The 56,671-nt window shown below is 41.8% G+C and carries 61 protein-coding genes and 1 pseudogene (1 of these 62 cut by a window edge); 25 read left to right on the top strand and 37 right to left on the bottom strand.

The window, feature by feature from the left end:
* Positions 1-15 carry the end of an RNA polymerase sigma factor RpoH gene (gene rpoH / locus C3007_RS05905; protein WP_103853568.1) on the top strand. 831 nt of this gene lie to the left of the window's left edge, so only the last 15 of its 846 coding nucleotides appear in the window; its start codon lies off the left edge, out of view; it ends in the stop codon at positions 13-15.
* Between the two features lie 173 nt (positions 16-188).
* On the opposite strand, the pseudogene C3007_RS11715 reads toward rpoH, so the two are convergent.
* The 3 genes and pseudogenes from C3007_RS11715 to C3007_RS05890 all read right to left on the bottom strand — a co-directional run.
* Positions 189-568, bottom strand: a pseudogene (locus C3007_RS11715) (IS3 family transposase); the annotation flags it as partial.
* Between the two features lie 475 nt (positions 569-1,043).
* Positions 1,044-3,386 (bottom strand): LPS assembly protein LptD, encoded by a 2,343-nt coding sequence (gene lptD, locus C3007_RS05895; protein WP_103853566.1) that lies wholly within the window; start codon positions 3,384-3,386, stop codon positions 1,044-1,046.
* Positions 3,387-3,455: 69 nt separating this feature from the next.
* A complete protein-coding gene (locus C3007_RS05890; RefSeq protein WP_103853565.1) occupies positions 3,456-4,013 on the bottom strand; it encodes a DNA-3-methyladenine glycosylase I in 558 nt (185 codons plus the stop codon).
* Positions 4,014-4,188: 175 nt separating this feature from the next.
* Between C3007_RS05890 and tal the strand changes: the two genes are divergently transcribed.
* Positions 4,189-5,142: a transaldolase gene (tal, locus tag C3007_RS05885; protein ID WP_103853564.1), complete on the top strand. Its 954-nt coding sequence runs from the start codon at positions 4,189-4,191 to the stop codon at positions 5,140-5,142.
* A gap of 45 nt (positions 5,143-5,187) precedes the next feature.
* Here the strand turns inward: tal and C3007_RS05880 are convergent, their stop codons facing one another.
* Positions 5,188-5,511: a thioredoxin family protein gene (locus C3007_RS05880; protein WP_103853563.1), complete on the bottom strand. Its 324-nt coding sequence runs from the start codon at positions 5,509-5,511 to the stop codon at positions 5,188-5,190.
* 80 nt (positions 5,512-5,591) lie between these two features.
* A complete protein-coding gene (locus C3007_RS05875) occupies positions 5,592-6,554 on the bottom strand; it encodes an asparaginase (RefSeq protein WP_279325027.1) in 963 nt (320 codons plus the stop codon).
* Between the two features lie 258 nt (positions 6,555-6,812).
* Here C3007_RS05875 and msrP point away from each other — a divergent pair, with 258 nt between their 5' ends.
* Entirely contained in the window at positions 6,813-7,772 is a 960-nt protein-coding gene (gene msrP, locus C3007_RS05870; RefSeq protein WP_103853561.1) for a protein-methionine-sulfoxide reductase catalytic subunit MsrP, read from the top strand.
* Positions 7,772-8,359 carry a protein-methionine-sulfoxide reductase heme-binding subunit MsrQ gene (locus C3007_RS05865; RefSeq protein WP_103853560.1) on the top strand — a complete coding sequence of 196 codons (588 nt, stop codon included), beginning with the start codon at positions 7,772-7,774 and terminating at the stop codon, positions 8,357-8,359. The genes msrP and C3007_RS05865 overlap by 1 nt, the downstream gene beginning before the upstream one ends.
* A gap of 76 nt (positions 8,360-8,435) precedes the next feature.
* Here C3007_RS05865 and rpsQ read toward each other — a convergent pair whose 3' ends face one another.
* The 15 genes from rpsQ to hslR all read right to left on the bottom strand — a co-directional run bounded on the left by rpsQ (position 8,436) and on the right by hslR (position 17,389).
* A complete protein-coding gene (rpsQ, locus tag C3007_RS05860; RefSeq protein ID WP_103853559.1) occupies positions 8,436-8,690 on the bottom strand; it encodes a 30S ribosomal protein S17 in 255 nt (84 codons plus the stop codon).
* Positions 8,690-8,881: a 50S ribosomal protein L29 gene (gene rpmC / locus C3007_RS05855; RefSeq protein ID WP_017805230.1), complete on the bottom strand. Its 192-nt coding sequence runs from the start codon at positions 8,879-8,881 to the stop codon at positions 8,690-8,692. The genes rpsQ and rpmC overlap by 1 nt, the downstream gene beginning before the upstream one ends.
* A complete protein-coding gene (gene rplP, locus C3007_RS05850) occupies positions 8,881-9,291 on the bottom strand; it encodes a 50S ribosomal protein L16 (protein ID WP_103853558.1) in 411 nt (136 codons plus the stop codon). The genes rpmC and rplP overlap by 1 nt, the downstream gene beginning before the upstream one ends.
* 13 nt (positions 9,292-9,304) lie before the next feature.
* Positions 9,305-10,009: a 30S ribosomal protein S3 gene (gene rpsC, locus C3007_RS05845; protein ID WP_103853557.1), complete on the bottom strand. Its 705-nt coding sequence runs from the start codon at positions 10,007-10,009 to the stop codon at positions 9,305-9,307.
* Positions 10,010-10,027: 18 nt separating this feature from the next.
* On the bottom strand, positions 10,028-10,360 hold the full coding sequence (gene rplV / locus C3007_RS05840) for a 50S ribosomal protein L22 (RefSeq protein WP_017805227.1): 333 nt from the start codon (positions 10,358-10,360) through the stop codon (positions 10,028-10,030).
* 10 nt (positions 10,361-10,370) lie between these two features.
* Positions 10,371-10,646 carry a 30S ribosomal protein S19 gene (rpsS, locus tag C3007_RS05835; protein WP_005539416.1) on the bottom strand — a complete coding sequence of 92 codons (276 nt, stop codon included), beginning with the start codon at positions 10,644-10,646 and terminating at the stop codon, positions 10,371-10,373.
* Between the two features lie 28 nt (positions 10,647-10,674).
* Positions 10,675-11,496, bottom strand: coding sequence for a 50S ribosomal protein L2 (gene rplB / locus C3007_RS05830; protein WP_103853556.1), 822 nt, complete (start codon positions 11,494-11,496; stop codon positions 10,675-10,677).
* 21 nt (positions 11,497-11,517) lie between these two features.
* A complete protein-coding gene (rplW, locus tag C3007_RS05825; protein WP_035687397.1) occupies positions 11,518-11,820 on the bottom strand; it encodes a 50S ribosomal protein L23 in 303 nt (100 codons plus the stop codon).
* Positions 11,817-12,419 (bottom strand): 50S ribosomal protein L4, encoded by a 603-nt coding sequence (gene rplD, locus C3007_RS05820; protein WP_103853555.1) that lies wholly within the window; start codon positions 12,417-12,419, stop codon positions 11,817-11,819. Before rplD ends, rplW begins: the two co-directional genes overlap by 4 nt.
* A gap of 15 nt (positions 12,420-12,434) precedes the next feature.
* Positions 12,435-13,064 carry a 50S ribosomal protein L3 gene (gene rplC, locus C3007_RS05815; protein WP_035687403.1) on the bottom strand — a complete coding sequence of 210 codons (630 nt, stop codon included), beginning with the start codon at positions 13,062-13,064 and terminating at the stop codon, positions 12,435-12,437.
* 16 nt (positions 13,065-13,080) lie between these two features.
* Complete coding sequence (gene rpsJ, locus C3007_RS05810; protein WP_004170280.1) at positions 13,081-13,392, bottom strand: 30S ribosomal protein S10; 312 nt, start codon at positions 13,390-13,392, stop codon at positions 13,081-13,083.
* A 244-nt stretch (positions 13,393-13,636) separates the two neighbouring features.
* Positions 13,637-13,954, bottom strand: coding sequence for a met regulon transcriptional regulator MetJ (gene metJ, locus C3007_RS05805; RefSeq protein ID WP_103853554.1), 318 nt, complete (start codon positions 13,952-13,954; stop codon positions 13,637-13,639).
* Between the two features lie 183 nt (positions 13,955-14,137).
* Positions 14,138-15,754, bottom strand: coding sequence for a phosphoenolpyruvate carboxykinase (ATP) (pckA, locus tag C3007_RS05800; protein ID WP_103853553.1), 1,617 nt, complete (start codon positions 15,752-15,754; stop codon positions 14,138-14,140).
* 200 nt (positions 15,755-15,954) lie between these two features.
* Complete coding sequence (hslO, locus tag C3007_RS05795; RefSeq protein ID WP_103853552.1) at positions 15,955-16,824, bottom strand: Hsp33 family molecular chaperone HslO; 870 nt, start codon at positions 16,822-16,824, stop codon at positions 15,955-15,957.
* A gap of 145 nt (positions 16,825-16,969) precedes the next feature.
* The gene (gene hslR / locus C3007_RS05790) at positions 16,970-17,389 is read right to left on the bottom strand and encodes a ribosome-associated heat shock protein Hsp15 (protein ID WP_103853551.1); all 420 of its coding nucleotides are present in this window, start codon (positions 17,387-17,389) and stop codon (positions 16,970-16,972) included.
* A gap of 142 nt (positions 17,390-17,531) precedes the next feature.
* Between hslR and C3007_RS05785 the strand changes: the two genes are divergently transcribed.
* The 10 genes from C3007_RS05785 to C3007_RS05740 all read left to right on the top strand — a co-directional run bounded on the left by C3007_RS05785 (position 17,532) and on the right by C3007_RS05740 (position 26,269).
* On the top strand, positions 17,532-19,553 hold the full coding sequence (locus C3007_RS05785; protein ID WP_103853550.1) for an OPT family oligopeptide transporter: 2,022 nt from the start codon (positions 17,532-17,534) through the stop codon (positions 19,551-19,553).
* Positions 19,554-19,698: 145 nt separating this feature from the next.
* Positions 19,699-20,505 carry a 3'(2'),5'-bisphosphate nucleotidase CysQ gene (cysQ, locus tag C3007_RS05780; RefSeq protein ID WP_103853549.1) on the top strand — a complete coding sequence of 269 codons (807 nt, stop codon included), beginning with the start codon at positions 19,699-19,701 and terminating at the stop codon, positions 20,503-20,505.
* A 70-nt stretch (positions 20,506-20,575) separates the two neighbouring features.
* Positions 20,576-22,069 carry a glucose-6-phosphate dehydrogenase gene (gene zwf / locus C3007_RS05775; RefSeq protein WP_103853548.1) on the top strand — a complete coding sequence of 498 codons (1,494 nt, stop codon included), beginning with the start codon at positions 20,576-20,578 and terminating at the stop codon, positions 22,067-22,069.
* Between the two features lie 48 nt (positions 22,070-22,117).
* Positions 22,118-22,816, top strand: a complete 699-nt coding sequence (gene pgl / locus C3007_RS05770; RefSeq protein WP_103853547.1) for a 6-phosphogluconolactonase — start codon at positions 22,118-22,120, stop codon at positions 22,814-22,816.
* Positions 22,817-22,865: 49 nt separating this feature from the next.
* A complete protein-coding gene (locus tag C3007_RS05765) occupies positions 22,866-23,300 on the top strand; it encodes a nucleotidyltransferase substrate binding protein (protein WP_103853546.1) in 435 nt (144 codons plus the stop codon).
* Positions 23,293-23,601: a nucleotidyltransferase family protein gene (locus C3007_RS05760; protein ID WP_103853545.1), complete on the top strand. Its 309-nt coding sequence runs from the start codon at positions 23,293-23,295 to the stop codon at positions 23,599-23,601. Before C3007_RS05765 ends, C3007_RS05760 begins: the two co-directional genes overlap by 8 nt.
* A 1-nt stretch (position 23,602) precedes the next feature.
* Entirely contained in the window at positions 23,603-23,962 is a 360-nt protein-coding gene (locus tag C3007_RS05755) for a DUF1304 domain-containing protein (RefSeq protein ID WP_103853544.1), read from the top strand.
* A 45-nt stretch (positions 23,963-24,007) separates the two neighbouring features.
* Positions 24,008-25,462 (top strand): decarboxylating NADP(+)-dependent phosphogluconate dehydrogenase, encoded by a 1,455-nt coding sequence (gnd, locus tag C3007_RS05750; protein WP_103853543.1) that lies wholly within the window; start codon positions 24,008-24,010, stop codon positions 25,460-25,462.
* Positions 25,463-25,566: 104 nt separating this feature from the next.
* Positions 25,567-25,851 (top strand): YfcZ/YiiS family protein, encoded by a 285-nt coding sequence (locus C3007_RS05745; protein ID WP_103853542.1) that lies wholly within the window; start codon positions 25,567-25,569, stop codon positions 25,849-25,851.
* Between the two features lie 55 nt (positions 25,852-25,906).
* Positions 25,907-26,269, top strand: coding sequence for a DUF488 domain-containing protein (locus C3007_RS05740; RefSeq protein ID WP_103853541.1), 363 nt, complete (start codon positions 25,907-25,909; stop codon positions 26,267-26,269).
* A gap of 46 nt (positions 26,270-26,315) precedes the next feature.
* Here C3007_RS05740 and iolG read toward each other — a convergent pair whose 3' ends face one another.
* The 12 genes from iolG to yiaK form a co-directional block, all read right to left on the bottom strand.
* Complete coding sequence (gene iolG, locus C3007_RS05735) at positions 26,316-27,326, bottom strand: inositol 2-dehydrogenase (protein ID WP_103853540.1); 1,011 nt, start codon at positions 27,324-27,326, stop codon at positions 26,316-26,318.
* A 1-nt stretch (position 27,327) separates the two neighbouring features.
* The gene (gene iolE / locus C3007_RS05730; protein WP_103853539.1) at positions 27,328-28,224 is read right to left on the bottom strand and encodes a myo-inosose-2 dehydratase; all 897 of its coding nucleotides are present in this window, start codon (positions 28,222-28,224) and stop codon (positions 27,328-27,330) included.
* Between the two features lie 27 nt (positions 28,225-28,251).
* Positions 28,252-30,192 carry a 3D-(3,5/4)-trihydroxycyclohexane-1,2-dione acylhydrolase (decyclizing) gene (gene iolD / locus C3007_RS05725; protein ID WP_103853538.1) on the bottom strand — a complete coding sequence of 647 codons (1,941 nt, stop codon included), beginning with the start codon at positions 30,190-30,192 and terminating at the stop codon, positions 28,252-28,254.
* A gap of 260 nt (positions 30,193-30,452) precedes the next feature.
* Positions 30,453-32,450: a transketolase gene (tkt, locus tag C3007_RS05720; protein ID WP_103853537.1), complete on the bottom strand. Its 1,998-nt coding sequence runs from the start codon at positions 32,448-32,450 to the stop codon at positions 30,453-30,455.
* Positions 32,451-32,609: 159 nt separating this feature from the next.
* Positions 32,610-33,305 carry an L-ribulose-5-phosphate 4-epimerase gene (gene araD, locus C3007_RS05715; protein WP_103853536.1) on the bottom strand — a complete coding sequence of 232 codons (696 nt, stop codon included), beginning with the start codon at positions 33,303-33,305 and terminating at the stop codon, positions 32,610-32,612.
* Positions 33,299-34,159 (bottom strand): L-ribulose-5-phosphate 3-epimerase, encoded by an 861-nt coding sequence (locus C3007_RS05710; RefSeq protein ID WP_103853535.1) that lies wholly within the window; start codon positions 34,157-34,159, stop codon positions 33,299-33,301. Before C3007_RS05710 ends, araD begins: the two co-directional genes overlap by 7 nt.
* A 45-nt stretch (positions 34,160-34,204) precedes the next feature.
* Entirely contained in the window at positions 34,205-35,656 is a 1,452-nt protein-coding gene (locus C3007_RS05705) for an FGGY-family carbohydrate kinase (protein ID WP_103853534.1), read from the bottom strand.
* 61 nt (positions 35,657-35,717) lie between these two features.
* Positions 35,718-36,707 (bottom strand): TRAP transporter substrate-binding protein, encoded by a 990-nt coding sequence (locus C3007_RS05700; RefSeq protein ID WP_103853533.1) that lies wholly within the window; start codon positions 36,705-36,707, stop codon positions 35,718-35,720.
* Positions 36,708-36,728: 21 nt separating this feature from the next.
* Positions 36,729-38,009, bottom strand: coding sequence for a TRAP transporter large permease subunit (locus C3007_RS05695; RefSeq protein WP_103853532.1), 1,281 nt, complete (start codon positions 38,007-38,009; stop codon positions 36,729-36,731).
* On the bottom strand, positions 38,006-38,488 hold the full coding sequence (locus C3007_RS05690) for a TRAP transporter small permease (protein ID WP_103853531.1): 483 nt from the start codon (positions 38,486-38,488) through the stop codon (positions 38,006-38,008). Before C3007_RS05690 ends, C3007_RS05695 begins: the two co-directional genes overlap by 4 nt.
* A gap of 8 nt (positions 38,489-38,496) precedes the next feature.
* Positions 38,497-38,961, bottom strand: a complete 465-nt coding sequence (locus tag C3007_RS05685; protein WP_103853530.1) for a NanQ anomerase/TabA/YiaL family protein — start codon at positions 38,959-38,961, stop codon at positions 38,497-38,499.
* A 28-nt stretch (positions 38,962-38,989) separates the two neighbouring features.
* Positions 38,990-39,988 carry a 3-dehydro-L-gulonate 2-dehydrogenase gene (yiaK, locus tag C3007_RS05680; protein ID WP_103853529.1) on the bottom strand — a complete coding sequence of 333 codons (999 nt, stop codon included), beginning with the start codon at positions 39,986-39,988 and terminating at the stop codon, positions 38,990-38,992.
* A 233-nt stretch (positions 39,989-40,221) separates the two neighbouring features.
* Here yiaK and C3007_RS05675 point away from each other — a divergent pair, with 233 nt between their 5' ends.
* Entirely contained in the window at positions 40,222-41,016 is a 795-nt protein-coding gene (locus tag C3007_RS05675; protein ID WP_103853528.1) for an IclR family transcriptional regulator, read from the top strand.
* 103 nt (positions 41,017-41,119) lie between these two features.
* Here C3007_RS05675 and carB read toward each other — a convergent pair whose 3' ends face one another.
* From carB to carA, 3 genes are all read right to left on the bottom strand, one after another.
* The gene (gene carB / locus C3007_RS05670; protein WP_103853527.1) at positions 41,120-44,314 is read right to left on the bottom strand and encodes a carbamoyl-phosphate synthase large subunit; all 3,195 of its coding nucleotides are present in this window, start codon (positions 44,312-44,314) and stop codon (positions 41,120-41,122) included.
* A 64-nt stretch (positions 44,315-44,378) separates the two neighbouring features.
* Positions 44,379-45,125, bottom strand: coding sequence for an NYN domain-containing protein (locus C3007_RS05665; RefSeq protein WP_103853526.1), 747 nt, complete (start codon positions 45,123-45,125; stop codon positions 44,379-44,381).
* 92 nt (positions 45,126-45,217) lie between these two features.
* Complete coding sequence (gene carA, locus C3007_RS05660; RefSeq protein WP_103853525.1) at positions 45,218-46,333, bottom strand: glutamine-hydrolyzing carbamoyl-phosphate synthase small subunit; 1,116 nt, start codon at positions 46,331-46,333, stop codon at positions 45,218-45,220.
* Positions 46,334-46,644: 311 nt separating this feature from the next.
* Here carA and C3007_RS05655 point away from each other — a divergent pair, with 311 nt between their 5' ends.
* On the top strand, positions 46,645-47,385 hold the full coding sequence (locus tag C3007_RS05655) for an MlaA family lipoprotein (RefSeq protein ID WP_103853524.1): 741 nt from the start codon (positions 46,645-46,647) through the stop codon (positions 47,383-47,385).
* A gap of 17 nt (positions 47,386-47,402) precedes the next feature.
* Positions 47,403-47,897 (top strand): YfbU family protein, encoded by a 495-nt coding sequence (locus C3007_RS05650; RefSeq protein ID WP_103853523.1) that lies wholly within the window; start codon positions 47,403-47,405, stop codon positions 47,895-47,897.
* Positions 47,898-48,260: 363 nt separating this feature from the next.
* Here the strand turns inward: C3007_RS05650 and asnA are convergent, their stop codons facing one another.
* Positions 48,261-49,253, bottom strand: coding sequence for an aspartate--ammonia ligase (gene asnA, locus C3007_RS05645; RefSeq protein WP_103853522.1), 993 nt, complete (start codon positions 49,251-49,253; stop codon positions 48,261-48,263).
* A gap of 160 nt (positions 49,254-49,413) precedes the next feature.
* On the opposite strand from asnA, the gene asnC reads away from it, so the two are divergent.
* From asnC to C3007_RS05620, 5 genes are all read left to right on the top strand, one after another.
* A complete protein-coding gene (gene asnC, locus C3007_RS05640; RefSeq protein WP_103853521.1) occupies positions 49,414-49,866 on the top strand; it encodes a transcriptional regulator AsnC in 453 nt (150 codons plus the stop codon).
* Positions 49,867-49,898: 32 nt separating this feature from the next.
* Positions 49,899-50,657, top strand: coding sequence for a uridine phosphorylase (gene udp, locus C3007_RS05635; RefSeq protein ID WP_103853520.1), 759 nt, complete (start codon positions 49,899-49,901; stop codon positions 50,655-50,657).
* Between the two features lie 417 nt (positions 50,658-51,074).
* Positions 51,075-52,193: a transglutaminase-like domain-containing protein gene (locus tag C3007_RS05630; protein ID WP_103853519.1), complete on the top strand. Its 1,119-nt coding sequence runs from the start codon at positions 51,075-51,077 to the stop codon at positions 52,191-52,193.
* Positions 52,168-52,545 (top strand): mercuric transporter MerT family protein, encoded by a 378-nt coding sequence (locus C3007_RS05625; RefSeq protein ID WP_103853518.1) that lies wholly within the window; start codon positions 52,168-52,170, stop codon positions 52,543-52,545. Before C3007_RS05630 ends, C3007_RS05625 begins: the two co-directional genes overlap by 26 nt.
* A complete protein-coding gene (locus tag C3007_RS05620) occupies positions 52,542-52,814 on the top strand; it encodes a heavy-metal-associated domain-containing protein (protein WP_103853517.1) in 273 nt (90 codons plus the stop codon). Before C3007_RS05625 ends, C3007_RS05620 begins: the two co-directional genes overlap by 4 nt.
* Positions 52,815-52,910: 96 nt before the next feature.
* Here the strand turns inward: C3007_RS05620 and C3007_RS05615 are convergent, their stop codons facing one another.
* The gene (locus C3007_RS05615) at positions 52,911-54,410 is read right to left on the bottom strand and encodes a helicase HerA-like C-terminal domain-containing protein (RefSeq protein WP_103853516.1); all 1,500 of its coding nucleotides are present in this window, start codon (positions 54,408-54,410) and stop codon (positions 52,911-52,913) included.
* Between the two features lie 174 nt (positions 54,411-54,584).
* Here C3007_RS05615 and C3007_RS05610 point away from each other — a divergent pair, with 174 nt between their 5' ends.
* The 3 genes from C3007_RS05610 to dtd are packed head-to-tail and all read left to right on the top strand — an operon-like array spanning position 54,585 to position 56,355.
* Positions 54,585-55,082 carry a YchJ family protein gene (locus C3007_RS05610; protein ID WP_103853515.1) on the top strand — a complete coding sequence of 166 codons (498 nt, stop codon included), beginning with the start codon at positions 54,585-54,587 and terminating at the stop codon, positions 55,080-55,082.
* Positions 55,058-55,921 carry a virulence factor BrkB family protein gene (locus C3007_RS05605; RefSeq protein ID WP_103853514.1) on the top strand — a complete coding sequence of 288 codons (864 nt, stop codon included), beginning with the start codon at positions 55,058-55,060 and terminating at the stop codon, positions 55,919-55,921. The genes C3007_RS05610 and C3007_RS05605 overlap by 25 nt, the downstream gene beginning before the upstream one ends.
* Positions 55,921-56,355 (top strand): D-aminoacyl-tRNA deacylase, encoded by a 435-nt coding sequence (gene dtd / locus C3007_RS05600; protein ID WP_103853513.1) that lies wholly within the window; start codon positions 55,921-55,923, stop codon positions 56,353-56,355. Before C3007_RS05605 ends, dtd begins: the two co-directional genes overlap by 1 nt.
* Positions 56,356-56,671: the final 316 nt, after the last annotated feature.

Here is a 56,671-nt window from a genome sequence, read left to right as displayed (position 1 = left end):
GCGGTAACGTTCTAAAGTAAAATGACATAAAGAAGCACTGATTGATTTGCTCTGCGCCCAAAAAGTTAGACTACATTTTAATTCAAGGACTGGGTTCCGTATTCCACTGGCTTAGTCCTTTTAGCTTCACTTGAATACGTTCATTATTGTAGTAATATTTTCTTACTCTAAGGCAATTCGACAATAACCATATTAGGATAAGTTAGTTTCATAATCGGCCAACCTTTAGGTTTGGGCAATAAAACATCTATACTTTGTTTTTCGAAGGTTTGCAAGCATTGGCTACTTATCCCTGAATTGGAGATATCAAAGTGAAAGCACGTTGCTTTGGCAAAATACTGTCCTTTTTTGATAGCTTGAATTACCTTTAATTTAAACTCAACAGAATAACATTGCTTTTTACCTAACATAGCTAATCCATTGATTCTATTAAGATTAAATTTTACAATCTAACGATTTAACGTATTTTTGGTAAGCTGAAAATATCGGTGAATAAGCGAACGATTTTTCCATTTTTAAAATAAAAGTCGAACACTTGTTGTTTGAAACCTTGAGTATATTTAGTCATAAAAAATCTGCAGCTTAATCAGTTGGTTGTTTAGCCGAACTTTGGGGCCAATAAATTGATTCAGTGCTTTTTTATTAGCCTTCTTTATAAGTGACTCTCTCCAAGTCATCGTAATAAACATGAGTTTACCATCACTTCGTTATATTTTGAGTTTCTTCAAGCATTCTAAATACAAAGAAAAATCAAGAATTACTGCCATTCCCTGATAGATCTTGGCAATTTTCTCTGTAAAACATCATTTTTTATGTACTTAGGTCTCATTGCTATCTCCATTTTGGATAATAAGCTATTTACTGCTTAGTAAAGGCTCTACAACCATTATTTCATGACATTTTTCCTTGCTACATAACCACTTGTTTAAAGTTATTATGTGCATTTAGTCATAGAAAATCTGCCCCTTAATAGGTTGCTTATTTCATCCAGCTTTTTTAGAGGCAGATAAAGCGGTCTACTTCTTACTTTCTTATACTTCTTTTTAATATAAGCTAAATGATTGAATATAAGGCAATTTCCCTGCTTTTAGCATTTTTTCAATGCCGCTGCGGTGATCTGTTGTGCCTAAACCTCGCAACTCAAAGTTGATGCTAAAGTTATTGTCGTAAACCACTTCGTTTGCTTTTTGCCCATCTTTACTGGTTACATAACGGCGAGCACCAACACCGACTGACCAGCAGCAAGTGTTATATTTTACGCCGAGATATTGCTCAACAGGTTTTTTCAAGGCCAGATCTTGGTAGTAATGCCCAACCACGGCCCATCTGTCGGCAATTTCCCACGCTGCCACTAAACCAAGCTGTTTAATATCTTGATTGTACGCATTTGCGCCGGTGAGATTTTGGTCAATATATTCCTGACTTGCATAGCGATAACTTAGCTGAATCAGATTATTGCCACTTGGGCTATATTCCAACACGGTATTGGCAAGGGAGGTTTGGTGTAAGCTGGTATCGTATTGATAGCTACCACGCCAATTCCATTTTGGACTAATGCGCCAGTTGCTTTCCAATGACCAAGATGAGGTGGAGCGATCACTGCTATTGCTTGGATTATTATCAGTGCGCGAATCGTTGAGATAATAAATTTGCCCTAAAGAAAGGTTAAAACGTTCGTTTCCTTCTTGATCGTAAAAACGCGTGGTTCCCCCTAAGGTGAACTGATTTGCCGAAGCGATGCGGTCTAAGCCACTATAACGGCGATCACGGAATAAGGAAAAATAATCTTGCTGCAATAAAGCAGAATCATAACCAAAACCAAGATATTGGCTATTTAATTTTGAGCCGATATTGCTTTGATCTTTATAAGGACGATAAAGATACTGAATGTGCGGTTCAATTGTTTGCGTATAGCCATCAAATAAGGTTTCTTTGCTGGCAAGCAAGGTTTGAAAATCCACTTTCATTTGCGGCAACACACGGGTTACAGAGCGTTCAATCTCTTCTGCATTTTGTTTCCCTTTGGTTTGATTATAGTGCGTGGCGTAAAGTTTGGTTTCAATATTCAAACTGCCGTAACGGTTCGCAAGAGGAATATTAAGACTTGGCTCAATGTGATAACGCCAAGCTTTTGGCATTAAGGCGCTGTCATTCTCAAAACGAGAAATTTGTGAGAATAAACGGAAATCCATTAAACCGTTAGCAAGCCCATCACGATAATAATTAAAATCTAGCTGTGGAAAAACGCGGTAAGGCCCAATATCCACGTCATCAAACACTTGGAATTGCTTCGCCGATAAGGAGAAATTGTAGTTTGGCTGATAGTACGCGATGCGGAAATTTTGATCAGCATAACCGTCTGTGCTGCGTCCGTAAGCGGAATCAAAATCTGAGAAATAACGCTTATCGCTGACTCTAGTGTAATCCACGTTTAAACGCCAATTTTGTAAGAAACTGGAACTGTGTCGCCAGTGGAATAAATGACGCGAACGGTTATCCCCTTGGTAATCATCAAGCCGATCACGACCTAAATATTCGCCTGCAATTAACCCTTCGCCAAGTTGCGTAAGATAGCGTGCTTCACCATTAAATTGCCAACCACGTTTTGACATAAATTTTGGTGTGATGGTCATATCAAAATTCGGTGCGATATTCCAATAAATCGGCTGGTTATACCAATAACCATCACGGCTGGAATGCCCCGCGGTTGGCATTAATAAGCCTGAACGGCGGCGGTCGCCAATGGGGAGCTGCAAGTAAGGGGTATAGAAAATCGGCACGCCGTGTACTTTCAAGCGAGCGTGCCACATTTCTGCATATTCTTCTTGGATATGCTGACGCATTTCAGAGGCTTCAATCGTCCAGCTATTATCATCAGGCAAGCAAGAGGTAAAGGTGGCGTTTTTCAATAAGCGATAATCATTGCGTAGCTCAACTTGCTGCGCTTTACCGCGTCCTTGACGGCCGACAAATTGGTAATCTGCGCCTTCTACATCAGCATCTTTATTATTCAGATTAACCTTGGCAGAATCACCTAACAGATTGATTAGATTATCTTTATAATCAAAACCATTCTTCGCATAGGCAAAGCGTTGCACATTTTGCCCTTCGCCTGTTTGAATCACTTCCGCCACTTGCGTTTTTAAATGGCGATTGCCTTGTTGAATATCCACGTCCCCTTCGTAACGTGCATTAACAGGCTGATTTAACTCCACGCGATCGGCTTCAATATAAACAGGCAATTCGTTTGGATCGCCTTGCACCACTTCCCCTTGAAACTGTGGTACGCCAGCTAAACATTGCTGCTGCAAACTTGCCCAACTTGGCACGCCATAAAGTGCGGTCAAAATTGAGAAAGAAAGCATAGTGTAGTAATTTTTTTTCATTAATAACCCATTTTGTTTTCAGGTGTAGAAATTAACCCGATTATAAAGAAAAACCGCTCAAAAAGCATTTTATTTATGCTTACAAAAGCAGGTGTTGAGATGATCATTCACCAAGCCCATTGATTGCATAAAGGCATAGCAGGTGGTTTCGCCCACAAACACGAAGCCCTTTTTCTTTAAGGCTTTCGACAGTTGTTTTGACGTGTCTGTTTTGGCAGGGATAACAGATAAATCCGGCACATCATTCATTTGTGGTTGATGATTCACAAACGCCCAAATAAAATCGCTGAAATTTTCACCGCACTTTTCCATCGCTAAATAAGCTTTGGCGTTTTTCACAATAGCTTCTAATTTTGCACGATGACGAATTAATCCCGCATCTTGCATTAACGCGTCAATATCTTGCTCGTTCATTTGAGCAATTTTGACGGGATCAAAATGATGAAAGGCTTGGCGATAATTTTCCCGCTTTTTTAATACCGTGATCCAAGAAAGCCCTGCTTGTTGCCCTTCTAAACAAATTTTCTCGAATAATTTCAAACTGTTATATTCTGGTTTACCCCATTCATTATCGTGGTAATCTTGATAAATCGCCGAACCTTCCGCCCAACTACAACGTGTTTTCATTTTGTTTTCCTTATATTGTGATCCTGATCACAGATTTTATTTCTCTAAGGTTTTCTACCGCGCCAAATTTAATTTAGAATCTACCTATCAATACCAAAGCTAAAATAGCTATATGTGCATCGCTAAGATGTGATATTGTATGCGAACTTAACTAACAATCAAATGAGAGGTAACTATGACAACACAATTAGAAGCATTACGCGAAATGACCGTGGTTGTGGCAGATACAGGGGATATTGAAGCCATTAAAACCTACCAACCACAAGACGCCACCACCAACCCATCACTCATTTTAAGCGCCTCTGCTTTGCCTCAATATGCACCATTAATTGATGAAGCCATTGCTTATGCTAAAAGTAAAAGTGCCGATAAAGCACAGCAACTTATTGATGCAGAAGATAAATTAGCGGTAAACATCGGTTTAGAAATTCTTAAAATTGTTCCAGGACGCATTTCTACCGAAGTGGACGCACGTCTTTCTTACGACACCCAAGCGACTGTTGAAAAAGCACGTAAATTAATCGCACTTTATAATGAAGCAGGCGTATCTAACGATCGTATTTTAATTAAAATCGCCTCCACTTGGCAGGGTATCCGCGCAGCAGAAATCCTTGAAAAAGAAGGGATTAACTGTAACCTAACCCTTTTATTCTCAGAAGCACAAGCACGTGCTTGTGCGGAAGCGGGTGTATATTTAATCTCCCCATTCGTGGGCCGTATTCTTGACTGGTACAAAGCGAACAGCGACAAAAAAGAATACGCACCAGCAGAAGATCCGGGTGTGATTTCAGTGACTAAAATTTATAACTATTACAAGCAACACGGCTATCAAACCGTGGTAATGGGCGCAAGTTTCCGTAACGTAGGCGAAATTACTGAGCTTGCAGGTTGCGACCGCTTAACCATCGCCCCAGCGTTGTTAAAAGAATTACAAGAAAATAACACCGCACTTGTGCGTAAATTAGATTACACTGGCGAAGTGAAAGCCAAGCCACAACCGCTTACTGAAAGCGAGTTCTACTGGCAACACAACAGCGATCCAATGGCAATCGAAAAACTGGCTGAAGGTATCCGCAAATTCGCCATCGACCAAGAGAAATTAGAAGCGATGTTATTAGCGAAGTTCTAATCGCAATCTGATAAAACAAAGCCCCAAAAATCAATGGGGCTTTTGCTATGCGTGAAAATTCTGCCAAAAATCCAACCGCACTTTTAATTCTTGCAATGGCACAAAGCGGGCGAAGCGCTCCACTTCTTTTTGTTGATAAAAAATAAGTACCACAGGGGCGGTGAGTGCGTGGAAATAACTCGCCATTTCAGGAATATCCGCGATGTTCGCTTGCATTGCAGAAAGTGTTGGATAAGTCGGCAAAAGTGCTTCAAGCTGCTGCGCTACGGCAGTACACACGCCACAGTTTGGTGCTTTAATAAGCAACAAAGCAAAAGGGTTTTCATTAATATGTTGTTCAATTTCCTTTAATGTCGTTGCGATTTTCATTATTTAAACCTGATGAAAGTAGTTTCTTAAAAAGAATTTCTTCACAATAAAGTGCGGTGCAAATTTTAGGAATTTTTTCTTTATCCTTCCATATAACTTTTTAGTGCCTCGCCTTGTAATCCGGCATTAAGGGCGATCAACAATTTTAAGCGTGCTTTTGGCGCATTGAGTTCTTTCACAAACATCACGCCTTGCTCTTGCAAACTTGCACCACCACCGTCATAACCATAAACAGGCTCTGCGATGCCGTTAAAACAACGAGAAACCAAGGCAACGGGAATATTATGCGCAAGCAGCCGTTGTAATCCTTTTTCCGCTTGCGGTGGAATATTCCCCGCGCCGAGTGCTTCAATAATCAAGCCATCTAACTGTTGCAGATCTAATTGATCAAACAGCCAACTGTCCATTCCCGCATACGCTTTGATGATTTGCACATTTCCGCTCACCGTTTCTAAATCAAAACGCACACGCGGCTCGGCAGTTTTGAAAAACAGAATGTCTTTTTTCATAATCACACCCAAAGGCCCGTGTGTTGGTGTTTGGAAGGTGGAAACGTTGGTGGTGTGAGTTTTGGTAACATACTTCGCAGCGTGAATTTCATCGTTCATCACCACTAACACGCCTTTATCGGCACTTTTCTCACAACTTGCTACGCGCAACGCGGAAAGGTAATTATAAATACCATCACTGCCGAGTTCATTATTGGAACGCATCGCGCCTGTAATCACAATCGGCATTTTCGGCAGTTGCATTGTATCCAGAAAATAAGCGGTTTCTTCCAATGTATCCGTACCGTGCGTAATCACCACGCCATCATAATTTGCACCGTCTTGTTTAATTTTCTGGCTCAACGCCAACATATGCTCAAGGCGAATATGCGGACTAGGAAGATTGAGAAAATCCACCGATTCCACTTCAACATTATGCAAATCAAACCCGACTTTGGTCATAGGATTAGTGGCATTTGGCGCAACTTTCCCCTGGCTGTCCGCATGCATCGAAATTGTTCCCCCCGTGTGGAGAACAAGGAGTTTTTTCATTATTTTTTGATCTTCCATTCTGTTTTAATTGCACTATTTTAGCATAGCTATTCACAAAAAATTTGTTACAAGCCTTCAATCACACTAAAGTGCGGTAGAAATTTTCATTATTTTTAGTTAATCAGCCAAGCACTGCGAAATTTAGTCAGAGTAGGAGGAGAGGTTAAACCTGTTAAAAATCTTTTCTGAAGCGGGAACTTCTGTTTTACCGCCTTGTCCATATTTCAAACAAAGGAATATTTTTTATACAAGGAGCTTATTATGCGCAGACACAAATTAACCGAGAACGATGTTACGCCGGAAGAAATTTTCTATCATCGACGCAAACTGATTGCAGGCCTTGGCGCAATAGGTGGAATGTCTTTATTACCGCAAATTTCACAAGCAGATCCTATGCCTCAAGAAAATTTGCTTTCCTTCAAAAAAGACAGCTTAAACACCTCATTATCCTTAACGCCAGAAGATAAAGTGACCGGTTATAATAACTTCTATGAATTTGGCGTAGACAAGGGCTCTCCCGCTCAATATGCACACACATTAAAAACCGCTCCTTGGCAAGTAGAAATTTCTGGTGAAGTTGAAAAACCATTAATCTTGGATTTACAGGATCTTTATACACGTTATCCCTTGCAAGAAAGAATTTATCGTTTCCGTTGTGTAGAGGCGTGGGCAATGGTTATTCCTTGGATTGGTTTTAAATTAAATGCACTCTTACGCGAAGTTAGACCAACCAGTCGAGCGAAATATGTTGAGTTTGAAACGCTCTATGATCCAGAGCAAATGCCGGGGCAAAAAAATTTCTTCTGGGGAGGTGGAATTAATTACCCTTATCGGGAAGGTTTAACGATTGCTGAAGCAATGCACCCACTCACGCTGCTCTCCGTTGGACTTTATGGCAAAAAGCTAACGCCTCAAAATGGTGCTCCAATACGTCTAGTCGTTCCTTGGAAATATGGATTTAAAAGCATAAAGTCGATTGTAAAAATTCGTTTAACCGAAACTCGTCCGCTCAATACTTGGCAACAACTTGCGCCGCATGAATATGGCTTTTATGCCAACGTGAACCCAAATGTGCCTCACCCTCGATGGTCACAAGCCAGTGAACGTGTTATTGGTGCAGGCGGATTATTCAATGTGAAGCGACAACCCACCTTGCTGTTTAATGGTTATGATGAAGTTGCCTCACTGTACCAAGGATTAGATTTAACGGTTAATTACTAATGAAATCAGCACGTTTCTTACTGCATTTTACTGCTGGCGCCCCTTTTATATGGCTAGGTCATGAACTCATTATCAACCAAGGACAATATTTTGGGGCCGATCCGATTAAAGAATTAATTCACTTTTTAGGATGGATGGCACTTAGCCTATTTCTAGGTGTTTTTCTCTTCAGAGAGGCGATAGGGCTATTCAAATGGCATAAATTAAAAACCTATCACCCTATTTTAGGGCTATGGGCAATGGTATGGGCGAGTTTACATATTATTGCCTATTTTTATCTTGAATTAGGCTTAGACACTTCTCTATTTATTGAAGAGTTAATCTTACGCCCTTATCTTCTATTCGGTGCATTAGCTTTTTTAATCTTCATTTTTACTTCGGTGATCATGCTGCCAGCTATAAAACGTTATTTACAAAGAACTGTTTTTCCCTTACATCAACTCAGTTATATCGCCCTATTTTTTGCCTCCGTGCATTATGTTTGGTCATCAAAAAGTTTTCAATTAGGGGCATGGATTTACTTGCTTACAGCAATCCTGCTTCTGATATTGAAAGTGTGGAAATATTTAAAAAGCCATAAACGTTGAATAAATCATAATGCAACAAAAAAGCCAATGGCATACACCATTGGCTATTGTTTTATTTAAAGCGATAACTAATAAATTAGATTACTGCTTTTTCTACAACGCGAACTAAAGTCCAAGACTTAGTTTTTGAAATTGGGCGACATTCGCGAACTTCTACTACATCACCTAATTTCGCTTCGTTGTTCTCATCGTGCACGTGTAATTTTGTTGTGCGGCGGATAAATTTACCATAAAGTGGGTGTTTCACTTTGCGTTCGATCGCAACTGTGAATGATTTATCCATTTTGTCGCTAATTACACGACCTTGCACGGTACGAATATTATCAGTCATTACTCACCCGCCTTCTCGGTTAATACAGTTTTCACTTGTGCAATACTGCGACGCACTTGTTTTAACTGATGGGTTTGTTGAAGCTGACCGGTGGCTGCTTGCATACGCAATTTGAATTGCTCACCTAACAAGTTAACCAATTCAGCATTCAGCTCTTCAACAGTTTTTGTACGTAGTTCTTGAGCTTTCATTACATCACCGTTTTAGTTACGAATGTGGTCTTGATTGGCAATTTCGCTGCTGCAAGTGCAAATGCGTTTCTTGCTAATTCTTCAGACACACCATCCATTTCATAAAGTACTTTACCCGGCTGGATTAAAGCTACCCAGTATTCAACGTTACCTTTACCTTTACCCATACGGACTTCTAATGGTTTTTCAGTAATTGGTTTATCTGGGAATACACGGATCCAGATTTTACCTTGACGTTTAATCGCACGAGTCATCGCACGACGTGCTGCCTCAATTTGGCGAGCGGTTAAACGACCACGACCAACTGCTTTCAAACCGAAGGTACCGAAGCTAACTTCTGTACCACCTGCAATTCCACGGTTACGACCTTTTTGGACTTTACGGAATTTTGTACGTTTTGGTTGCAACATTTAGCAATTCTCCTTACTTACGACCTTTACCACGTGGCTTTTTAGGCGTGGTAGGTTGTTGTTCTGGTTGTTGTTCAATTGCAGCCATTCCACCAAGAATCTCACCTTTGAAGATCCACACTTTAACGCCGATTACGCCGTATGTTGTGTGAGCTTCTGCAGTGTTATAATCGATGTCCGCACGCAGTGTATGTAATGGTACACGACCTTCACGATACCACTCTGAACGAGCAATCTCTGCACCACCTAAACGACCGCTTACTTCAACTTTGATACCTTTAGCACCTAAACGCATTGCGTTTTGTACTGCACGTTTCATTGCACGGCGGAACATTACACGGCGTTCAAGTTGTGAAGCGATGCTATCAGCAACTAATTTTGCATCTAATTCAGGTTTTTTCACTTCAGCGATGTTGATTTGTGCTGGAACACCTGCGATTGCCGCAACAGCGTTACGTAATTTTTCAACATCTTCGCCTTTTTTACCGATTACGATACCTGGACGAGCTGTGTGAATTGTTACACGAATACTTTTCGCTGGACGCTCAATAGTGATGCGTGAAACGGAAGCATTCGCTAATTCTTTATTTAAGAATTGACGCACTTTGAAATCGCCATCTAAGTTAGATGCGAAATCTTGTGTATTCGCAAACCAAGTAGAGCTCCAAGGCTTAACAATACCTAGGCGAATACCATTTGGATGGACTTTTTGACCCATTGCTATTCCTCTACTAAATTAACGATCTGACACAACCACTGTGATGTGGCTTGTACGTTTTAAAATACGATCTGCACGACCTTTAGCACGTGGCATAACACGTTTCATACTAGGACCTTCATCTACGAAAATCTTAGTCACTTTAAGATCATCGATATCTGCACCATCATTATGCTCAGCATTAGCGATTGCAGACTCAAGCACTTTCTTAACTAGCGATGCCGCTTTTTTGTTAGTGAAAGTTAAAATTTCTAACGCTTGATCTACTTTTTTGCCACGGATTAAATCCGCAACTAAGCGAGCTTTTTGCGCTGAAGTGCGAGCGTAACGATGTTTAGCTATAGTTTCCATCTTTTACCCCTTACTTCTTAGCTTTCTTATCCGCAGCGTGTCCGCGGTAAGTACGAGTCGGTGCAAATTCACCGAGTTTATGACCAATCATTTCGTCCGATACATAAACTGGAACGTGCTGACGACCATTATGGACTGCGATGGTCAATCCGATCATTGAAGGAATGATCATTGAACGACGGGACCAAGTTTTAATTGGTTTTTTATCCCCGCTTTCCACCGCCTTCTCTACCTTCTTCAACAAGTGTAGGTCAAGGAAAGGACCTTTCTTGAGAGAACGTGGCATGGCTTATCCTCTTTAATTGATTAAAAAATTATTTACCACGACGACGTACGATGTATTTATCAGTACGTTTGTTATGGCGAGTTTTCTTACCTTTGGTTTGAACGCCCCAAGGAGTAACAGGGTGTTTACCGAAGTTACGACCTTCACCACCACCGTGAGGGTGATCAACAGGGTTCATTGCTGTACCACGAACTGTTGGGCGAACGCCTCTCCAGCGGTTAGCACCAGCTTTACCAAGAACGCGAAGCATATGCTCTGAATTGCCCACTTCACCGATGGTTGCAGAACATTCAGCTAATACTTTACGCATTTCACCTGAGCGAAGACGTAAAGTTACATAGTTACCTTCACGAGCAATAATTTGTACATAAGCACCAGCAGAACGTGCAAGTTGTCCGCCTTTACCTGGTTTTAATTCAACATTATGTACAGTTGAACCAACAGGGATATTACGCATTGGTAATGAGTTACCAACTTTAATAGGTGCGTTTACGCCTGCTTGGATTTGATCGCCTGCGCTTAAACCTTTAGGTGCTAAGATATAACGGCGTTCACCATCTTTATAAAGCACTAAAGCAATATTTGCACTGCGATTTGGATCATATTCAAGACGCTCAACAACCGCTGGGATATCTAACTTGTTACGTTTGAAATCGATTAAACGGTAATGTTGTTTATGACCACCACCGATATGGCGAGTAGTAATACGTCCTAAATTATTACGACCACCAGTTTTAGATTTGCTATCTAATAATGGTGCGTAAGGTTTCCCTTTATGTAATTCAGGGTTTACGATTTTAACAACGTGACGACGACCAGCGGAGGTCGGCTTACATTTTACGATAGCCATTTATTTCTTTCTCCTCCGTAATTACTCTGCACCTTCAACGAAGTCAAGTGATTGACCTTCTTGAAGAGTTACATAAGCTTTTTTCCAGTCACTGCGATGTCCCATCTTCGTACCACGACGTTTAGTTTTACCTTTAACTACAACAGTACGAACAGAATCTACTTTCACTTCAAATAATTCTGCAACAGCTTTTGCAATCTCTGCTTTGTTGGCATCTAAAGCGACTTTGAAAACGATGGTGTTTGACTTCTCAGCGTTATTTGTTGCTTTCTCAGAGACGTGAGGTGCTTTTAACACTTTTAGCAAACGTTCTTGTTGAATCATGCTAACATCTCCTCAATTTGTTTCACTGCATCAACAGTTAAAACCACTTTATCAAAAGCGATTAAACTTACTGGATCAATACCTTGAACATCACGTACATCTACTTTGTATAAGTTACGCGCTGCTAAGAATAGATTCTCATCTAAGTTTGCAGTGATGATAAGAGCGTCAGTTAACGCCATATCTTTTAATTTTTGAACTAAGGCTTTAGTTTTTGGTGCATCGATTTCGAATTTTTCAACAACAACTAAACGATCTTGACGAACAAGCTCAGATAGAATGCTTTTGATTGCACCACGGTACATTTTTTTGTTCACTTTTTGGCTGTGATCTTGTGGTTTCGCTGCGAAAGTTACACCACCTGAACGCCAAATTGGTGATTTCACATCACCAGCGCGAGCGCGACCTGTACCTTTTTGACGCCAAGGTTTTTTACCTGAACCAGACACTTCAGCACGAGTTTTTTGTGCGCGAGAACCTTGACGAGCACCTGCTGCATAAGCAACAACCACTTGGTGGATTAACGCTTCATTAAACTCACGTCCGAAGGTAGTTTCAGAAACAGTTAGTGCGTTTGCACCTACAACTTGTAATTCCATCTCTATCTCCTAGACTTATGCTTTAACTGCTGGTTTAACGATAACATCACTATTAGTTGCACCAGGTACAGAACCTTTAACTAATAATAAATTACGCTCAGCATCTACACGAACAACTTCAAGTGATTGAACGGTTACACGCTCAGCACCTAAGTGTCCAGCCATTTTTTTACCTTTAAACACACGACCTGGAGTTTGGTTTTGACCAATAGAACCAAGTACACGATGTGATAAAGAGTTACCGTGGCTTGCATCTTGAGTACGGAAATTCCAACGTTTAACACCACCTTGGAAACCTTTACCTTTAGATGTACCAGTAACATCAACTTTTTTAACATCTGCAAAGATGTCAACATTAATTTCTTGACCTAAAGTGAATTCTTCACCTTCAGTTGTACGAAATTCCCATAAACCGCGACCAGCTTCAACACCTGCTTTCACGAAATGGCCTGCTTCAGGCTTAGTTACACGGCTCGCTTTTTTAGAACCAGTAGTAACTTGAATTGCAGTATAGCCATCGTTTTCAAGAGTTTTAACTTGAGTTACACGGTTTGCTTGGATTTCGATAACAGTAACTGGTACAGACACACCATCTTCATTGAAGATACGAGTCATACCAACTTTACGACCGACTAAACCAATCATTGTCATAACCTCTTAATTAACCTAGGCTGATCTGCACGTCAACGCCGGCAGCCAAATCTAAACGCATTAATGCATCAACAGTTTTTTCTGTTGGTTCTACGATATCTACTAAACGTTTGTGTGTACGAATTTCGTATTGGTCACGAGCGTCTTTATTAAGGTGTGGAGAAATCAACACGGTAAAACGTTCTTTACGCGTTGGTAAAGGAATTGGACCACGAACTTGTGCGCCAGTACGTTTAGCTGTTTCTACGATCTCCGCTGTAGATTGATCGATCAAACGATGATCAAAAGCTTTTAAGCGGATACGGATTCTTTGGTTCTGCATTAGACCAGAGCTCCAATAATTTTTAGCTAAAATAAAACTGACACCATCACCTTTCATAAACTTCATTGAAAGGGAAGTGCAGTAACCTAATATTATAGTCCCCCAATCGGAAACATTTTATGTATTACAAAATCTGTAACACGCCTTTAATAAATGATTACATCAAAGGGCTTTCTAAGAAAGCTTGTGGATTATACTTAGCTCAACTAGGAATTGCAACCTATTTCTCAGCAAAATCTGAAATTTAGTATTCCCACTTCTCAGGATTAATCCCTAGTTCACGCATAATATCTTTTGCCTGCTCAGGAATTTCATCGTGGCGTTCTTTTAACAAATCTTCATCGGTCGGTAATGGCTGCCCTGTAAATGCGTGCAAAAATGCCTCACACAATAACTCACTATTTGTTGCGTGGCGTAAATTTTTGAGCTGACGTCTTGTCCGCTCATTGGTTAAAATTTCCAGCACCTTAATTGGAATAGATACTGTAATCTTCTTTACTTGCTCACTCTTCTTACCGTGCTCTGCATAAGGGCTAATATATTTACCGTCCCAATTTGCCATAATGCCACCTTAAATCTCCACAAAAATTGTGTTTATTTTAAAGAAAAATCGCCGAAATAACAATCTAGACATTAAGACTGCTAGATAGCCAGATGAAATTCTTGAAAAACCCACAAAAAAACACCGCACTTCAGTTTTACGTAAACCCTAAGTGCGGTGTAAATTTTCGTAGTTTTTATATGATTAAGCTTTTGGCCCTGCTGCGATCAAGGCTTTACCTTCTTCATTAGTCGCATATTTTTCAAAGTTTTTCACAAAGCGGTTTGCTAAGTCTTCCGCTTTGGCTTGCCATTGTGCTTTGTCTGCATAAGTATCACGCGGATCTAAAATCGCAGGATCAACCCCCGGTAACGCTTTTGGAATCGCTAAGTTGAAGATTGGTAATTCAGACATTTCCGCTTTATCAATTGAGCCATCTAAGATCGCATCAATAATGCCACGAGTATCTTTAATTGAGATACGTTTGCCTGTGCCGTTCCAACCTGTATTCACAAGGTAGGCTTCTGCGCCAGCGACTTCCATACGTTTTACTAACACTTCTGCGTATTGCGTTGGGTGGAGTGATAAGAATGCTGCACCAAAACAGGCTGAGAAGGTTGGTGTTGGTTCAGTAATACCACGCTCTGTTCCCGCTAATTTTGCGGTGAAGCCAGATAAGAAGTAGTATTTCGTTTGCTCTGGCGTTAATTTTGCTACTGGCGGTAACACACCGAACGCATCAGCTGTTAAGAAGATCACTTTTTTCGCGTGGCCTGCTTTAGAAACTGGTTTTACAATGTTTTCAATGTGATAGATTGGGTAAGAAACACGGGTATTTTCGGTTTTTGATCCATCATCATAATCCACTGAACCATCTGCACGCACCACCACGTTTTCTAACAAGGCATCACGTTTAATCGCACGATAAATATCTGGCTCGCTTTCTTCAGAAAGTTTGATGGTTTTCGCATAGCAACCACCTTCGTAGTTGAATACACCGTCATCGTCCCAACCGTGTTCATCATCACCGATTAATTGGCGTTTTGGATCCGTTGAAAGGGTAGTTTTACCAGTACCAGATAAACCAAAGAACACCGCAACATCGCCATGTTCACCCACGTTCGCAGAACAGTGCATTGATGCAATGCCTTTAAGCGGAAGGAAATAGTTCATCATTGAGAACATACCTTTTTTCATTTCACCGCCGTACCAAGTACCACCGATTAATTGAATACCTTCTGTGATGTTAAACGCCACAAAGTTTTCAGAATTTAAGCCTTGTTCTTTCCAATTTGGATTGGTCACTTTTGAACCGTTCATTACCACAAAATCAGGCTTGAAGTTTTCTAATTCTGCCGCGGACGGACGAATAAACATATTGGTTACAAAGTGCGCTTGCCACGCCACTTCTGTAATAATACGCACGGCTAAGCGAGTATCTGGGTTCGCACCACAGAATGCGTCCACCACAAATAGACGTTTGCCTGAAAGCTGTTTAGTCACTAACTCTTTTAAACTTTGCCAAGTGGCTTGGTTCATAGGCTTGTTATCGTTTTTCGCCGCATCGCTTGTCCACCACACGGTGTCTTTGGTTTTCTCATCTAATACGATGTATTTATCTTTCGGTGAACGACCTGTGAAAATCCCTGTATCCACCGCAACAGCACCAGATTGGGTAACCGTTCCTTTCTCAAAGCCTTCTAAACCTTCCTTAGTTTCTTCCTCGAAAAGCTGCTCATAACTTGGGTTATACACCACATCTTTTACATCATAAATACCCAAGTTACCCAATTCTGCCACTAGTTTTTTTACATCAGTCATAAGATATACCTCAATTAAGTTAATATTAAAAAAGATAGCGGTATTCTATGTGAAGTACGAAAAAAAAATGTTAGGTAGATCTCAAAATCAGAAAAAAACCATTCCATTACTCAAAATAGTTAAGTTTTGTGATGTGAATCAAGGAAAAGAGAGCGGGAAGAGAAATAAAAAAGCACGAACCGAAGTTCGTGCTAATCAAATTATTGTGAGGAATCACGCAATTTTTCAATGGCTTCTTTATTAAAGAAATAATGCGTGCCACAACATTCGCATTGCATATCAATGCTGCCGTTGTGTTCGGCGAGAATTTCGTCAATTTCATTTTCTGGTAATAATAGCAATGCACCGCCTGAGCGTTCTTGGGTGCAACCACAGAAAAATTCCACATTTTGTGCAGGGTAAATTTCCACGGTTTCTTCGTGATATAAACGGTAAAGCATTTCTTCGGCGCTTAGGCCAAAGATTTCTTCATCTTTTACCGTTGCCGTAAGAGTAGCAAGATGTTCAAAATCCCCTTCTTCGCCTACGCCATCTGGCATCACTTGCAATAACATTCCTGCCGCCACAGGTTCGCCATTAAATTCGCCTGTACGGATAATTAACTGGGTTTGCAACTGCTCAGAACGCACGAAATAATCTTCTAAACATTCCGTAATCGTTGGTTTATCTAAACCAATCACGCCCTGATAACGCTCGCCTTCATTTGGCGTGATGGTGATCACTAACACCCCTTTGCCAATCATTTCGCTTAGACTCATATCATCACGCACTTCCCCTTGCAAACGGGCTAGCGCGCGCATTTTTTGATCATCAGAACCATTCACTAAAGCTAATGAAAGTGGGCCATCACCTTGAATTTGCACGGTAATGCTGCCGTCAAATTTTAATGTTGCGGTTAATAAACTGGTTGCCACCATCATTTCACCTAGTAGGTTTTGTACCACTTTCGGGTAATGATGGGTGTTTAAAGTATCTTTAAAACTTTGGTTTAAACGCACCCATTCACCACGCACCGCACGGTTTTTAAATAAATAACGATAGAGTTTGTCGTTGTCTGCTTGATATGTCATTTTGTCCTCAATAAATCTTTAGGTTACGCCATTTGCTGAGTGAATTAAGAAAAGAATAGATTTCGCTTTAGGAATATGTCCCCACGATGCCTACACTCAGCTTGGCAATGGGCTTAATATTGGGACGATTTTGTCAAACACAAGGTCAATCCTGATATTTAAACTTAAGCAAATCTCGCCGCTCTTTTTTATTTGGACGGCGTTCAGGATTTGGCATTGAAAGGGAATTGTTCTTACGCGCAATCGCCCATTTCTCTCGCTTCTCCACACTTTGCGTTGTTTCTTGATACAACAGTTGCGCCTCTGGTGCGCCACGGCGTTGGGTGGAAAGGGCAAGCACTTGCACTTCTTTTTCCTCATTACCTTGGCGTAATTTAATCAACGCTCCCACTTCCACGGTTTTGTTCGGCTTGGTACGCTGATTGTTATAATGCACCTTACCGCCGTCAATCATCTCTTTAGCAATGGTTCGCGTTTTATAAAAACGCGCCGCCCACAGCCATTTGTCCAAGCGAACCTCGTTATCTTCTTGATTATCACGTTGCTTTGCAGAATTTTTTGCCATTTTGCTTTTCCCCTTATATTTAAAGTGCGGTGTTTTTTTCCGTATTTTATGCCATAAGGCAAGATTTAGACAAAAATTTGATCCGAACTAATAAAATTCAGATAGAATGAAGCATTTTTATAACAAAATCGAGGAAAAAACGATGCAACATTCAACTTCTTCGCCTAGTTTGAAAGAGCTGACCTTTCGCGGAATGTTCTTAGGGGCGCTAATTACGGTGATTTTCACCGCATCAAATGTTTATCTTGGGCTAAAAGTGGGGCTGACGTTCGCCTCATCAATCCCTGCCGCAGTAATATCAATGGCGGTGCTGAAAATGTTTTCAGGTTCAAATATCTTAGAAAATAATATGGTGCAAACCCAAGCCTCCGCAGCAGGTACACTTTCTTCGGTGATTTTTGTGATCCCGGGTTTGTTGATGATGGGCTATTGGCAAGATTTCCCTTTCTGGCAAACCTTGTTAATTTGTGCCGCAGGGGGGATTTTAGGAGTGATTTTCACTGTACCGTTACGCCAAGTGATGGTGGCGAAAAGTGATTTGCCTTATCCAGAAGGCGTTGCCGCAGCGGAAATTCTCAAAGCTGGTAACCACGAAGAAGGAAAAGGTGATAGCGGCATTAAAGAGATCGCAACAGGTGGTGTGATTGCCGCTGTGGTGAGCTTTGCCACTAATGGTTTGCGTCTGATTGCCGATGGCGCAAGCCTATGGTTTAAAGGGGGAAATGCCGTTTTCCAAGTGCCAATGGGCTTCTCTCTTGCCTTATTAGGGGCGGGTTATTTAGTGGGAATTGTAGGGGGTATCGCCATTTTAGTGGGAATTTTCCTCACTTGGGGCGTTGCAGTGCCTTATTTCACTAGTGCCTCGCCAATGCCTGTGGACGCCGATATGGTGGGCTATGCAATGGGCATTTGGAAAAGTAAAGTACGTTTTATCGGCGTGGGAACCATCGGCATTGCAGCAATTTGGACATTGCTGGTGTTAATGAAACCAATGATCCAAGGAATGGCGCAATCTTTCCGCGCATTAAAAGATCCCTCTGCGCAAACCAATGATCGCACACAGCTTGATTTATCGCCTAAATCAATGATTTATATCACAATCGCCGCAATCGCCTTGATTATGGTGGCACTTCACCACTTCATTGCGCAAGCACCGATTGCCACAGAATATGCCTTATTATTCGTCATTGTATGTACCTTCTTAGCGGTGTTTATCGGCTTTTTCGTTGCCGCAGCCTGTGGTTATATGGCAGGGCTTGTGGGATCATCATCTAGCCCAATCTCAGGCATTGGGATTATTTCCGTGGTGCTAATTTCCCTCACTTTAATGCTATTAGGCAAAATCACGGGCTTAATCGACAGCGCGGAAGGAATGAAATTTTTAACCGCTCTCACCATTTTCTCCGGCTCGATTGTGGTTACCACCGCGGCTATTTCCAATGATAATTTGCAAGATTTAAAAACAGGATTACTGGTTCATGCTACCCCGTGGCGTCAGCAAGTGGCATTGATTATTGGCTGTGTGGTCGGTGCCTTAGTGATCGCACCAGTGCTAGAAATTCTGTATCACGCTTATGGCTTTACAGGGGCATTGCCGCGTGCCGATATGGATCCAAGCCAAGCCCTTTCTGCCCCACAAGCCACCTTGATGACCACTATCGCCACAGGGATTTTCTCGAGCAATTTAGAATGGCGTTATATCTTTATGGGCATCGGTTTAGGGCTAGGCTTAATCATCATTGATATGTTCTTAAGAAAATCCAGCAAAAACCGTTTTGCCTTACCAGCCCTTGCGGTGGGAATGGGGATTTATTTACCACCAGTTGTAAATATGCCTATCGTCATTGGTGCGGTGCTAGCTTGGTTTATCAACCGACACTTAACGACTTATGCACAACGCAACGGTAAAAATCTTAATGATGTGAAGAAAAAAGCAGAACGCTACGGCACCTTATTCGCCGCAGGTTTGATTGTGGGGGAAAGCTTAATTGGCGTGATTCTCGCCTTTATCATCGCCGCTTCGGTTACTTCTGGCGGTTCAGATGCACCGCTTGCACTTTCATTAGAAAACTGGGAAAGCAGCGCCGAATGGCTAGGTTTAACGGTGTTCCTTGCTGGCGTGGTGATTTACGCTCTTCGTGTATTACGTGCGAAAAAAGGCTAAAAATTACACCGCACTTTAATATCGTATTGTTTTGTGAATAAAAAAGGGGGGCAATTGCCCCTTTTTCTTTACCCACTTTCACCCTTGCCTTTACTCCCCCCTTTGCTATACTTTGTGCCATTGTTTCATCACTTGGGCGGCTACTTTGTTATTCGATTCTTCTTTACTGCAATCCGTGTTGGCAATTGCCGAGCAGGCGGGCGATCATCTTAATCGTTTTTATGGAAAAAATATCCGTCCACAGCTCAAGGCAGATAACACGCCAGTTACCGAAGCGGATCTTTTTGTCAGCCAATTTTTAATTGAAAAACTCACCGCCTTAACGCCCGAGATTCCTGTTTTATCGGAAGAAAATTGCAAAATTCCCTTTGCTGAACGGAAACAGTGGCAAACATATTGGCTAGTCGATCCCTTAGATGGCACGCAGCAATTTATTAATCGCACGGGGAATTTTTCTGTTTTGATTGCCTTGGTGCATCAACATCGCCCTGTGCTTGGGGTGATTCATTCGCCACAATCACAACATACCTACTATGCACTGCAAGGTGCAGGGGCATACAAAAAAACGCCGCAAAAAACCACCGCACTTGAAAAACAACCTGTTAATCTTAACCACCCTATTCGCATTACCGTTGGCTCACATTCCGCAAAAAACAAAGTGCGGTCGATTTTAAATCCAAATTTTCAATACGAGTTTCAGATTATCGGCTCGAGCGGCATTAAAAGCGCCTTGGTGGCAGAAGGCACGGCAGATTGTTATGTGCGCTTAGGGGAAACGGGCGAATGGGATACCGCTGCGGCAGAAATTATTTTAGCGGAAATGGGCGGCAAAATCTTTGATCCGCATTTCCAGCCACTGACTTATAATCAGCGCGAAACCTTGGTAAACCCTGATTTTGTGATGGTGGCAGACGCGCAGTTAAACTGGCACAACATCTTTCAATTTAATTAATGAGAACTATTGGTAATTTGCCAAATTTGGGCATATTATTACCACTCTTTTAAAAATGGATAGCAATCATATGACAAACCTCAACGCAGAAAAAAACTGTATCGTGATTTTTGGGGCTTCGGGCGATTTAACCCACCGTAAATTAATCCCCGCACTGTACAATTTATACAAACTCGGGCGTTTAGCGGAAGATTTTTCCGTACTAGGCGTAGCAAGAACAGAAATGACCGATGAGCAATTCCGTGAAAAAATGCGTCAGGCATTGATCAAAACGGAAAAAGCGGAAGGCGAGATGCTTGAGCATTTTTGTAGCCATCTGTATTACCAAACCATCAACACTTCTGATGCGAAAGATTATGGCAAACTGGTGCCGCGTTTAGCCGAATTACACGAAAAATATCACACCGAAGGCAACACGCTTTATTATATGTCCACACCGCCAAGCCTTTATGGTGTGATCCCTGAATGCCTTGCCGCACACGGTTTAAATACCGAAGAACAGGGCTGGAAACGTCTAATCGTGGAAAAGCCCTTTGGTTACGACATAAAAACCGCTAAAACCTTAGATATTCAAATTCACCGCTTCTTTGAAGAGCATCAGATCTACCGTATTGATCATTATCTTGGCAAAGAAACTGTACAAAATCTTTTAGTATTACGCTTTTCTAACGGTTTATTTGAACCATTATGGAATCGCAATTTCATTGATTACGTAGAAATTACTGGTGCTGAACAACTAGGCGTGGAAGAACGTGGCGGTTATTATGACGGTTCAGGTGCCATGCGTGATATGTTCCAAAATCACTTGTTACAAGTATTAGCAATGATAGCTATGGAGCCACCCGCTATTATTAATGCGGATTCAATGCGTGATGAAGTGGCAAAAGTGTTATATTGTTTACACCCACTAAGCGAAGAAGATTTAAAAAACAACCTTGTGTTAGGGCAATATACTCGTGGTTTCATTAATGGCAAAGAAGTGAAAGGCTATCTTGAAGAAAAAGGTGTACCACCAGATTCCAACACAGAAACCTATATGGCATTGCGCTGCGAAATTGACAACTGGCGTTGGGCTGGTGTGCCATTTTATGTGCGTACAGGAAAACGCTTACCGGCACGAGTAACAGAAGTGGTAATCCATTTTAAAACCACACCACACCCAGTATTCAGCCAAAATGCGCCAGAAAACAAATTGATCATTCGCATTCAACCTGATGAAGGCATTTCAATGCGTTTTGGTTTAAAAAAACCAGGAGCAGGCTTTGAAGCTAAAGAAGTCTCAATGGATTTCCGCTACGCAGATTTGGCTCAGCCAAGTTTATTAAGTGCGTACGATCGCTTGTTGCTAGATGCAATGAAAGGTGATGCCACCCTCTTTGCGCGTACGGACGCCGTACACGCCTGCTGGAAATTTGTTCAGCCGATTTTGGATTACAAAGCCGCGCGCGGCCGTATTTACGATTACGAAGCCGGCACTTGGGGGCCAACAGAAGCCGATAAACTGATTGCTCGCACAGGGCGCGTTTGGCGTAAACCAAGTGGTTTAATGAAGAAAAAAGTCTAACCCAATCCCCCCGCTCTTACGGGAGCTAGGGGATCTTCGGAGAACAGAATGAACAACGTTATTTTTGAAAATGCACAAAGTGCGGTGGAAAAAATCGCTGAAGAACTCAAGCAATACAGCCTTGAAGGTCGCCCCGTGCATATTTCCCTTTCCGGCGGCAGCACGCCAAAACTTTTGTTTAAAACCTTGGCAGCAGCACCGTACAACCAAGCCATTCAATGGCAAAACCTGCATTTTTGGTGGGGCGATGATCGAATGGTTGATCCCTCTGAGCCTGAAAGCAACTATGGCGAAGTGCAAAAATTATTGTTCGATCATATTGAGATTCCAGCAGAAAACATTCATCGCATTCGTGGCGAAGCCCCTGTGGAGCAAGAGCTTGCACGCTTTCAACAGGAATTAAGTGCGGTCATTTCTGACGGCGTTTTTGATTGGATTATTTTGGGAATGGGTGCAGATGGGCATACCGCCTCATTATTCCCGCATCAAACCAATTTTGATGACGAAAATTTAGCAGTGATCGCCAAACACCCAGAAACAGGACAAGTGCGAATTTCCAAAACCGCAAAATTGATCGAGCAAGCCAAACGCATTACCTATTTGGTAACCGGTGCAGCGAAAGCGGAAATTTTAAAAGAAATCCAAAGTACGCCCGCAGAAAATCTGCCTTACCCCGCCGCAAAAATTAAGGCGAAAAACGGCGTAACCGAGTGGTATTTGGATAAAGACGCGGCGAAGTTGTTGTAATAAAATGAAAGTGCGGTGATTTTTTGGGAAAGTTTTATTGGGAAAATAAATGGAACAACTGGATCTTTCAGCGTTAGAAAAAGCGTTTAACTCACTTGAAATGACCTTAGCCAAACTGGCGGATAAGCAATGGTTTGCCACACAAGAAAACATTGTGCAAGACACTCTTATCGCTGGTTGCATTCAAAAATTTGAATTTGTTTATGAGCTAAGCATTAAGATGATGAAACGCCAATTAAAGCTGATTGCTGAAGCTCCCGATGAAATTGACAGTGCGGATTTCCGCGATATTTTGCGTTTGAGTGCCAAAGCAGGCTTGATTGAGCAAGTGGAAGATTGGCTGCTCTATCGTAAAATGCGAAACATCACCTCGCACACTTACGATCAAAATAAGGCTCAGCAAGTCTATGAACAAATGATCGGTTTTTTAGCTTCTGCCAAAAACTTGCTCAGCCAATTACAACAGCGTAATAACGATGATTGATATTCAACCCCAACATCTTGAAATTGTGGAAAAAATCCTCCGCACTTATTTGAGTGAATATGAAGTGCGTGCTTTTGGCTCAAGAGTAAAGGGCACGGCTCGCCCTTTTTCAGATCTTGATTTGGTGGTAATGACAACACAGCCCCTTTCTTTAAAAACGCTATGCGAAGTCGAAAATGCGTTTTCAGAAAGTGATTTACCTTGGCAAGTGGATATTGTGGATTGGGCAGCAACATCAGCAGAATTTCAGCAAATTATTTTGCAGAAATCAGAAATTATTCAAGTTGGAGATAAAAAATAGAATGCTACTTCTCGCAACAATCTTACTTTATATCGTTGCCATAGAGCATTTTTATATTCTCTATTTAGAAATATTTGCCATTACAAGCAAAAGTGCAAAACGAATTTTTAACCTTGAAGAGCATTTTATCGCCCAAAATAGGGTCAAAGTATTATTTGCCAATCAAGGGCTATATAACGGTTTTCTTGCCGCAGGGTTGATCTTCGCTCAGCTCACTCAGAATGTGGCAATGATTTATTTCTTGCTTGGTTGTATCATTATTGCCGCCATTTTTGGTGCGGCAACAGCAAGAAACCACAATATTTTAATTAAGCAGGGATTGCCTGCAACCCTAGCTTTTATCGCTTATATATTGAGCTAGGAAACACATAAAACAATTTTCGCAATGATTACACAGGAGAAAACAATGTCAGTAAAAGGCGATATCGGCGTTATCGGTTTAGCGGTAATGGGACAAAACTTAATTTTAAATATGAACGACCACGGCTTTAAAGTGGTGGCGTATAACCGTACCACCTCAAAAGTGGACGAGTTCTTAGAAGGGCCAGCGAAAGGCACAAATATTATCGGTGCTTATTCCTTAGAAGATCTGGCAAACAAATTAGAAAAACCTCGCAAAGTGATGCTAATGGTGCGTGCGGGTGAAGTGGTTGATCAATTCATCAACGCATTACTGCCTTATTTAGAAGAAGGCGACATCATTATTGATGGCGGAAACTCAAACTATCCAGACACCAACCGCCGTGTGAAAGAATTAGCGGAAAAAGGCATTCGCTTTGTGGGTGCGGGTGTATCAGGCGGTGAAGAAGGTGCGCGTCACGGACCATCAATTATGCCAGGTGGTAATGCAGAAGCTTGGCCTTATGTAAAACCTATTTTGCAAGCGATCTCTGCCAAAACGGACAAAGGTGAACCTTGCTGTGATTGGGTAGGACAAGAAGGTGCGGGCCATTTCGTGAAAATGGTGCATAACGGCATTGAATACGGCGATATGCAACTTATCTGTGAAGCCTATCAATTCTTAAAAGATGGCTTAGGTTTAAGCTATGACGAAATGCAAAAAATCTTTGCAGAATGGAAAAAAACCGAGCTGGATAGCTATTTAATCGACATCACCACCGATATTCTTGGTTATAAAGATGCCGATGGCGAGCCATTAGTAGAAAAAATCTTAGACACCGCAGGACAAAAAGGGACAGGCAAATGGACGGGGATCAACGCCCTTGATTTTGGTATTCCATTAACCTTAATCACCGAATCTGTGTTTGCCCGTTGCGTGTCTTCATTTAAAGATCAACGTGTTGCCGCAGCAAAATTATTCCACAAAACCATTCAACCAGTGGAAGGGGATAAACAAGTTTGGATCGAAGCGGTACGCAAAGCCCTGCTCGCGTCAAAAATTATTTCATACGCACAAGGATTTATGTTGATCCGTGAAGCCTCTGAAAACTTTGGTTGGAACATTAACTACGGCGCAACTGCCTTATTATGGCGTGAAGGTTGTATCATTCGTAGCCGTTTCTTAGGCAATATCCGTGATGCCTATGAAGCTAACCCAGATCTGATTTTCTTAGGCTCAGATCCATACTTCAAAAACATCTTAGAAAACGCCTTAGGCGACTGGCGTAAAGTGGTCGCAAAATCTATCGAAGTGGGTATCCCAATGCCTTGTATGGCATCTGCAATCACCTTCTTAGATGGCTACACTTCCGCTCACTTACCAGCCAACTTACTACAAGCACAGCGTGATTACTTCGGTGCACACACTTATGAGCGCAAAGACAAACCACGCGGTGAGTTCTTCCATACAAACTGGACAGGACGCGGCGGTAACACTGCATCAACCACTTATGATGTATAATTAATATGACGAGCGATGGGGCTGCCTATCGCTCTTTTTGCATAAAATAAAGTGCGGTGTAAAATTTCGCACTTTTTCCATTCATAAAAAATAGGAGTCATAAAATGAAAAAAGAGAATCCCGTAGAATGCGTAGGCTGCAACACCTTTGACGTTGGCACTATCATCGACAATAGCAACTGCACCAGCCACGTTGAACGTGTTTATGCTACAGAAGCAGAAGCTGATCTAGCCTTACAAGAGTTCACCCAAAAAGCGCGTGCCACAGAAACCGAACCTTGCCAAATTCAAGCCGCAATTAGCCCCGTTGACGGCGGATTCTTACTCAACGCTGATTTCACGTTCAGCTGCCAAGCGGAATCCTTAATTTTTGAATTAGGCTTACGTTAATCAAACCAACACAAGGGGCTAAATTTAGCCCCTGAATTCAATCCCTGAGCATCCAATGAAATTTACAGTAAAACGCATTTACGACAAAGATTTTTCCCCAAATGATTTCCGTGTCCTGATCGACCGCCTTTGGCCAAGAGGAATTGCTAAACTAGAAGCCCACATCGCCCTTTGGGAAAAAGACATCACCCCATCTTCCGAGCTAAGAACCCGCTATCACCACGCTGAAATCACCTACCCCGAATTTGCCCAACAATACGCCCAAGAACTCCAACAAAACAAGTCATTAGTACAAGATTTCCTACAAAAAATTGCTAATCAAAAGGAAGTCGTATTAGTTACCGCAGTGAAAGATATTGAACACAGCCATATTCCTGTGTTATTAAATGTGTTGGAACACACGAAAAATATTCTTTAACTCATAAAAAATGAGAGCCATTTGGCTCTCATTGTTTTCAATTTTCTTAAGCAATTTCGCTCAACTTAACTGGGCGCCCTTCATTTAAAGATTTTTTCGCTGCAAGGGCAATAAGCACAGGTTGTAAACCATCATTACCATTGACTAATGTTGGTTTATTATTCACCACCGAATCCACGAAACACGCCATTTCATCTGCGAAAGATTGCATATAACGCTCTAAAAAGAAGTATTTCGGTTTTTCTGAGATAACACCAGCTTCACTAGAATATACCGCTGTAGAATCAGTATCATTACGCGTTTGCACCGCACCTTTCGATCCAAATACTTCAGCGCGTTGATCATAGCCATAAACGGCTTTACGGCTGTTATCAATCACGCCAATTGCACCATTAGCTAATTTCAAGGTGATTACGGCAGTATCAATATCCCCAGCCTCACCGATAGCAGGATCAACAAGCACTCCACCCGCTGCATAGACTTCTGTTACTTCACTGCCTGAAAGATAACGGATCATATCAAAGTCGTGGATTGTCATATCAAAGAACATTCCGCCTGATACTTTAACGTATTCGATCGGGGGTACAGCAGGATCTCTTGAGGTAACGCGAATTAAATGAGGCTCACCAATATCTCCTGCTACAACACGTTGTTTTATGGCTTTAAAGTTATGATCAAAACGACGGTTAAATCCCACTTGGAATTTCACACCGGCCTTTTCTACTTCTTTAAGCACTTCTTGAATGCGTTCCACATTCGCATCAATTGGTTTTTCGCAAAAAATATGCTTACCTGCCCGCGCTGCTTCAATAGAAATTGGGGCGTGAGTGTTGGTTGAAGAACAAACTAACACAGCGTCAATTTCAGGATCTTGCAGAATCTTTTGGTAATCATCATAGACATTTGGGATACCTATTTCTTTTGCCCATTGCTGAAGTTCATCAGTGACACGAATATCAGAAATAGCTTTAATTTCTGCTCCTTTAACATATTTGCTGATGCTTTCAGAATGTACGCGACCAATACGCCCAGCACCGATAATACCTACTTTAATCATATTAAACTCCTGCTACATCTTTAATATATTTACGACCTTTCACTGCATATTCAAATGGATTGGCGACAGCAGGATCTTGTTCTGCTTCTACCACCATCCAGCCTTTGTAATTATGTCTATCTAAGATTTCAAAGATAGGTTTAAAATCAATCACGCCATCACCGGGTACAGTAAATGTCCCTTTTTTCACGCCTTCTAAAAAACTTAGATTTTTCGACCGCACTTCATTAACTACATCATCGCGAACATCTTTCAAGTGAACGTGAATAATACGATCAATATATTTTTCTAGTACATCAAGCATTGCCTGTTGAGAGCCTTCGGAATAGTACAGATGACCTGAATCAAATAAGAGATAAACATCATCATTTACCACCGACATATAACGATCGATTTCCTCTGGTGTTTGAATCCCTGTTCCCATATGGTGATGTAAGCACACGCGCATTCCTTTTTCGGCGGCTAATTTAGCTAATTCATTATACCCCTCTGCCAATAGCTGCCACTCTGCATCAGTGAAAACGGTTTTTTCATTAAAAATTGATTTCGGCAATCCTTGAATACTCCGGCTTTGTTCGGAACAACCGATCACTTTCGCGCCCATTGCGTGTAAAAAATCACGATGTTTAATAAAATCTTGCAGTGTTTGCGCTTTTTTTCCGTCCACAAAGAAAGTGCTAAACCAAGCATTACAAATTTCTATGCCTCGAACATCAAGCTTGTGTTTCAATACTTCAACATCGCGCGGGTATTTGTTTCCTACTTCACAGCCGGTATAGCCTGCCAGCGCCATTTCACTCACACATTGCTCAAAAGTATTTTCAGCACCTAATTCAGGTAAATCATCGTTTGTCCAGCCAATAGGTGCAATCCCTAATTTTACATTTTCAGCTTTCATAATTTTTCCTTCTTAAACAATGAATAATTAATAACGTCTTGCTTCATTTATGCGTTTCACCGCATTTTCATAAGCCTGTTGAACTCGTTCTTTTTCGGAAACTTCTGCCACTCCAACATGCCACCAACTGCCATAAGAATGCACCATTGTTTTCGGCAACACTTTCACATCAATTAGCGTAGAGACAGATTGTTTTTTCGCATCTTGCAACGCTGCGACTAACTCTTCCTCTGTGGTTACACGATAGGTCTTACACCCATAAGAAGCCGCGTTCATTGCAAAATCTACTGGAACAAAAGCGCCATTGAGCTTGTTCGTATCGGCATTTCTGAAACGAAATTCTGTCGCAAAGCTATCCATACCGTGTCCAATTTGAAGATTGTTGATACAGCCGTTGGTCATATTATCAAATAATATGACATTAACTTTTTTACCTTCTTGAATAGAAGTAACCAATTCAGAATGGAGCATCATATAGGAGCCATCACCTAACAGCGCATAAACTTCTCGTTGTGGCTGAGCTAATTTCACCCCAAGCGCCGCATTCACCTCATAGCCCATACAAGAATAACCATATTCTAAATGGTAAGTATTCACACCTTTTGATTGCCATACCCGCTGCAAATCACCTGGTAAACTTCCCGCCGCCCCAACAATCACATCATTTTCACCTAATGTTTCATTGAGAATGCCTAGTACCCGACTCTGAGTTAAACGTGAATTTGTCAGCCTAATAAATTCTTCAAACACTGCTTCACGATTTAGGTTATCGTCTACTTCTGGTACAAAATCATTTTCGCTATAAGACAGGTGATAAAGGCGATCCAGCTCTTTTTCAAACTGTTGTTTGGCTTGAGAAATTTCTTCTCCCCAAGCACTTTGATAACCTGTCGGTGCGAGAAGTGCGGTCAATTTTTCTAAAGTTTCTTTCGCATCTGCGGTGATTTGTACCCCATCTAATTTATAAGCATCAAAACGAGAAACATTGATGTTGAGATATTTCACTTCAGGGTGTTGAAAAATCCATTTCGAAGACGTGGTAAAATCTGTATATCTTGTTCCTACACCAATAATCAGATCGGCTTCTTTGGCAAGTAAATTGGCAGACAAACAACCAGTTTCACCAACGCCACCAACATTCAAATAATGGGAAGAAACCACTGCACTTTTACCTGCTTGCGTCTCCGCAAAAGGAATATTATAGATTTCAGCAAAGGCTTTTAATTGCTCCGCCGCCTCGGAATAACGCACCCCACCACCACAAATAATAAGTGGTTTTTTCTTTGATTGGATTAACGCCAAGGCATCTTGCAACATTGGCTCTGTCGGCAATGTACGCTCAATGCGATGAATACGCTTTTCTAGGAACGATTCTGGAAAATCATAAGCCTCCCCCTGCACATCTTGCGGTAACGCAATCGTTACCGCCCCTGTTTGCGCAGGGTCAGTCAGTACACGCATAGCATTAATACAAGCTGTCATTAACTGCTCCGGACGACTAACTCGATCCCAATATTTACTCACGGCACGGAAGGCGTCATTGGTACTAATGCTTAAATCATAAGATTGCTCAATTTGTTGTAACACAGGATCAGGCTGACGTGTTGCAAACACATCACCAGGTAATAAAAGTAAAGGGATACGGTTGGCTGTTGCCGTTGCCGCCGCGGTAATCATATTCGCCGCACCTGGCCCCACGGAAGATGTACACGCATAGATTTGCTTACGCAATTTCTGTTTAGCAAAACCGATGGCAACGTGCGCCATTCCTTGCTCATTGCGTCCTTGCCGAACGACTAAATCACCTGAACTTTGCTCAAGTGCTTGCCCTAATCCTAGCACATTTCCGTGTCCAAAGATCCCAAAGATACCTTCAATAAACTTCGTCACCTTGCCATCAAATTCAACGTACTGATTATCTAAGAATTTTACTAAGGCTTGCGCAACTGTAAGTCTGACTGTTTTCATCTTTCTCTCCTCGTTACCCTAAAAACGAATTTCTGCATTATATAATCACACTTTTATTTCAAATAAAACAAAAATGAAAAATAAATTTCATTTTTGTGGCAGGGATCAAATTTTGAGAAAAAAGAGTTGAAAAATCTAGCAAGCATTACGCTAAAAATAACAACAAAAACAACTCAGAATAAATCAAATGCTTTATATACAGACAAAAAAACCTTGGGCCAAAACCCAAGGTTTTTATCAAGATAAAGTGCGGTGGAAAATTATAAAATTTCTTTCGCTTTAGCCACCACGTTTTCCACGGTGAAGCCAAATAGTTTGAATAATTCACCGGCAGGGGCAGATTCACCAAAGGTGTTCATTCCCACAATGCGTCCGCCGAAGCCAACGTATTTGTACCAGAACTCGCTAATGCCCGCTTCAACTGCAACACGTTTGGTAACGCTGCTTGGCAATACGCTTTCGCGATAGGCTTCATCTTGTTTGTCAAACACGTTCGTAGAAGGCATTGATACCACACGGATTTTTTTGCCTTCTTGACGAAGTTGCTCCGCTGCTTTCACCACTAATTCTACTTCAGAACCTGTCGCAATGAAGATTAAATCTGGTGTGCCTTCACTATCGGTTAAGATATAACCACCGCGCGCCACATCAGCCAATTGTGCAGGGGTTCTGTCCATTTGAGTAAGATTTTGACGACTGAAAATCATCGCACTCGGGCCATCTTTACGCTCAACCGCAGCTTTCCACGCAACTGCCGATTCCACTTGGTCACACGGACGCCACGTTTCTAAATTTGGAATTAAACGTAATGACGCTGTTTGCTCCACAGGTTGGTGTGTCGGGCCGTCTTCCCCTAAGCCGATAGAATCGTGGGTGTACACGAAAAGCACACGTTGTTTCATTAACGCCGCCATTCTCACGGCATTATGGGCATATTCCATAAACATTAAGAAAGTTGCGCCATAAGGAATGAAACCACCGTGTAAGGCAATCCCGTTCATAATGGCAGACATACCAAACTCACGCACGCCGTAGTTGATGTAGTTACCATCTTGATTTTCTGTGGCACGAATAGGGCGAGAACCTGACCATAAGGTTAAGTTTGAACCCGCTAAATCTGCCGAACCACCTAAAAACTCTGGCAATAATGGCGCATAGGCTTCAATGGCATTTTGTGATGCTTTTCGGCTTGCGATGCTTGCTGGATTGGCTTGTAATTTTTCAACAAAGGCTTGGCTTTCTTGCGCCCAATTTGCTGGCAATTCACCACTTAAACGGCGTTCAAGCTCTGCACTTAATTCTGGATAGGCTTGGCTATATGCTGTCCATTTTTCATTCCACGCTTGTTCTGCTTGTTTGCCTTTTTCTTTGGCGTCCCATTGCGCATAAATTTCCGCAGGGATTTCAAATGGTGCATAGTTCCAACCTAAGTTTTTACGCGTTAAAGCGATTTCTTCATCACCTAATGGCGCACCGTGACTGTCGTGTGAGCCGGCTTTGTTTGGTGAGCCAAAACCAATGGTGGTTTTACAGATAATCAAGGTTGGACGCGCTTTTTCTGCTTGCGCTTGTTTAATGGCTTCCGCAATGGCTTCTGGATTATGGCCATCAATTTGCCCAATCACTTGCCAGTTATAGGCTTCAAAACGTTCTTTGGTGTTATCGGTGAACCAGCCGTCCACTTCACCATCAATAGAAATATTGTTGTCATCATAGAACGCGATTAATTTGCCTAGACCTAAGGTTCCTGCTAATGAGCAAGCCTCGTGGGAAATCCCTTCCATTAAACAACCATCGCCTAAGAAAGCGTAAGTATAGTGGTCGATAACCTCGTGGCCTGGGCGGTTAAATTGTGCCGCTAAGGTTTTCTCGGCAATCGCCATTCCTACCGCGTTAGTAATGCCCTGACCTAATGGGCCTGTAGTGGTTTCCACACCAGGTGCATAGCCATATTCTGGGTGGCCCGGAGTTTTGGAATGTAATTGACGGAATTGTTGTAAATCTGAAATGGTTAAATCATAGCCTGTTAAATGTAAAAGGCTGTAAATTAACATTGAACCGTGTCCATTTGATAACACAAATCTATCGCGGTTTGACCATTTTGGATTGGTTGGATTATGCACTAAAAAATCACGCCATAATACTTCGGCGATGTCCGCCATTCCCATCGGCGCGCCCGGGTGCCCTGATTTGGCTTTCTGCACCGCGTCCATACTTAAAAAACGAATGGCATTCGCTAATTCTCTTCGAGTTGACATTTTTGTTCTCCTAATTATCAAATGTAAAACTGAACTCTGGCTATTCTACCCGATTTATTATGAAAAAATAGCAATTAATTTGATTAGTTTTTCTAGGTTTTATCGTGATTCAAAAAGAAACCAAACATTACTGCTTGGTTTCTCTATCTATTGTTTTCTCTACTGCCCATAATACGCATTCTTACCATGTTTGCGGAGATAATGCTTATCCAATAATTCTTGCTGCATTGGCGTTAAATTAGGGTTGAGTTGACGGCTGAATAAATTCATATAACCAATTTCTTCTAACACCACCGCATTATGTACGGCATTATCTGAGTCAGTTCCCCAAGCAAAAGGGCCGTGGGAATGGACTAATACAGCAGGAACATCTTTCGCTTCAATTTTGCGATTACGGAAGGTTTCGACAATCACCTTGCCGGTTTCTAATTCATACTCGCCTGCAATTTCTTCTGGCGTCATTTTTCTTGTACAAGGAATACTGCCATAGAAATAATCCGCGTGTGTGGTGCCTGCGGCAATTAAATCTAACCCCGCCTGAGCCCAAATGGTGGCGTGGCGCGAATGGGTATGCACAATGCCGCCAATTTCAGGGAATTGGCGATAAAGCTCAAGGTGTGTGGCGGTATCGGAGGAAGGCTTTTTCGTTCCCCACACGCGTTCGCCGGTGTTTACATCCACAATCACAATATCATCGGCGGTCATCATTTCATAATCCACACCTGACGGCTTAATGGCCACCAATCCCGAAGTGCGGTCAATTTCGCTGACATTTCCCCAAGTGAAGGTAACGAGATGGTGTTTTGGTAAAGCCAAATTGGCTTGTAAGACTTTTTCGCGTAATTCCGCTAGCATGGGAAGCCTCCTTCTTGCATTTTTTGTTCAATAAAACGGCGTGCTTTGATGATTTCTTCAATCGGCTCTTGAGCTTTTTCTGTCCACATTTCAATCAAAAACGCGCCACGATAGTTGAGTGCTGCAAGGGTTTTAAAGCAGCCTACAAAATCCACGCAGCCCTCGCCAAACGGCACGTCGCGGAATTGCCCTGGGCAGGTTTCGGTCACCTTGTAGGTATCTTTTAAGTGAATGGCGGAAATTTTGTCGATACCCAGTTTGAGCTCTTCATCGACATTATCGTTCCACGCCGATAAGTTGCCGAGGTCTGGATAGACGGTAAACCAAGGAGAACGAATGAGGTCGTCCCATTTTTTCCAGCGCGTGATGGAACTCATAAATGGCGTGTCCATAATTTCCATTGAGAGGGTCACTTGATTGCTTGCCGCCAATGCCACCGCCCATTCCATTCCTTGTTGGAAACGCTCAAGGGTGCTTTCGTCTTGTTCTTCGTAATACACATCATAGCCTGCCAACTGAATGGTGCGAATGCCCACATCTACCGCCAGTTGAATGGCTTTTTCCATGATTTCATAGGCTTTTTGACGTGTAGCTTCATCGTGGCTGCCAAAGGGGAAACGACGATGCCCAGAAAGACACATGGAGGGAATTGTCACGCCGGTATTGATGATGGCTTGCACCAGTTCAAGGCGCTGTGCTTTTGTCCAATCTAAGCGGCTGAGGCGTTCATCGCTTTCATCAATGGAGATTTCCACGAAATCAAAGCCACAGGCTTTGGCGATGGAAAGTCTATCTTGCCAGCTGATATGTTTAGGTAAGGCTTTTTCATAAATGCCTAATTTGTGTTTTCTCATTTTGTTTTCCTAATAAAATTAGTGAAATTTTGACCGTACTTTGATTTATAACAAAGATTGTAATGCGGAAACAAACTTCTGATAACGCTGATATTTTTTCTGATAAATAGTAAAGTTTTGCGTATTTGGCGTAAAACATTGTTGTTTCGCAGTGAATGGCATTGCACGCCCTTGAGTCCCCTCCATCGCCATCATTGCCGCACCAAGGCACCCTGTTTCTTCAATTGCTGGAACTTCAATTTTCATTCCCGTGAGATCAGCAAGCATTTGCATCCATACTCGCGACTTGGCTGGCCCGCCGGTAATACGTAGCACTTGCGTATTTGGAAAACGTTGCAACATTCGATCAAGGTGGTACTTCATACTGAATAGTACCCCTTCATAGATGGCTTGAAACAGATGCATTTTGTTATGATGGGATTGAATCCCATAGAATCCTGATTTCATTCCTAGCCCTGCATTTGAGCCATATAAAAATGGCACAAAAAGCACCGCACTTTCGGTTATAGGTAATTCATCAATACCATCATTGATCGCCTGATAGCTGAGATTTCCCCACTCTTTTACAAACCATTCAAGATTACCCGCCGATGTTGGGCTAGCTTCGTGGATAATGAATTTTCCTTCTTGCGCATAACGTCCATAGACAAATGGAAGGCTTTGGCTATCATCAATATGATCCGTTACCCCACTCACTACAGACCAAGTTCCTAGCACCACATTTAATTTCGTTTCATCATCTAAACCCGCACAAAGTGCCGTAGAAACCACATCAAACAGCCCGCCCACTACGGGGGTGCCTTGTGCTAATCCGGTTAGTTGTGCAGCTTGTTCATTGACATAACCAGCAATCTGATTTGCTTTGACGATCGGCGGAAATTTTTCCGTCATCCCCGGCAAGCCAAGTAATTCGGCTAATTCAGGATCGTATTGCTGGGTGTTGATATTGTATAAATTGGATTCTGAAATATTGGTTTCTTCGCAAAATAGATCCCCAGTTAGACAGAAACGCAAATAATCGTGTGACATCAACACGGCACCGATATTGGCATAACGTTCAGGCTCATTTTCCTTAAGCCAGCGTAAAATCGAAACGGGGTGTCCAGTCCATAGAGTTTGGCGTGTTATTGGATAAAGCTGTTCTGGGATACCTGTTTGTTGCCATTGCTTGACGATGTCTAGTGAACGTTGATCTGAGGAAAGAATTCCACGACCAAGAGGTTGATTTTGCTGATCTAACAAAAATGCCCCTTTCCCTTGTGCAGAAATTCCTACACCTTTAATTTCTGTGGCAGATACTCCACTTTGTTCAATGGTTTTCTTGATTACCTTGGCACAAATTTGCCATAACTGCGGCATATCACGCTCAGCATACCCTGCTTGTTCACTGATGAGTGGTACGTTTTCTCGCACACAAGCCAACATCGTGCCGAATTCATCAAATAATGCGGCTTTAATAAAAGTGCCACCACAATCAATGCCTAAATAGTAAGTCATTTATGCTCTCCCAAAGATAAAAAGCGGTCGAAAAATCTCGAAAATTTCGACCGCACTTTGATTATTGTGCTAACGCATCAATTTCTTTCACGAGTTGATCACCGTGTTTGTCGATAAATGATTTACGTACATCCGCTTCAATAATGGCTTTGAACGGTGCGGTATCGACCTTTTCAATCACTTCAACACCAGCTTTCCGTAAATTAGCTACGATTTCTTGCTCATTTTTGACATTAAGATCGCGTTGATATTGCCCTGCTTCTTTTGCGGCATCTAAGATAGCTTGTTGCAACTCAGCGCTAAGCCCATCAAATTTTGCTTTATTCATTACAACGATTAATGGGGTGTAACCGTGATTGGTTTGGCTCAAATATTTTTGCACTTCATAAAGTTTAGCAGACCAGAAAATGCCAATTGGGTGTTCTTGTGCATCTACCGCGCGAGTTTCAAGAGCGGTATAAAGCTCTGAAAGTGGCATTGGTACTGGGTTTGCCCCTAACAGTGTAAAGGCCTGAATATACATTGGGTTTTGGTTAGTACGCACTTTTAACCCTTTAATATCTTCAGGTTTCGTGACAGGATGTTTTGAGTTTGAGAAAGCACGGAAACCCACGTCCCAGAACGCTAAACCTTTTAGCCCCTGTGCTTCAAGGTCTTTTAATAAACCCTGTCCAATTTCACCATCAAGCACTTTGTAAACGTGTTCGCGATCTTTAAAGATGAATGGAATATCAATCACGTTTAATTTTGGTTCTAGCCCAGTAAAGTTTGGCGAACCAGACATTTCAATATCAATGGTGCCGCCACGCACTGCACTAATCATTGTTTGTGCATTACCTAAGGTGCTGTCAGGAAATAGGCTTAATTTCAATTCGCCTTTTGTTTTCTCTTTTAATAGCTCATTAAATTTTTTCGCAGCAATATGTTGAGTATCACTACGCGGTGCTTCATAACCAAAACGTAATGTGGTTGCTGCATTAACTGCAGTTGAAGTCAGCATCACTGCGCTAGTCACTAATGCGGCTAAGGTTTTTAAATTAAATAGTTTCATAATAATCTCCTTGGATTTTGATTAAGGTTGCATCCACGAAAGTGGTGTCAAAATAAGTGATGGAACAAAAATAAAGGCAAATAATAAGACAATCATCATTAGCATATAAGGCAAGATACCTTTGGCCGCCTCGTCAAAAGGAAGTTTTGACACGCCAGTAATTACATTCAATACATTGCCCACAGGTGGTGTAATTAAACCAATAGAAGTATTTAAGATAAACAATACGCCAAAATACACAGGATCAATGCCAGCTTCTTCAACAAGAGGCATTAGCACTGGGGTTAAGATAAGGACGGTTGGCGTAAGATCCATTACCATTCCGACAACAAAAACCACAAGCATAATGACAATAAGTAGTAACGTTGGGGATTCAATTAACGGCTCTAATAATTCCGTAATCATTTGTGGTAATTCTGCGATGGTGATTAGCCAACCAGTAACATTTGCTGCTGCAACTAACAGCATTACTACTGCTGTGGTTTTACCTGCTGAAAGTAGCACTTTGTACAATGCACTAATTTTCAATTCGCGATAAATAAAGATTGCCACAAATAAAGCATAAAATGCCGCAACAGCTCCCGCTTCCGTTGGGGTAAAAATACCGAGACGGAAACCACCAATGATAATAACGGGTAATAGCAACGCCCATATACTATTTTTAAAGGAAATACAGAGTTCTTGCTTGGTCGCTTTAGAGAATGTCATCAGGTTTAAGCGTTTAGCTTGCCACCACCAAAGTGCCGCTAAACAACTCCCCATTAACACGCCTGGGAAAATACCTGCTAAAAAGAGCTTGGTGATGGAAACACCGCTCGCTACGCCAAACACAATAAACGGAATTGATGGCGGGATAATTGGCGCAATGATACCAGCGGTACCAATTAAACCAGCTGAACGCCCTAAGGGATAGCCGGTTGTCTTCATCATTGGCAAGAGCATTGCAGCAACGGCAGCGGTATCAGCCACGGCAGAACCTGATAAGCTCGCCATAATCATCGCCGCTAAAATCGCTACAAAACCTAGACCACCGCGTTTATGCCCAACCAATTTCATTGGCAAATCAATAATTCGTTTTGATAATCCCCCTTCATTCATAATTTCACCGGCAAGAATAAAGAATGGGATCGCCATTAATGAAAAGCTATCTGCACCACTCACAATTTGTTGTGCCAAGATTTGTGCATCAAATAAATCTAAATGAATCATCAAGGCAATGCCACAAATTAATAAGGAGAAGGCAACAGGAATGCCTAAAATGATGGCACCAAGTAACACAGAAAGGAAGATAATAACGGTCATTGAATTTCTCCTTTCACTAACAAACTCGCATTCGCACAAATACGCGTGATAAGTAACCCCCCAATAAACACTCCCGCTACAACGCTGGCGAGATAGGTGATCCCTTGTGGCAACCCTGAAATTGGTGCGAAATTACTTAGATTAAGCTGAAATTGTGTCCAGCCACCGACAACTATCAAATAGCAACAGAACAACATCGCACCGTCAGTAACTAGACTTAAACAATGGCGTTTATATGCTGAAAGTTTGCTGGTTAGAATAGTCACGCTGACGTGTTGATTATCATTAAACGCAAGGATTGCGCCTAGAAATGTGAGCCACACGAATAAATAACGAGAAACTTCTTCTGTAATATTAATGCTACTGTTGAAACCATAGCGTAATACCACATTGAGAAAAACCAAGCACGACATAGTAGCAAGGATAGCCACAACAGTAATGCTGAGTATTTTAGCTATAACATTAACGAGAGATTTCATTTTTCACCTCAAATCTCGCTCAACGCGATTTTCACAACCACTTTGCGAATATGGCACGATTGTTCATCAATACAAGCAGGACGGTGAACATCCTCAGGGAAGAAAATCGCAAAATTGCCTTTTCTCATCATCAATTCACTCTCATTTTCTGCTGATTGATAAAAAAGAATATCGCGTTCTGGATTATATTCCTGAGCAATAGGATTACTGCCCAGATCTGAAGCTACACCAATCCGCTCTTGACCACAGTGTAAATATTGCACATCAAGATAATGGCGATGTACTTCGGGCAAGATTTCTGCTTTGGGTTTAGTTTCCAAATCCAAAACCTGTGCAAAAATCAACCGCTCTTTAATTGGATATTGCCCTGCTGGCAGTTGATCAAAATCAGTATTTTTCAAATACGCCAATGCAATCTGAATGGCCTCTGGAAAAGCCTTTGCATTGAAATGATTAATATGCCCAAAGTACATTGCTCACTCCTTTTATTCACTCATCACACTATAATGCTTTCAACTTCGCCCATACGGTATCATCAACAGGAATACCCTTTGCTTTATTTTCCGCTAAAATCGTTGTGAATTCGTGTCCAGGTAGGCGAACTGCAACATCAGGATCAGCACGTTCCGCAGTTCTCACATATTCCATAATGCGGTTAAGTTTTTCATCCTTCGTTTTTCCATCAATTAAGCGATCAACTTCAATGGCAATAAAGACTTGAGAAACGCAATATTCGTCATCTTTATCTTCTGTAACAGCAGCGGTGGATAAGCCATTAGAAAGTAAAGTAGCAATCATATCTAACACGATTGAAAGTCCAGATCCTTTCCAAAAGCCCATTGGCAATAAACGACGATTTTTCTCAACCGTAGCAGGATCACGGGTCAAATTGCCATCATCATCAAATCCTGCATCAACAAAGGTTTGGCGACCTGCTAGGCGATGAACTTCTAACATTCCATAAGAATACATAGAACAAGACATATCGACCATCGTAATTGGGTTCGTTGGCACGGCAATAATCAGTGGGTTTGTACCAATACGACATTCTTTTGCTCCCCAAGGTGGCATAACCGCTAACGCATTTGTCCAACAAATACCGATATAGCCTTTCTCTGCGGCTTGCCAGCCATAACTTCCGCCACGCATCCAGTGGTTTGCATTACGCAATGCAACAACCCCAATACCATATTGATCAGCAATTTCCATTGCACGATCCATCATTTTTTTCGCCGTTAAATTACCGATGGCTTGATGAGCGTCCCATTGCTCAATCGCGCCTAACGACAATATTTTTGTTGGCACAGCTTCTGGCACAATATCACCATTTTCTAACTGCTGGATAAAACGTGGGAAGCGGTTCACACCGTGGGAATAAGCACCGGCCTGTGTGGTATCAGCAAACACTGTGGCACATTCTTCCGCAATTTCCTCACGCACATTGCGTGCAAGTAAAACGCGTTTAAATTCGGCTTTTAAATCTTCATAGGAAACTAACATAACGACCTCTTATTTCATATTGTGAAATTATGTTCCATAAATTACATTATTAAGCGAAATAAAGTCAATCTTCCACCAAAAATAAAAAACTATTAAAATCAATTAGTTAAAATATTTTTTCTTAATTTGTGATCAATCTCTCATTTATTTGAAATTTTATTCCACAATATGAAATGGAGAGAGTATAGTAAGTTTGTTAGACTAAATGCTTAAAAATAGCTTGGAGAATCACTATGTCTGAAGATAAAGTTGGTGGCAATCAAAGCCTCATTCGAGGGCTTCGCTTAATTGATATTTTGAGCGACTTTCCAAATGGATGCCCACTTGCAAAATTAGCTGAAATTTCACAGTTAAATAAAAGTACCGTACATCGTTTATTACAAGGATTGCAAAGCGAAGGCTATGTACAACCATCAGGAATTGCAGGAAATTATCGTTTAACAACAAAATGCTTAGGAATAGGGCAAAAAATGCTTGCTTCGTTAAACATTATTAATGTTGCAGCACCTTATTTAGAAGAGCTTAACCTTAGCCTTGGCGAAACCGTCAATTTCTCTAAAAGAGAAGACGATCACGCCATTATGATCTATAAACTTGAACCCACCACAGGTATGCTACGAACCCAAGCCTATATCGGACAACGATTGCAACTTTACTGTTCAGCAATGGGCAAACTTTACCTTGCTTACGAAAAAAATGAAGATTATCTCGCCCATTATTGGCAACAACAAAAACATAATATCAAGCAGCTTACCAACAACACCGTCACGGATATTCATTTAATGGAAAAAGAGCTAAATGATATTCGGCAGGAACAATTCGCAATGGATAGAGAAGAGAATGAAATAGGTGTGGTTTGCGTGGCTTGCCCAATTTTTAATTACCACGGAATTGTAGATTACGCAGTTTCAGTATCACTTTCATCTTATAAACTGCGTCAAATTGGCATTCCTTATCTGCTAAATAAAATTCAAAACGTAGCAAGGGCAATTTCAAAAGAATTAGGGTATGAAAATATCGCAGAATAAATTCTCCCAACGAAAAACAGGCTGGTTTCCCAGCCTTTTTATTGATATAAAAAACTCGCGAATTTTACACAGCACTTTACTTTTTTCGCATTTGCCCCTTTGCTTAATGTAAGTTTTGTAAGGCGTAAACCTTGTAATCATCTAAATTCTTCACACTTTCCACTAAGGCTTCGGCGGCGGCGAGGGTGGTTTGGATAAACACTTTTTGTTGTAATGCGCTGCGGCGAATGGAGTGGCTGTCTTCCACGCTTTCAGGCAGGCTGCCTACGGTGTTTATCACCATAGCGATTTCGCCGTTTTTGATGGCGTCCACAATATGTGGGCGGCCTTCACGCACTTTATTGACGATTTGCGCGAAGATGCCGTTTTCGCGTAGGAAGTTCGCCGTGCCAATGGTGGCGCATAAGCCGTAGCCTTGTTCTTGCAAGCGCTGGGCGATTGGCAATAAACGTGCTTTGTCTTTGTTATCCACAGAAAGGAACACTTTACCGGTTTTCGCAATGCGTTCGCCTGCGCCAAGCTGGGCTTTGATGAAAGCTTCGGCAAAGGTTTCACCCACGCCCATCACTTCGCCAGTAGAACGCATTTCAGGGCCTAAAATGGTATCTACCCCTGGGAATTTGATGAATGGGAAAACCGCTTCTTTCACCGCATAAAAGTGCGGTTGAATTTCGCCTTGAATTTGCTGTTCGCTGAGGCTCATTCCTGCCATTACACGCGCGGCGATTTTGGCTAACGGTCGCCCTGTGGCTTTGCTCACAAACGGCACAGTACGGCTGGCGCGCGGGTTCACTTCTAACACATAAATCACGCCATCTTGCACGGCAAATTGCACGTTCATTAAGCCCACTACGTTCAAGGCTTTTGCCATTGCCGCTGTTTGATAGCGAATTTTATCTTGAATTTCCGTGCTTAAGGAATAAGGTGGCAGCGAGCAAGCGCTATCACCGCTGTGAATCCCCGCTTGTTCAATATGCTGCATAATGCCACCGATCACCACTTGGCTGCCGTCGCAAATGCAATCCACATCTACTTCAATAGCGTTGTTTAAGAAATGGTCAAGCAAAATCGGGCTGTCGTCCGACACTTGCACCGCCTCACGCATATATTGATTGAGTTCGTCCACGTTATACACGATTTGCATTGCCCGTCCGCCTAGCACATAGGAAGGGCGCACCACCAGCGGGTAGCCCACTTCTTCCGCTAATTGCACCGCTTCAATGGCATTGCGTGCCGTGCGGTTATTCGGCTGTTTTAAGCCAAGTTGTTGCAGAATTTGTTGGAAGCGCTCGCGATCTTCGGCTGCGTCAATGCTGTCTGCGGACGTGCCGATAATATTGACGCCATTTTCTGCCAAGGCATTGGCAAGTTTTAATGGGGTTTGACCGCCATAATGCACGATCACGCCATAAGGCTGTTCAACGTGAATGATTTCTAACACATCTTCAAGGGTGAGCGGCTCAAAATAAAGGCGATCTGAGGTATCAAAATCGGTGGAAACCGTTTCAGGGTTACAGTTCACCATAATGGTTTCAAAGCCGCTTTCACGCAAGGCAAGGGCAGCGTGTACACAACAATAATCAAACTCAATACCTTGCCCGATACGGTTCGGTCCACCACCTAAGATCATAATTTTTTTACGATCAGAAGGATTGGCTTCACATTCTTCTTCATAGGTGGAATAAAGGTATGCGGTGTCGGATTTAAACTCACCCGCGCAAGTATCCACGCGCTTATAAACAGGGTGAAGATTGAAAGATTTGCGTAAATTTCGCACCGCACTTTCCGTGCTTTTTACCAATTGAGCAATACGTTTATCGGAGAAACCTTTGCGTTTTAGGCGGCGAAGCTCTGCATAATCGAGCTGATCTAGTGTTTTTTGCTCAAGTGCCAATTCTTCTTGCACCAAATCTTGAATTTGCACTAAGAACCACGGGTCGATTTTGGAATAATGATGCACTTCTTCCAAACTAAAGCCCGCACCAAAGGCATCGGCAACGTAAAGAATGCGGTTCGGGCCGGGATTACCTAGCTCGGTGCGGATTTTCTCAGGGGCTTCGGAAAGCAAATTAAACCCACAAATGCCCGTTTCTAAACCACGCAAGGCTTTTTGTAAGCTTTCTTGGAAAGTGCGTCCCATTGCCATCACTTCGCCGACCGATTTCATTTGCGTAGTGAGGCGATCGTCCGCTTTCGGGAATTTTTCAAAGGCAAAACGTGGCACTTTGGTTACGACATAATCAATGGACGGCTCGAAAGAGGCAGGAATTAGCCCGCCCGTGATGTCGTTCCGCAATTCATTGAGCGTATAGCCCACCGCTAATTTTGCTGCCACTTTTGCGATGGGGAAGCCTGTGGCTTTCGAGGCAAGGGCAGAAGAACGGCTCACACGCGGGTTCATTTCGATCACGATCATTTCGCCGTTGGCAGGATTAATGGCAAATTGCACGTTTGAACCGCCCGTATCCACGCCGATTTCACGCAACACCGCAAGGCTGGCATTACGCATAATTTGATATTCTTTATCGGTGAGGGTTTGTGCGGGGGCAACGGTGATGGAATCCCCCGTATGCACGCCCATTGGGTCGAAGTTTTCAATGGAGCAGACGATAATGCAGTTGTCTGCTTTGTCCCGCACCACTTCCATTTCATATTCTTTCCAGCCGAGTACGGACTGTTCGATGAGTAATTCGTGGGTTGGAGAGGCATCAAATCCGCGTTCGCAAATGGCGACAAATTCATCACGGTTATAGGCGATCCCCCCGCCTGAACCGCCCATTGTGAAAGATGGACGAATGAGCGTTGGAAAGCCCACTTCCGCTTGCGCAGCCCAAGCTTCATCGAAAGTATGGCAAACAAAGGATTTTGGTGTATTTAAGCCGATTTTCGCCATTGCTTCTTTAAAGCGTCCGCGATCTTCCGCTTTATCAATGGCATCTTCACTTGCACCGATCAGTTCCACACCGTATTTTTTCAGCACGCCATTTTTGGAAAGATCTAAGGCACAATTCAGCGCAGTTTGTCCGCCCATTGTTGGCAAAATGGCATCAGGACGCTCTTTATCAATGATTTTTTCCACCGTTTGCCAAGTAATTGGCTCAATGTAGGTTACGTCCGCCATATCTGGGTCGGTCATAATGGTGGCGGGGTTAGAGTTCACTAACACCACCTTATAACCTTCTTCGCGCAACGCTTTGCACGCTTGCGCGCCCGAATAATCAAATTCACACGCCTGCCCAATCACAATCGGGCCTGCACCGATAATTAATATTGTCTTTATGTCTGTACGTTTTGGCATTTTGGTTTCTCTATGTAAATCAGTTTAAGATAGTAGAATTTCTAAATAATTATCATCTAACAATTTATATATTTTTCAGTTGTACATAAAGTTGCTCTACCCCACTATCTTGTTGAGTTTTAATTTCAAAAACATCTGGGTATTTTTTAACCAAATCACTCAATTTTTTACAGCCATAATTACGCGGATCAAAATCAGTTTCAAGCAATCTCCATTTCTGACCAAGTAATCCTAAATGAATCCATTCATTTTGCTCAAATTCTTCAAAAATCGTTTTTATTATATTTTTCGGTAATTGTAAGTGGTCATTTTCTGAAGAAATATTACTAGAATCATTATTTACTTCATCTGTATTCTCACAAAGATTCTCAACATAAATAAAATGACTACAAGCATTACGAAAAGACTCTGGAGTTTGTTTTCTTCCAAATCCATACACTTTAACCCCTTCTTCTTTTAGCCGTATTGCTAAGGCAGTAAAATCACTATCACTAGATACAAGACAAAAACCATCAAATAAATTCTTATATAACAAATCCATTGTATCAATTATCATATAACCATCTGTCGCATTCTTTCCTGTGGTATACGCAAATTGTTGCATTGGTTTTATTGCGTGTGTATTAATCGTTTCTTTCCAGTGAGCATTTCTGCCAACAAAATTACCATAAATTCTTCTTAATGTGGCCTCACCATATTTTGTAATTTCCTTCAAAATAAAAGGAATATCTTTTATTGAAGCATTATCATCATCTATTAATAACGCTAACTGAGCTATCTTTCCATCGTTATAATCTACTTTTTTTGTCATAATATTCACTCCCATTATTCATCATATATCTTTTACTAACTTATCAAATAAATAGCATAATTACACAATTCGTAGTTTTATTTCGTTGTTCTTTATTCCAACACTGCCACAAACTTATCAAACAAATACGCTACATCATTTGGGCCGGGGCTGGCTTCGGGGTGACCTTGGAAAGAAAACGCCACTTGGTCGGTGAGTTCAATGCCTTGCACGGAATTATCAAATAAAGAGCGGTGGGTTATTTTCACATTTTTTGGCAAGCTGTGTTCGTCCACTTCAAAACCGTGGTTTTGGCTGGTGATATACACTTTTTGCGAATCCAAATTCTGCACGGGGTGGTTAGCACCGTGATGCCCGAATGGCATTTTTTTCGTTTTACCGCCTACGGCAAGCCCGAGTAATTGATGCCCTAAACAAATGCCGAAAATCGGTTTTTTCGTTTTGAGCAAGGTTTGAATATTGCTGATGGCATAATTACAAGGTTCAGGATCGCCGGGGCCATTGGATAAGAAAATGCCGTCAGGTTGGTAAGCCAGCACTTGCTCGGCGGAAGTTTTAGCTGGCACCACAGTGATTTTACAGCCACGCTCTGCCAACATTCTGAGGATATTATGTTTGACACCGAAATCGTAAGCGACAATATGATATTTCTGTTCTGGCTGTGGATTATAGCCTTTGCCTAATTGCCACTCCCCTTGCGTCCATTCATAAGGCGCTTGGCAGGTCACTTGCTGGGCTAAATCTTTGCCCGCCATTGAACCAAAACTTTGTGCCAGTGTAAGGGCTTGTTGTTCATCGATTTCACCCGCCATAATGCAACCTGCCATTGCGCCTTTATCACGCAATAAACGGGTTAAACGGCGGGTATCAATGTCTGCAATGGCCACCACGTTATTGGCTTTTAGGTAATCTGCTAGGCTTTGATTGGCACGGAAATTGCTGTGTAATAAAGGTAAATCGCGAATGACTAATCCGCTGGCGTACACCGCATTGCTTTCTTGATCTTCATTATTGGTGCCAGTGTTGCCAATATGGGGATAGGTTAGGGTAACGATTTGTTGGAAATAGGAAGGATCGGTCAAGATTTCTTGATAACCGGTCATTGACGTGTTAAACACCACTTCGCCAATGGTTGTGCCACTTGCGCCAATAGAGGTGCCGTGGAAAACGCTGCCGTCAGCCAAGACTAAAATTGCTGGACTAGACATAAAAAACTCCTTAATTGTAGGTGAACACTTACGAATGCTCATTAACCGAAATTTAGCAAAAAAACACCGCACTTTTGTTTGGCGTTTAGGCTAAATTGCATTGGTGGTTAGCTCACAGGCTAAACGGGCTAATTCTAAAAGACAATAGCCCAATATTCAAGCAAATTCGTAAGGAATGAACAATATATTTATTCATTAATTTTGCATAAATAATCAATGTAATGCAAGCAATTTATTTTTCTCTGATTTATTTTGTAGATTTTCACCAAGTTGTTTACAATGTACCTTATTTTAAGTAACAAGGCTTATTTATGAAAAAATCTGTATTACTTGCCAGCGTGGTGCTGGGTTCTGCAATGCTTACAGGCTGTGCGACCATTGATCCGCAAACTGGTGAGCGCAAAGATCCCCTTGAAGGATTTAACCGTGCAATGTGGGATTTCAACTACAAAGTTGCCGATCCTTATATTCTTAAACCTGTTGCCAAAGGCTGGAAAGACTATGTGCCGCAGCCAGTTAAAACAGGGATTATCAATGTAGCCAATAACCTTGATGAACCAGCCAGTTTCGTCAATCGCCTATTGCAAGGTGAATTTAAAAAAGCAATGGTGCATTTCAATCGCTTCTGGATTAACAGTATTTTCGGCTTAGGTGGCTTAATTGACTGGGCGAGCGCCAGCCCACCATTACGCGTGGAAGAAAAACGCCGCTTCGGTGATACCCTAGGTGCTTACGGCGTAGATACGGGGACTTATGTGATGTTGCCAATGTACGGGCCAGCCACCCCACGCCAAGATTTAGGTAACTTAGTGGATACCACTTATCCAATGCTTTCTTTGTTAGGCCCTTGGAGCTTGCTAAAAGCTGGCATTCAAGGCATTGATGCACGCGCCAAAATGTTAGACAAAGAAGCCTTGCTAGACCAAGCGCAAGATCCTTATGTCACTTTCCGCGAAGCCTATTTCCAAAATTTGGAATATCACGTTAAAGACGGCAATGTGGAAAGCAAAGGCGAAGCCCTTTCACAAGATGAACTAAAAGAAATTGATTAATTATAGGAAATCACACTATGGAAATGACCTCAACACAACGCTTAATTTTAGCCAATCAATACAAATTAATGGGCTTATTAGATCCAAATAATGCGACGCAATATACACGCTTGGAGACGATCGTGAAAGGCGGATTTGGCTTAGAATTAAAAGAGTTAGACAAAGAATTCTCTAACCTTTCAGAACAAGAATGCCAAACTGTGCGCGATACTCTTGAAATGTACCACGCCCTGCACGTTTCTTACAGCAATTTAGGCGACACCACCACCGTAACACCACACCGCTTACAATTTGCAGGTTACTGTGCGGTGCGCGAGAAAAAATATCTCAACTATTTACGTTTTATCACCACCACAGAGGGCAAATATCCAGAATTTATGCAATGCGAACACGGCTGTGATTCACAAACCCCAATGTGGGATAAATACATCAAAATGCTCGAAGCGTGGCGCAGCTGCCCACACGAATATCATTTAAGTATGGCGGAAATTCAAAAAATCCTGAATGCTTAATGTGAAAACCACAGCATAGTGATCTGCTCCCTAAAAGTTGAATATGGTCAACCAATTAAGGAGCAGATTTTTTATGAAAAAACATTATTCTTTAAGCCAAGAATGAGCGGGCATACATCAATCAGTGGAATATTACGCTCTCCAGCTATTCCCTAAATTATGTTTAGTATTATTAATGTTTCAAAAATATGATATTCATAGGCTCATTAATGACGCTATTTAACGAGAATAACTGTCAACCAGACGCAATATTCAAATGAAATTAAAAGGACTAAGCCCAGTGCAAGACAAGGCCTAGTCATTAAATTCATCTGAATTTTTGACAGCAAATCAAAAAGTTAGGCTTTTATGCTTTTAAGGAAATTAAAGAATGTTGGCAAACTCTTCCATTACAGATTTAGGCCATACGCTCGATTGCACTTCACCAATGTGCTTTTTGTGCAACAATAACATTGCTAAACGTGATTGACCAATACCGCCGCCGATAGAAAGGGGTAAGCGACCGTTTACTAAATCTTGGTGCCAGTCAAATTGTAGGCGATCTTCATCACCTGTAATGGCAAGCTGTTTGCGTAAAGCAGTTTCATCAACACGGATACCCATTGAAGAAAGCTCGAAAGCACGCTCTAAGGTTGGGTTCCACACTAAAATATCACCGTTTAAGCCTTTGTATTCGCCCTCAGAAACGGTTGTCCAATCATCATAGTCTGGCGCACGTTTGTCGTGTGGTTTACCGTCTGATAATTCGCCGCCGATACCAATTAAGAACACTGCACCGTATTCTTTACAAATGGCGTTTTCACGTTCTTTGTCGTTCATTCCCGGGTAGCGTTTCACTAAATCTTCACTGTGAATGAAAGTGATTTCTTGCGGTAAGAAACGAGTCAAACCGAATTTTTCACTTACTGCGGCTTCTGTTTCCAAAATCGCTTGATAAATTTCACGCACGGTTTCTTTTAAATAATCTAGGTTACGGCGACCTGCTGGGATCACTTTTTCCCAATCCCATTGATCCACATAAACAGAGTGGGTTTGATCGAGGCTGTCTTCATCTGGACGTAAGGCTTTCATATGCACAAATAAGCCCTCACCTTCCGCAAAACCAAAACGCGCAAGGGTATGGCGTTTCCATTTGGCTAAAGAATGAACCACTTCAAAGGTAGCATCTGTGATCTGTTTCACATTTACTTGAACTGCCTTCTCTGTTCCTGAAAGATTATCTTGAATACCATTGCCCACTTGGCTTAGGATAGGGCCTTGAACTTCTACAAGACCTAAATGTTCCAAAAGTTTTTGGGTAAAGGTGTTTTTAGCAAAGCTAATTTCTTGTTGTTGTAAAATAAATGATTTTTCCATTGTATGAACCTTGTTTATTACTGGTTTTGATTTTCGTTGCATATTATTTAATGATATGGGAGCAAAATTCAATACCCACAAACAAAAATAAGATCGAAAATGGTTTTCCCATAAAAAAGTGGCTATAATTTTAAATCAAATTTAATTTTGGAAAGAGAAAATGCACAATATTGATAACTTAGATAAACAAATCCTGCGTGTGTTAATTAAAGATGCACGCACCCCTTACGCAGAAATGGCGAAAAATTTTGGCGTAAGCCCTGGGACAATTCACGTTCGTGTAGAAAAAATGCGTCAAGCGGGTATTATTCAAGGCACAAAGATCCGCATCGATCAGCGTAAACTAGGCTATGATGTCTGCTGTTTCATTGGCATTATTCTCAAAAGTGCGAAAGATTACGATAAGGTGATCGCGAAATTAGAAAAATTTGAAGAAGTGGTGGAAGCCTATTACACCACGGGGAACTATTCCATTTTTATTAAGGTGATGACCCACACCATTGCGGAGCTCCATTCCGTACTCGCAACCAAAATTCAGTTGATTGATGAAATTCAATCTACCGAAACGTTGATTTCAATGCAAAATCCAATTTTGCGTGATATTACTCCATAACTCATTCATTTATAACTAAAATAGGAGTCATTATGTCTGATGTATTTCACTTAGGCTTAACGAAAGCAATGTTAGATGGCGCACAACTTGCCATTGTTCCTGGTGCGCCAGAACGTGTTGAGCGTATTGCTCGTTTATTGGACAATCCAAAATTTTTAGCCGCAACCAGAGAATTTACTTCTTGGCTTGGCTATCTTAACGGCAAGGCTGTAGTGGTTTGTTCCACAGGGATCGGTGGACCTTCGGTTTCTATTGCGGTGGAAGAATTGGCTCAATTAGGCGTGCGCACTTTCCTACGCATTGGTACAACAGGGGCAATTCAGCCACATATTAATGTAGGCGATATTTTGATCACCACAGGAGCAGTGCGTTTAGATGGGGCAAGCCGCCATTTCGCACCATTAGAATATCCAGCGGTAGCGGACTTTACTTGCACTTCAATGCTTCACAAAGCAGCATTAAAAAATGATAAAGCGAAAGTACATATTGGTATCACCGCATCATCAGATACGTTCTACCCAGGGCAAGAGCGCTACGATACTTACACTGGCAAAATTTACCGCCACTATCAAGGTTCATTAAAACAATGGCAAGAGCTAAATGTAATGAACTACGAAATGGAAAGTGCCACCTTATTTACTATGTGTTCTGCTTTAGGCTTGCGTGCTGGTATGGTAGCTGGTGCGATTGTAAACCGTACACAGCAAGAAATTCCAAATGAAGAAACCATTCATCAAACCGAGCAAAATGCCATTGATATTGTGGTGAAAGCGGCGGCATTATTGGTTTAATGTTAGAAAAATAGTTAGAAAAAGAAAGTGCGGTGGAATTTTTACGAATTTTTTACCGCACTTTTTACTTCGCTCTCTAAAATCAGGCATAACAATGATTATGCTTTTTATCCGATTATTTCACCCCACCAATCAACAAAAGATTGCAATTTCACCCATAGATCGTAAAATCCCTTTGTTCGTTGAACAGCTATATCGCAAGTATTGTGTATAGGAAATGATCAAACTGTTTTCAATTCTGGTTTTCATCGTTATACCATTCTTGCCGTTTTCAATTTCTCTTAAGGATTTAAGGAAGGTTAGAAATTTGGCAATAATTTGACGCAACGCGTTTTCTCTCGCCTAATTCCTATAAGGTCGCCCATTTTTAACTGAATGGCATAACCTTGCAATCCACTTTGTAAACAGGAGTTTTCTATGAAAAAAACGATTTTTACCACCGCACTTTTTACCAGCTCACTTTTCGCTGCGGCAACGTTAGCCAATGCACAAACGGTGGCCAATCCTAACACCACTACTCACACTTACGAATTTACGCAAACCTATGATTTACAAGTGCCAAAAGGCTCATCAGGAACGACAAATTTGTGGGTGCCCTTGCCTTTTAGTAACGATTATCAAACGGTGAAATCCATTACATTTGACGGCAATTATCAACAGGCTTACATTACAGAAAATAATCAATATAGTGCCAGTACATTATTCGCTACTTGGACACCTGAAGCACAAAAACGTAATTTAACGGTTACGCTGGTTGTGGAAACCCAAGATCGCGAACCGAAGAAACAAGGCTTATTGAAAGATTATCAAGCGCCAGAAAAAATAGAATATGGCGTTGATGTGCAACCTTATTTACAGCCAACAAAACATATTAAAATTGACGGGATAGTGAAAGAATACGCCGATAAAATTGTAGGAAATGAAACAAATCCGCTCAAAAAAGCAGAACGTATTCATCAATGGATTGTGGCAAATATGGAGCGTGATAATTCCGTATTAGGCTGTGGGGATGGCGATGTGGAAAAAATCCTAACAACAGGCGTGTTAAAAGGAAAATGCACGGATATTAATTCCGTATTTGTTGCTTTAGCGCGTGCTTCTGGTATTCCCGCTCGCGAAGTGTTCGGTATTCGTTTAGGAGAGGCGGTGAAAATGGGCAAATATTCTAAATCCGCGTTTGGTAGCGCCAAAAACAAAATCGCCAATGAAAATGGCGGACAACATTGTCGGGCGGAATTTTATCTAGCCGGTTTTGGCTGGGTTCCTGTGGATTCCGCGGACGTAGCAAAATATCGTCTAACAGAGAAAAAAGCAGTGGCAGATAGCGATACTCAAGCGGTTTCAGATTATTTATTCGGAAATTGGGAAGGCAACTGGATGGGCTTTAGTCACGCACGCGATTTCACCCTTTACCCAACGCCTGAACTCGCGCCAATCAATAATTTTGGTTATCCTTATGCAGAAGTGGGCGGCGATCCATTAAATTCCTTTGATGCAAAAGAATTTGGTTATGAATTTATCTCGCAGCAACGCTAATCCAAAAGGCGGAAATGCCAAATTTTGGGCGATATGTACCACCGCAGTGAGTGCTGCGGTGGCATCGACACTCTGCTGTATTGCGCCATTGTTGTATCTGTTATTTGGCATTTCTAGCACTTGGCTAGTAAGCTTAAATCAGCTGGCATTTTTGCAAATTCCAATGCTCGTGATTTCCCTCATCGCATTTGGTTATGGCTTTTGGCTGCTGAATTTCTCAGGAAAAATCATTTGTAGCCAATATCTCTCACGCCGTACATTGCAAATTTTATATTGGCTAATGGCGCTGATTATTCTCTTTTTCTTAACTTATCCCTATGTTTTACCTTATGTTTTGGATTATTTAGAATGAAAAAAATTTTACTTTTTTTGACCGCACTTAGCTTTTCATTGCCAAACCTTGCCGCAGAACGCAAGGTTACGCTGCATATTGAAGAAATGAATTGCCAGCTTTGCGTTTATTTAGTCAATAAAGAATTGCGCAACATTGATGGAGTGCAATCGACCAAAGCGAATTTTAATTCACGTTTGGTAAATGTGGTGGCAGACGAGAAAGTGAGTGATGAAATGCTCATTCAAGCTATTGATAAGTTGCATTATCACGCAGTAGTACAAAAATAAATGTAACTCCCGCAATTCTCACAATATAGACAATATAGAAAAAAGGCTTAAAACCTTATCACGGGTTTTAAGCCTTTCACGATGTAAATTAAAATCTTATTTCTTCAACGCACCTAAAATCCCGCGCATAATTTGCTTGGTGATTTGGTTGCGAATATTGCGTCCGACCGATTTCGCTACGCTGCTCACCACTTGTTCAGTAACGCTCAGTTGTTCGCCGCGTTTTTTCTTGCCAAACAACATTCGGCTTAAGCTTCCCATAAAGCCGTTTTCTTCTTCCTCTTGGGCTTGTTCCGCTTGTTTTTGCACGACAGCAGCCAGATCTGCCTGCTCTTGTAACATTTCAAAGGCGGAAACGTTATCCACATAATTATTGTAATAAGGGTAAAGATCATCGTCTTTCACCCATTGGTTGCGCTGTTCAGCAGAAATCGGTTTAAGCTGACTTTTTGGTGGATAAATATAAGCAATTTCCACTGGCGTTGGCATACCTTTTTCGTCAAGGAAAGATACCAAAGCCTGCCCCACCCCCAAGGTTGAAATGGTTTCCACCACATTCACTTTTGGATTGGTACGGAATGTTTCGGCCGCCGATTTCACGGCTTTTTGATCGCGTGGCGTAAAGGCACGCAAGGCGTGTTGCACACGGTTTCCTAGCTGCCCTAACACCGTATCGGGCAAATCTAGTGGGTTTTGTGTAACGAAATAAATCCCCACCCCTTTAGAACGAATCAAGCGCACCACTTGCTCCACTTTATCCACCAACGCGGCTGGCGCGCCGTCAAATAATAAGTGCGCTTCATCAAAGAACATCACAAATTTTGGTTTATCAGGATCACCCACTTCAGGCAGTTGCTCAAATAATTCCGCCATTAACCAAAGCAAAAATGCACTATACATTTTTGGCGAATTAATTAATTTTTCTGAATTTAATACGTTGATCACGCCACGTCCATCACGGGTTTGTAACCAATCATCAAGGTTTAAAGCAGGCTCGCCAAACAATTTGCTTGCGCCCTCGTTTTCTAAGGCAAGCAAGACACGCTGAATTGCGCCCACACTAGCGGCGGACACATTGCCATATTCCAATTGGAAGGTTTTGGCATTTTCTGCCACATATTTCAGCATTGCACGCAGATCTTTCAGATCGATCAGCAACAAACCTTTATCATCCGCCACGCGGAATACCAAATTGAGCAAGCCCTCTTGCGTGGCGTTGAGATTCAATAAACGAGAAAGCAACAATGGCCCCATTTCAGAAATAGTGGTACGCAATGGAATACCGGTTTCACCAAACACGTCCCAGAAAGAAACAGGATAACCTTGTAAATAGCTTTCACCGCCTAGGTGAAATTGTTCAATGCGCTCTGCCACTTTGCCTTGGAATTCCCCAGCTTTTACCAAGCCCGACAAATCTCCTTTCACGTCCACCAAAAACACTGGCACCCCATCATCGCTAAATGCCTCCGCCATTTTGCGTAAGGTAACGGTTTTCCCTGTCCCGGTTGCCCCGGCGATTAAACCGTGGCGGTTTGCCATTTTGGCAGTTAATCCTAAAACTTCGCCTTGTTCTGTTTGTGCTAATGAATATTGCATATAAGCCTCTGAAATCGATCAAAATGTGGGTGCATAATAAGAAAAAAATAAAGTGCGGTCAAAAATTATCACAAATTCTGTACGCCCTATTTTATTTTTGGCAAATGAAATCATCAACTTGATGTGATATGCTTAGGCTAATTTGCCAACTACTTGGAAGAGCATTGTTAAAAAATGGACGAAAAAACCACCGCACTTTGTCCTTGCCAATCGGGTAACGCATATCAAGATTGTTGCCAGCCCTTACATCAAAAGCAAAAAATTGCCCAAAGCGCCGAACAATTAATGCGTTCGCGCTACGCGGCGTTTGTGTTGCAAGATATTGATTATATTGTGGAAACCACCGTACCAAGCCAACAAACATTGCTGGACTATGAAGCATTAAAACAATGGGCGGCGCAAACCCAATGGCTGGGCTTAGAGGTGGTAAAACACGATGCTAAATTAGATAAAACCCATAGTGCGGTGGAGTTTAAGGCGAAATTTTCAAGTGCTGAGGGCGAGCAAATTCATCACGAAAAATCCTTATTTGTAAACGTGGGGGAACGCTGGTATTTTGCCGATCCCACTGTTACCCTGCCTGCAATGAAGCAACCTTGTATTTGCGGTTCAGGGAAAAAATTTAAACATTGTTGTGGAGTCATGCTATGTCAGTTTTATGGCGAAAACTAAGCCTCTTTCTCAAGGTGTTTTGGTTGCGTTTCAATCAAAATAAACTCACCCAAGCAGCGGGCTATCTCACTTACAGCACAATGCTAGCACTTGTACCGCTGATTATGGTGGTATTTTCCATTTTCTCCGCTTTCCCTGTGTTTAATGAAGTAACTGGCGAGCTGAAAGAATTTATTTTTACCAATTTTGCCCCCTCTGCTAGTGATACAGTGGGCGAATATATTGATCAATTTGTCGCTAATTCAAAACAAATGAGCGCAGTTGGGATCATCAGTTTAATCGTGGTCGCGCTGTTGCTGATCAACTCAATTGACCGCACCCTAAACAGCATTTGGCACGATGGCAGTGTGCGTCCAACGGTGTTTTCTTTCGCCATTTACTGGCTGATTTTAACCCTTGGGCCAATTATTATCGCCACCAGCATTGGGGTTAGCACCTATGTTACTAGCCTTGCTGGTGATTTGTTGCAGTCGGATCTGAGCTTGCCTTTCGGGTTAAAATTACTCAGTTTTATCCCCTTTATGCTCACTTGGTTTATTTTCACTTTAATTTATAAAATTGTGCCGAATAAATCTGTCAGCATTAAACATTCTGCCGCTGGGGCATTAGTCGCTGCGGTGTTCTTCACCTTAGGCAAACAGGCCTTTGCGTGGTACATCACCAATTTCCCCTCTTATCAGCTCATTTATGGCGCAATGGCAACCCTGCCAATTATGTTGCTGTGGATTCAGCTCAGCTGGATTGCCATTTTACTCGGCGCGCAGCTGGCTGCGGTGCTAGGCGATATGCGTTTATTAAAAAATGGTGAGATTGAATTACAACAAATTGAGGAACAATAATGATCGCATTAATTCAACGAGTTAGCCAAGCTAAAGTGGAAGTCGATGGCGACATCACAGGGCAAATTCAGCAAGGTTTATTAGTGTTGCTTGGCGTGCAAAAAGAAGATGATGAAAGCAAAGCGGATCGTTTACTGGAAAAAGTGCTGAACTACCGTGTTTTCAGCGATGAACAAGGCAAAATGAATTTAAACGTCCAACAAGTAAAGGGTGAATTACTCGTGGTTTCCCAATTCACCCTCGCCGCCGACACTCAAAAAGGCCTACGCCCTAGCTTTTCCAACGGCGCACCACCACAAAAAGCCGAACAGCTTTACGATTACTTCGTACAAAAAAGCCAACAACGCATTACCACCGCCACCGGCAAATTCGCCGCTGATATGCAAGTCAGTTTAATCAATGACGGGCCAGTTACGTTTTGGTTGGAGGTGTAAGGATTACAAACAGGAAAATAGATAAAACTAAAGTGCGGTGCTTTTTCGCTAAGTTTTTTATTATCTGTTTAATGTATTTTGTGTATCTAACCCAATTCTCTTTATTGAAACACTAAACTAATAGAAGGTAATTCATTGTCAAATGAAAATAGATTTGACGTAAGAGAATAAAATATAGAAAAGAAAAAATCCCTAAAATTTATACCGCACTTTATTTATTCTTTTATAACAAAAGTGCGGTCATTTTTTCCAGATTTTTCATTGCAAAATCCAAGCAAAACAAAAGGGCATCTTTTGATGCCCTTTCTTAACTTTT

The organism is Avibacterium gallinarum, assembly GCF_002921135.1.
Lineage (GTDB): Bacteria > Pseudomonadota > Gammaproteobacteria > Enterobacterales > Pasteurellaceae > Avibacterium > Avibacterium gallinarum.
Note: the sequence above shows the minus strand (reverse complement) of the source record. Positions and strands in the feature narration are given on the sequence as shown.

What these genes read in the sequence shown, in the direction of transcription:
- C3007_RS05865 (WP_103853560.1), top strand. Translation starts at nt 7,772, where the DNA reads ATGAAATCAGCACGTTTCTTACTGCATTTTACTGCTGGCGCCCCTTTT.
- iolD (WP_103853538.1), bottom strand. Translation starts at nt 30,192, where the DNA reads ATGAAAACAGTCAGACTTACAGTTGCGCAAGCCTTAGTAAAATTCTTA.
- hslO (WP_103853552.1), bottom strand. Translation starts at nt 16,824, where the DNA reads ATGACATATCAAGCAGACAACGACAAACTCTATCGTTATTTATTTAAA.
- gnd (WP_103853543.1), top strand. Translation starts at nt 24,008, where the DNA reads ATGTCAGTAAAAGGCGATATCGGCGTTATCGGTTTAGCGGTAATGGGA.
- C3007_RS05890 (WP_103853565.1), bottom strand. Translation starts at nt 4,013, where the DNA reads ATGAAAACACGTTGTAGTTGGGCGGAAGGTTCGGCGATTTATCAAGAT.
- C3007_RS05655 (WP_103853524.1), top strand. Translation starts at nt 46,645, where the DNA reads ATGAAAAAATCTGTATTACTTGCCAGCGTGGTGCTGGGTTCTGCAATG.
- carA (WP_103853525.1), bottom strand. Translation starts at nt 46,333, where the DNA reads ATGTCTAGTCCAGCAATTTTAGTCTTGGCTGACGGCAGCGTTTTCCAC.
- tkt (WP_103853537.1), bottom strand. Translation starts at nt 32,450, where the DNA reads ATGTCAACTCGAAGAGAATTAGCGAATGCCATTCGTTTTTTAAGTATG.
- C3007_RS05610 (WP_103853515.1), top strand. Translation starts at nt 54,585, where the DNA reads ATGGACGAAAAAACCACCGCACTTTGTCCTTGCCAATCGGGTAACGCA.
- metJ (WP_103853554.1), bottom strand. Translation starts at nt 13,954, where the DNA reads ATGGCAAATTGGGACGGTAAATATATTAGCCCTTATGCAGAGCACGGT.
- C3007_RS05695 (WP_103853532.1), bottom strand. Translation starts at nt 38,009, where the DNA reads ATGACCGTTATTATCTTCCTTTCTGTGTTACTTGGTGCCATCATTTTA.
- rpsS (WP_005539416.1), bottom strand. Translation starts at nt 10,646, where the DNA reads ATGCCACGTTCTCTCAAGAAAGGTCCTTTCCTTGACCTACACTTGTTG.
- C3007_RS05745 (WP_103853542.1), top strand. Translation starts at nt 25,567, where the DNA reads ATGAAAAAAGAGAATCCCGTAGAATGCGTAGGCTGCAACACCTTTGAC.
- C3007_RS05760 (WP_103853545.1), top strand. Translation starts at nt 23,293, where the DNA reads ATGATTGATATTCAACCCCAACATCTTGAAATTGTGGAAAAAATCCTC.
- zwf (WP_103853548.1), top strand. Translation starts at nt 20,576, where the DNA reads ATGACAAACCTCAACGCAGAAAAAAACTGTATCGTGATTTTTGGGGCT.
- rplC (WP_035687403.1), bottom strand. Translation starts at nt 13,064, where the DNA reads ATGATTGGTTTAGTCGGTCGTAAAGTTGGTATGACTCGTATCTTCAAT.
- C3007_RS05690 (WP_103853531.1), bottom strand. Translation starts at nt 38,488, where the DNA reads ATGAAATCTCTCGTTAATGTTATAGCTAAAATACTCAGCATTACTGTT.
- rplV (WP_017805227.1), bottom strand. Translation starts at nt 10,360, where the DNA reads ATGGAAACTATAGCTAAACATCGTTACGCTCGCACTTCAGCGCAAAAA.
- rplB (WP_103853556.1), bottom strand. Translation starts at nt 11,496, where the DNA reads ATGGCTATCGTAAAATGTAAGCCGACCTCCGCTGGTCGTCGTCACGTT.
- C3007_RS05620 (WP_103853517.1), top strand. Translation starts at nt 52,542, where the DNA reads ATGAAAAAAATTTTACTTTTTTTGACCGCACTTAGCTTTTCATTGCCA.
- rplP (WP_103853558.1), bottom strand. Translation starts at nt 9,291, where the DNA reads ATGTTGCAACCAAAACGTACAAAATTCCGTAAAGTCCAAAAAGGTCGT.
- asnA (WP_103853522.1), bottom strand. Translation starts at nt 49,253, where the DNA reads ATGGAAAAATCATTTATTTTACAACAACAAGAAATTAGCTTTGCTAAA.
- rpsC (WP_103853557.1), bottom strand. Translation starts at nt 10,009, where the DNA reads ATGGGTCAAAAAGTCCATCCAAATGGTATTCGCCTAGGTATTGTTAAG.
- dtd (WP_103853513.1), top strand. Translation starts at nt 55,921, where the DNA reads ATGATCGCATTAATTCAACGAGTTAGCCAAGCTAAAGTGGAAGTCGAT.
- lptD (WP_103853566.1), bottom strand. Translation starts at nt 3,386, where the DNA reads ATGAAAAAAAATTACTACACTATGCTTTCTTTCTCAATTTTGACCGCA.
- asnC (WP_103853521.1), top strand. Translation starts at nt 49,414, where the DNA reads ATGCACAATATTGATAACTTAGATAAACAAATCCTGCGTGTGTTAATT.
- yiaK (WP_103853529.1), bottom strand. Translation starts at nt 39,988, where the DNA reads ATGTTAGTTTCCTATGAAGATTTAAAAGCCGAATTTAAACGCGTTTTA.
- iolG (WP_103853540.1), bottom strand. Translation starts at nt 27,326, where the DNA reads ATGATTAAAGTAGGTATTATCGGTGCTGGGCGTATTGGTCGCGTACAT.
- C3007_RS05665 (WP_103853526.1), bottom strand. Translation starts at nt 45,125, where the DNA reads ATGACAAAAAAAGTAGATTATAACGATGGAAAGATAGCTCAGTTAGCG.
- C3007_RS05710 (WP_103853535.1), bottom strand. Translation starts at nt 34,159, where the DNA reads ATGAGAAAACACAAATTAGGCATTTATGAAAAAGCCTTACCTAAACAT.
- C3007_RS05740 (WP_103853541.1), top strand. Translation starts at nt 25,907, where the DNA reads ATGAAATTTACAGTAAAACGCATTTACGACAAAGATTTTTCCCCAAAT.
- pgl (WP_103853547.1), top strand. Translation starts at nt 22,118, where the DNA reads ATGAACAACGTTATTTTTGAAAATGCACAAAGTGCGGTGGAAAAAATC.
- C3007_RS05705 (WP_103853534.1), bottom strand. Translation starts at nt 35,656, where the DNA reads ATGACTTACTATTTAGGCATTGATTGTGGTGGCACTTTTATTAAAGCC.
- rpmC (WP_017805230.1), bottom strand. Translation starts at nt 8,881, where the DNA reads ATGAAAGCTCAAGAACTACGTACAAAAACTGTTGAAGAGCTGAATGCT.
- rpsJ (WP_004170280.1), bottom strand. Translation starts at nt 13,392, where the DNA reads ATGCAGAACCAAAGAATCCGTATCCGCTTAAAAGCTTTTGATCATCGT.
- msrP (WP_103853561.1), top strand. Translation starts at nt 6,813, where the DNA reads ATGCGCAGACACAAATTAACCGAGAACGATGTTACGCCGGAAGAAATT.
- C3007_RS05615 (WP_103853516.1), bottom strand. Translation starts at nt 54,410, where the DNA reads ATGCAATATTCATTAGCACAAACAGAACAAGGCGAAGTTTTAGGATTA.
- C3007_RS05700 (WP_103853533.1), bottom strand. Translation starts at nt 36,707, where the DNA reads ATGAAACTATTTAATTTAAAAACCTTAGCCGCATTAGTGACTAGCGCA.
- tal (WP_103853564.1), top strand. Translation starts at nt 4,189, where the DNA reads ATGACAACACAATTAGAAGCATTACGCGAAATGACCGTGGTTGTGGCA.
- rplD (WP_103853555.1), bottom strand. Translation starts at nt 12,419, where the DNA reads ATGGAATTACAAGTTGTAGGTGCAAACGCACTAACTGTTTCTGAAACT.
- pckA (WP_103853553.1), bottom strand. Translation starts at nt 15,754, where the DNA reads ATGACTGATGTAAAAAAACTAGTGGCAGAATTGGGTAACTTGGGTATT.
- udp (WP_103853520.1), top strand. Translation starts at nt 49,899, where the DNA reads ATGTCTGATGTATTTCACTTAGGCTTAACGAAAGCAATGTTAGATGGC.
- araD (WP_103853536.1), bottom strand. Translation starts at nt 33,305, where the DNA reads ATGCTAGCGGAATTACGCGAAAAAGTCTTACAAGCCAATTTGGCTTTA.
- C3007_RS05605 (WP_103853514.1), top strand. Translation starts at nt 55,058, where the DNA reads ATGTCAGTTTTATGGCGAAAACTAAGCCTCTTTCTCAAGGTGTTTTGG.
- C3007_RS05765 (WP_103853546.1), top strand. Translation starts at nt 22,866, where the DNA reads ATGGAACAACTGGATCTTTCAGCGTTAGAAAAAGCGTTTAACTCACTT.
- C3007_RS05880 (WP_103853563.1), bottom strand. Translation starts at nt 5,511, where the DNA reads ATGAAAATCGCAACGACATTAAAGGAAATTGAACAACATATTAATGAA.
- iolE (WP_103853539.1), bottom strand. Translation starts at nt 28,224, where the DNA reads ATGAAAGCTGAAAATGTAAAATTAGGGATTGCACCTATTGGCTGGACA.
- C3007_RS05625 (WP_103853518.1), top strand. Translation starts at nt 52,168, where the DNA reads ATGAATTTATCTCGCAGCAACGCTAATCCAAAAGGCGGAAATGCCAAA.
- C3007_RS05785 (WP_103853550.1), top strand. Translation starts at nt 17,532, where the DNA reads ATGCAACATTCAACTTCTTCGCCTAGTTTGAAAGAGCTGACCTTTCGC.
- C3007_RS05650 (WP_103853523.1), top strand. Translation starts at nt 47,403, where the DNA reads ATGGAAATGACCTCAACACAACGCTTAATTTTAGCCAATCAATACAAA.
- C3007_RS05685 (WP_103853530.1), bottom strand. Translation starts at nt 38,961, where the DNA reads ATGTACTTTGGGCATATTAATCATTTCAATGCAAAGGCTTTTCCAGAG.
- C3007_RS05630 (WP_103853519.1), top strand. Translation starts at nt 51,075, where the DNA reads ATGAAAAAAACGATTTTTACCACCGCACTTTTTACCAGCTCACTTTTC.
- hslR (WP_103853551.1), bottom strand. Translation starts at nt 17,389, where the DNA reads ATGGCAAAAAATTCTGCAAAGCAACGTGATAATCAAGAAGATAACGAG.
- C3007_RS05675 (WP_103853528.1), top strand. Translation starts at nt 40,222, where the DNA reads ATGTCTGAAGATAAAGTTGGTGGCAATCAAAGCCTCATTCGAGGGCTT.
- rplW (WP_035687397.1), bottom strand. Translation starts at nt 11,820, where the DNA reads ATGATTCAACAAGAACGTTTGCTAAAAGTGTTAAAAGCACCTCACGTC.
- C3007_RS05755 (WP_103853544.1), top strand. Translation starts at nt 23,603, where the DNA reads ATGCTACTTCTCGCAACAATCTTACTTTATATCGTTGCCATAGAGCAT.
- rpsQ (WP_103853559.1), bottom strand. Translation starts at nt 8,690, where the DNA reads ATGACTGATAATATTCGTACCGTGCAAGGTCGTGTAATTAGCGACAAA.
- carB (WP_103853527.1), bottom strand. Translation starts at nt 44,314, where the DNA reads ATGCCAAAACGTACAGACATAAAGACAATATTAATTATCGGTGCAGGC.